Genomic DNA, 56,768 nt, shown 5'->3' with positions numbered 1-56,768 from the left:
GAATCAGGCCGATGGTGTGGTCGAGCGGATCGCTACGCAGGAGGCGGCTGATCGCCAGGTAAGGTTTGACGAACAGCACGTCATACACCCAGTCGAAGCCCCATGCCGCAAACCACCATGCCGAGAGGAAACGACCCGGACCGCTGTTGGCGATGGCCGTGGCCAGACGACGCTTGCCGAGGAACAGCACGGCCGCCAGCAGAATACCGGCCAGAGCGATGGCGCCCGAGGCGATTTCCAGGCTGTGCTTGGCTTCGCCGCCGGCATGGCCCGCGCTTTCCGGCAACACGCCGGCCAGTGGCGGATGAATCCAGGCACCGATGAACGTCGACAGCACGATCAGCACACCCAGCGGCAGCCAATGGGAAATCCCGTGGCCGGCGTGAGCTTCGGTCTTCGCTTCGCCGTGGAAGGCGATGAAGATCAGGCGGAAGGTGTACAGCGAGGTCATGAACGCACCGAGCAGACCTGCGTACAGCAGATAGTCATGGCCGCTGGCGAACGCTTCCCAGAGGATTTCGTCCTTGGAGTAGAAGCCCGCCGTGAGCAGCGGCAATGCCGACAGCGCAGCGCCGCCGACGATGAAACTGGCGTAGGCCAGTGGCAGTTTCTTCCACAGACCGCCCATCTTGAAGATGTTCTGCTCGTGGTGGCAGGCCACGATCACCGCACCGGACGCGAGGAACAGCAGCGCCTTGAAGAAGGCGTGAGTCATCAAGTGGAAGATCGCGCCGTCCCATGCACCCACGCCCAGCGCCAGGAACATGTAGCCGATCTGGCTCATGGTCGAATAGGCGAGGATACGTTTGATGTCGGTCTGCACCAGTGCCGCGAAACCCGCCAGTACCAGAGTCACGCCGCCGACGATGCCGACCAGATGGAGGATGTCCGGCGCCAGGATGAACAGACCGTGAGTCCGTGCGATCAGGTAAACACCTGCCGTAACCATGGTTGCGGCGTGAATCAGTGCCGACACCGGGGTAGGACCGGCCATCGCATCCGCCAACCAGGTTTGCAGCGGCAGTTGCGCGGATTTACCGACAGCACCGCCCAGCAGCATCAAGGTTGCCAGAACAATCCAGAAGTCGCCGACCTTGAAATGCTGCGGCGCCCGAACCAGCAGTTCCTGAATATTCAGCGTGCCCAGTTGCTGGAACAGAATGAACAGGCCGATGGCCATGAACACGTCGCCGATCCGGGTCACGATGAAGGCTTTCAGGGCTGCGTTGCCGTTGTTGCGGTTGCTGTAATAGAAACCGATCAACAGGTACGAGCATAGGCCCACGCCTTCCCAACCGAAGTAGATGAACAGCAGGTTGTCGCCCAGGATCAGGAACAACATGCTGGCAATGAACAGGTTGGTGTAGGCGAAGAAGCGCGAGTAACCGTCTTCACCGCGCATGTACCACGAGGCGAACAGATGGATGAGGAAGCCGACGCCGACCACTACACCGAGCATGGTGATGGACAGGCCATCGACATACAGGGCGAAATTGGGTTCGAAGCCGTCCACCGACATCCAGCGCCACAGCACCATGGTCAGGTGACCGCCTTCCGGTGGCGAGACGTTGAACTGGAAGATCACGTACGCGGCAACGATGGCCGAGAGGCCAATGGAGCCCACACCGATCAGGGCTGAAAGGTTTTCCGACCATTTGCCGCGCGAGAACGACAGCAGCAGGAAACCGATCAGAGGGAATACGAAAGTCAGAAAGAGTAGGTTCATCCGCGCATCTCGCTGGCAGCGTCGATATCGAGCGTGTGGAAGCGGCGATACAGTTGCAGCAGGATCGCCAGGCCAATGCTGGCCTCGGCTGCGGCAAGGCTGATCACCAGAATGAACATGATCTGGCCGTCAGGCTGTGCCCAACGGCTGCCCGCCACGACAAAGGCCAGCGCGGCTGCGTTCATCATGATTTCCAGGCTCATCAACACGAACAGAATGTTGCGGCGTACCAAAAGGCCCGCCAGGCCGAGGCAGAACAGGATGCCGGCGACCGCCAGACCATGTTCCAGAGGGATTGCTGAGTTCATGGCTTTACTCCTTCGCCTCGTTGCGGCCGACATGGAACGCCGTCACGGCTGCCGCAAGCAGCAGCATCGAGGCGAGTTCGACAACCAGCAGGTAAGGGCCAAACAGGCTGATGCCGACGGCTTTGGCGTCCACGGTGGTGTGACCGATGGAAGCGCCGGTGGAGTTGGCGAACAGCACGTAAATCAACTCCGCAAGCAGCAGGCCGCCCAGCAGAATCGGGCCGAGCCAGATGCCAGGTTTGAGCCAGGCGCGTTCTTGTTGAACCGAGGCCGGGCCCAGGTTCAGCATCATCACCACGAAGACAAACAGCACCATGATGGCACCCGCATAGGCGATCACTTCAAGCGCACCGGCAAACGGCGCGCCGAGGCTGAAGAAGGTCATGGCCACGGCGATCAGCGAAATGATCAGGTAGAGCAGGGCGTGCACCGGGTTAGTGTTGGTGATCACCCGAAGGGTGGCCACCACAGCGATGCCGGATGCGAAATAGAAAGCGAATTCCATCTTTCTTCCTTAAGGCAGCAAGCTCTTGACGTTGATGGGCTGGGCTTCGTTCTGTGCATCGCCTTTCGGCTTGCCGGCGATGGCCATCCCCGCAACGCGGTAGAAGTTGTAATCAGGGTTCTTGCCGGGGCCGGAGATCAGCAGATCTTCCTTCTCGTACACCAGATCCTGACGTTTGAACTCGGCCATCTCGAAATCCGGTGTCAGCTGGATCGCGGTGGTCGGGCAAGCTTCCTCACACATGCCGCAAAAGATGCAACGCGAGAAATTGATGCGGAAGAACTCCGGGTACCAGCGACCGTCGTCGGTCTCGGCCTTCTGCAGCGAGATGCAACCCACCGGGCACGCCACGGCGCACAGGTTGCAAGCCACGCAGCGCTCTTCGCCGTCGGGGTCGCGGGTCAGGACGATGCGGCCACGGTAGCGCGGCGGCAGGTACACCTGCTCTTCCGGATATTGCAGGGTGTCACGCTTACGGAAGCCATGGCCGAAGACCATGATCAGGCTGCGCAGCTGGGTACCCGTACCCTTAACGATGTCGCCAATATATTTGAACATGGGTCAAATCCTCACTGAGCCGCCAGGACGACCGCAGCGGTCACCAGCAAATTGATCAGGGTCAGTGGCAAGCAGAACTTCCAGCTGAAATCCATCACCTGGTCATAACGCGGACGAGGGATCGAAGCACGCAACAGGATGAACAGCATGATGAAGAACGCGGTTTTCAGGGCAAACCACATGAACGACAGTTGCGGCAGGATATCGAACGGGCCATGCCAGCCACCGAAGAACAGGGTCACCAGCAGCGCCGAGATCAGGATGATGCCGATGTACTCACCGACGAAGAACATGCCCCATTTCATGCCGGCGTATTCAATGTGGTAACCGTCGGCCAGTTCCTGTTCCGCTTCCGGCTGGTCGAACGGGTGACGGTGAGTCACGGCGACGCCAGCGATGAAGAACGTACAGAAGCCGAAGAACTGCGGAATGATGAACCACAGGTGATCGGCCTGGTACTTGACGATGTCGCCCATGTTGAATGAACCGACCTGCACCACGATGCCCATCAGCGACAGGCCGAGGAACACTTCGTACGACACGGTCTGCGCCGAGGCACGCAAGCTGCCCAGCAGGGCGTACTTGTTGTTCGATGACCAACCGGCGAACAGCACCGCATAGACCGACAGACCGGCCATGGCGAAGAAGAACAGCAGGCCGATGTTCAGGTCGGCGACCACCCAGGTCTGGGTGACCGGGATGACCGAGAACGCGATCAACAGCGCGCTCATGGCCACCACCGGCGCCAGGGTGAAGATCACCCGGTCGACGAAGGGCGGGTTCCAGTCTTCTTTGAAGAACATCTTCAGCATGTCGGCAGCGATCTGGAACATGCCGAACGGACCCACGCGGTTCGGCCCGTAACGATCCTGCCACCAGCCCAACAGACGGCGTTCGACGAAACTGAGCAGCGCGCCGCAGACCACCACGGCGAGCAGCACCACGATGGCCTTGACGACGGCGATGATCGAGTCGATCACTTCAGGGGTGAACCAGGTCATTGAGCGGCCTCCTGCACGGCATCAACGGTTTTGCCGAACAGTGCCGGAGGAATACCGGCCAGACCGGACGGCAGCGCCACCAGGCCTGCGCCCAGTTCTTCGCTGATGCGCAGCGGCAGACGCAGGGTCTGGCCGGCAACGCTCAGGCTGAGCAAGGCACCTTCGTTGACACCCAGACGGTCCGCTTCGGACTTCGCCAGCGCCACATAGGCCTGGGGAATGCGCTCTTGAACCGGCGCGGCTTTGGAGGAGGTCTCGTCGCTGCCGAACAGGTGATAGAACGGCACGACCTGCCAGGTCCCTTGTGCCGGGGAGAAGGCACGCGGCACATTGGCGAACCAGCCCAGTTTGTCGCCGCTGCTTTCGATCAGGCGGACGCCCGGATCGCCAGCACGCAGGTGACCACCGACTTCGTCCTGGAACTTGTTCCACGCTTGTGGCGAGTTCCAGCCCGGCGACCAGGCAAACGGCACCTGGGAGCGTGGTTCGGCCGAGCCCGAGTAACCTTCCATCGAGAACGCGAACGCGGTGTCGATGTCCTGCGGCATACGCGGTTCGTGCACGCTGATGTTGGCGCGCATGGCAGTCCGGCCGCTGTAACGCAGCGGTTCGCGTGCCAGTTTCAGACCCTTGATGCGGAACGAAGCAGACGGCGCGGCACCGACAATGCCGGCCAGTTGCGGATTGCTCGCAGCGCAGGCAGCGGTGACGTGATCGAGCTGAGTCCAGTCAACCGGCTGATTCAACAGGGTGGCGCGCAGGGCATGCAGCCAGCGCCAGCCTTCGTGAACCAGAATACTCGCGTCCAGGTAGGTCGGATCGAAGACCTGGAAGAAGCGCTGGGCGCGGCCTTCCTGGCTGACCAGCGTACCGTCGCCTTCGGCAAAGCTTGCGGCCGGCAGCACCAGGTGGGCGCGGTCGGTGGTCGCAGTCTTCTGGTGATCGGCGACGATCACCACTTTGGCGGCCTTCAAGGCAGCCTCGACCGTTGCGGCGTCCACGCGGGTGAACAGGTCGTTCTCCAGCACAACGATGGCGTCGGCCTTGCCCGAAATCACGGCTTGCAGCGCAGCATCCACCGAATCACCACCGAACAGGGCCAAGCCCATGCTGTTGGCTTCCGGCACGATCAGGCTCAACGAACCCTGCTTGTCGCGCAGCTTCAAGGCTTTGGCGATGTTCGCCGCCGCTTCGATCAGCGCGTTGGAGCCCAGCGAGGCGCCGGACACGATCAGTGGGCGCTTGGCTTCAAGCAACGCAGCGGCAATGCGCTCGGCCAGTGCCAGTGCTTCGCTGTCCAGACCGACAACGGCCGGTGCGCTCGGGTCGATGGCGTGGGCCACGGCGAAACCGATGCGCGCCAGATCGTCGGGCGCCGCGTGCACGCACTCTTCGGCGATGTCGTCGAGGCGGGTGTCGGTCAGGCTGGCGATGAACAGCGGGTTCATCTCGTGCTGGCCGATGTTCTTCACCGCAGCGTCGAGCCATGGCTGGACTTTCATCGCAGCGGCCATGTCTTCGGCTTTGTTCTTCACCGACTGACGCAGGCCGAGGGCCATGCGCGCAGCGGTCTGGGTGACGTCTTCGCCGAGGATGAACACGGCGTCGTGCTCTTCGATTTCACGCATCGTCGGGATCGGCAGCGGGCTGTCTTTCAATACCTGAGCGATCAGGCGCAGACGCTCCAGTTCACCGGCTTCGATGCCCGAGTAGAAGTGCTCGGCACCGACCAGCTCGCGCAGGGCGAAGTTGCTTTCCAGGCTGGCACGCGGCGAGCCGATGCCGACGATATTGCGCCCGCGCAGCAGGTCAGCGGCCTTGTCCAGCGCAGCGTCGAGGCCCAGCTTGATGCCTTCGGCCAGCGGCTGGCGCGGACGGTCCGTGCGGTTGACGTAGCCATAACCGAAACGGCCACGGTCGCAGAGGAAATACTGGTTCACCGAACCGTTGTAGCGGTTCTCGATACGGCGGATTTCGCCATAACGTTCGCCCGGGCTGATGTTGCAGCCGCTTGAGCAGCCGTGGCAGATGCTCGGCGAGAACTGCATGTCCCATTTCCGGTTGTAGCGCTCGGAGTGAGTCTTGTCGGTGAACACACCGGTCGGGCAGACCTCGGTGAGGTTGCCGGAGAACTCGCTTTCCAGGGTGCCGTCTTCAACGCGACCGAAGTACACGTTGTCGTGGGCGCCGAACACGCCGAGGTCAGTGCCGCCGGCGTAGTCTTTGTAGAAGCGCACGCAGCGATAGCAGGCGATGCAGCGGTTCATCTCGTGTGCGATGAACGGCCCCAGTTCCTGATTCTGGTGGGTGCGTTTGGTGAAGCGATAGCGGCGCTCGTTGTGGCCGGTCATCACCGTCATGTCCTGCAAATGACAGTGACCGCCTTCCTCGCAGACCGGGCAGTCGTGCGGGTGGTTGGTCATCAGCCATTCAACGACGCTGGCGCGAAACGCCTTGGATTCGTCGTCTTCGATGGAGATCCAGGTGTTGTCAGTGGCGGGTGTCATGCAGGACATGACGATGCGACCACGGGTGTCGTTCTCGTCGGTGTACTGCTTGACCGCGCACTGGCGACAGGCGCCAACACTGCCAAGTGCCGGATGCCAGCAGAAATAAGGGATGTCGAGGCCCAGCGACAGACATGCCTGTAACAGGTTGTCTGCGCCATCGACTTCGAGCGCTTTGCCGTCTACGTGGATAGTGGCCATGGTTCAAAGTTCTTCGTTGGCCCGGTGTCAGCGGGCGTGGCTAATGGAATCTCGGTGCCATCCGACTCAAACAGCCTCACGGCGTCGTCGGATGCAGGGAAGGCGGCCTTGTGGGCCGCCAACCGTTTATCTCGTTATGCGCCAACCACCGTCGGGCTGCTGACTTGAGTCAGGCTGCCCGGACGTGCCGGGGCGATACCTGCTTCGAACTCAGACCGGAAATACTTGATGGCGGCGCCCAGCGGTTCCACGGCGCCCGGTGCGTGAGCACAGAACGTCTTGCCAGGGCCGAGGAAGTTAACCAGGCCCAGCAGGGTCTCGATATCGCCCGGTTGCCCCTCGCCTTTCTCGATGGAACGCAGGATTTTCACGCTCCACGGCAGGCCATCGCGGCACGGTGTGCAGAAGCCACACGATTCCTGGGAGAAGAACTCTTCCAGGTTGCGCATCAGCGAGACCATGTTGACCTTGTCATCAACCGCCATCGCCATGCCGGTGCCCATCCGCGTGCCCACTTTGGCAACACCGCCTGCATAGAACTGGCAATCCAGATGCTCGGGAAGCAGGAAGCCTGTGCCTGCACCACCGGGTTGCCAGCACTTGAGCTTGAAGCCGTCACGCATGCCGCCCGCGTAGTCTTCGAACAACTCGCGTGCTGGCAGGCCGAATGGCAGTTCCCACAGCCCCGGGTTCTTCACCTTGCCGGAGAAGCCCATGATCTTGGTGCCCATGTCTTCGCTGCCCGGACGCGCGATGGCTTTGTACCAATCGTTGCCGTTGTTGACGATGGCCGGGACGTTGCACAGGGTTTCAACGTTGTTAACGCAGGTCGGCTTGCCCCATACGCCCACGGCAGCGGGGAAGGGCGGCTTGGAACGCGGGTTGGCGCGACGGCCTTCCAGGGAGTTGATCAGCGCGGTTTCTTCGCCGCAGATATAACGCCCGGCGCCGGTGTGCACGATCAGTTCGAAATCAAAGCCGGTGCCGAGAATGTTCTTGCCCAGCAGGCCGGCCGCTTCGGCTTCTTTCACCGCACGGCGCAGGTGCACCGCAGCGGTGGTGTATTCGCCGCGCAGGAAGATGTAACCGCGGTAGGCCTTCAGTGCGCGAGCACTGATCAGCATGCCTTCGATGAGCAGATGGGGCAGTTGCTCCATCAGCATGCGGTCCTTCCAGGTGTTCGGCTCCATTTCATCGGCGTTACACAGCAGGTAACGGATGTTCATGGATTCGTCTTTGGGCATCAGCCCCCACTTCACGCCCGTGGGGAAGCCTGCGCCGCCGCGACCCTTGAGGCCCGAGTCTTTGACGGCCTGAACGATTTCGTCAGGCGAGAGCGTGGCGAACGCTTTGCGCGCCGCTGCGTAACCGTCTTTCTTCTGGTATTCATCGAGCCACACCGGCTCGCCGTCATCGCGCAGACGCCAGGTCAGCGGATGGGTTTCCGGGGCGCGGGCGATCAGGTTGGCGGGGCCGAAGGAAGTGATGGTCATACGTAACCCTCCAGCAGCGGGGCGACGCCCGCGGGCTGCAGATTGCCGAAAGTGTCGTCGTCGATCATCACCGCCGGCGCCTTGTCACAGTTGCCCAGGCAGCAGGCCGGCAACAGCGTGAAGCGGCCGTCGGCGGTGGTCTGGCCCAGGCCGATGCCCAGCTTGCTCTGTATCTCGCTGACGATGTCTTCGTGACCGGCGATGAAACACACCATGCTGTTGCAGACGCGAATGATGTGGCGGCCTACCGGCTGACGGAAGATCTGGCTATAGAACGTCGCCACGCCTTCGACGTCGCTGGCGGGAATGCCCAGCACTTCGCCGATCGCGTAGATCGCGCCGTCTGGCACCCAGCCGCGTTCCTTCTGAACGATCTTCAGGGCTTCGATGGACGCCGCACGCGGGTCTTCGTAGTGATGCATTTCGTGCTCGATGGCCGAGCGCTCGGATTCGCTCAGGGCGAAACGGTCTGTCTGGATAAGCGTGCTGTTCATGCTTAGCGGTCCACGTCGGCCATAACGAAATCGATACTACCCAAGTACGCAATCAAGTCCGCGACCATGCTGCCTTTGATCACCGAAGGGATCTGTTGCAGATGCGGGAAGCTTGGGGTGCGGATCCGGGTACGGTAGCTCATGGTGCCGCCGTCGCTCGTCAGGTAATAACTGTTGATGCCCTTGGTCGCTTCGATCATCTGGAAGGATTCCTGGGCCGGCATGACCGGGCCCCACGAAACCTGCAGGAAGTGCGTGATCAGGGTTTCGATGTGCTGCAGGGTGCGTTCTTTCGGCGGCGGCGTGGTCAGCGGGTGATCCGCCTTGTACGGGCCGGCCGGCATGTTGCGCATGCACTGCTCGATGATTTTGAGGCTCTGGCGCATCTCTTCGACGCGCACGATGCAGCGATCGTAGGCGTCGCCATCGTGGGCCAGGGGCACTTCGAACTCGAAGTTCTCGTAACCCGAATACGGACGCGCCTTGCGCAGGTCGAAGTCCAGACCGGTCGCCCGCAGGCTAGGCCCGGTGACGCCCCATTCCAGCGCTTCCTTGGTGTTGTACGCGGCAACGCCGACGGTACGACCTTTAAGTATGCTGTTTTGCAGGGCCGCCTTGGTGTACTCGTCCAGACGCTTGGGCATCCAGTCGATGAAGTCTTTAACCAGCTTCTCCCAGCCGCGCGGCAGGTCGTGGGCAACGCCACCGATGCGGAACCAGGCCGGGTGCAGGCGGAAGCCGGTGACGGCTTCGATCACGGTGTAGGCGCGCTGACGGTCGGTGAAGGTGAAGAACACCGGGGTCATGGCGCCCACGTCCTGGATGTAGGTCCCCAGGAACAGCAGGTGGCTGGTGATACGGAAGAACTCGGACATCATGATGCGAATGACGTTGACCCGATCCGGCACGGTGATGCCGGCCAGTTTCTCGACCGAGAGCACGTACGGCAGGTTGTTCATCACGCCGCCGAGGTAATCGATGCGGTCGGTGTACGGAATGTAGCTGTGCCAGGACTGGCGCTCGGCCATCTTCTCGGCGCCACGGTGGTGGTAACCGATGTCCGGCACGCAGTCGACGATCTCTTCACCGTCCAGCTGCAGGATGATGCGGAACGCACCGTGGGCCGAAGGGTGGTTCGGGCCCAGGTTGAGGAACATGTAGTCCTCGTTGGTGCCGGAACGCTTCATGCCCCAGTCTTCCGGACGGAAACGCGCGGCTTCCTCTTCCAGTTGCTGTTTGGCGAGTGTCAGGCTGTACGGGTCGAATTCGGTGGCACGGGCCGGGAAGTCCTTGCGCAGCGGGTGACCTTCCCAGGTCGGCGGCATCATGATGCGGGTCAGGTGCGGGTGGCCCGGGAAGTCGATCCCGAACATGTCCCACACTTCACGCTCGTACCAGTTGGCGTTCGGCCAGATGCCGGTGATGGTCGGCATGCTCAGGTCGCTTTCGGACAGCGCGACCTTGATCATCACGTCGCTGTTACGTTCTATCGACATCAAGTGATAGAACACGGTGAAGTCGGCGTCCGGCAGGCCACGGCGCTTGGTGCGCAGGCGTTCGTCGACCCCATGCAGGTCGTAAAGCATCACGTACGGCTTGGGCATCTGACGCAGGAAGGTCAGGATTTCAACCAGCCGGGCACGTTGCACCCACAGCACGGGCATGCCAGTGACAGTGGACTGGGCGGTGAAGGCTTCAGCGCCAAAACGGTTATGGAGTTCAACGACGACCTCTTGGTCGTCAGCCTTGTGAGGCGGGATGTACAGAGCGGTGTCTGCAGTCATAGGTCTCGATCGCTATCGGTCAACGTACAGAATGAACCCAGGTTCAGGCTTCTTTTTGTAAAAGAAAAACTGGATCAGACTTCGTCGGGGCTGCGCAGGTTGGTCACCGCAATACGCTGTTCGCGGCGCTGTTCCTTCTGCGACGGCATCTCGGCGCGATAAACGCCCTGGTCACCGACGACCCAGGAAAGGGGACGACGCTCCTTGCCAATGGATTCCTGCAACAGCATCAAGCCTTGCAGAAATGCCTCTGGACGGGGCGGGCAGCCGGGCACGTAAACATCCACAGGGAGGAATTTATCCACGCCCTGAACCACGGAATAGATGTCGTACATGCCACCGGAGTTGGCACAGGCGCCCATGGAGATGACCCACTTGGGCTCCAGCATTTGCTCGTAGAGGCGCTGGATGATCGGGGCCATCTTCAGAAACGGTGTGCCGGCGATGACCATGAAATCCGCCTGACGTGGCGATGCCCGGATGACTTCGGCGCCAAAGCGCGCGATGTCGTGGGGCGCCGTGAAGGCGGTGGTCATTTCCACATAGCAGCACGACAGACCGAAGTTGTACGGCCAAAGGGAGTTCTTGCGACCCCAGTTGACGGCACCGTTCAGTACGTCTTCGAGCTTGCCCATGTAGATATTTTTGTGGACTTGGTCTTCTAACGGATCGGAAACGACTTCGCGTTCGCCGATGGGGTACTGCTCGTTAGGAGCATCCGGGTCGATCCTGGTGAGATTATATTGCATTGCCAAAGCCTCATTGTTTTAGCTTCGCCTGCCGGTTACGACGACCAACGGGAGCCCAATCGAGCGCCCCTACCCGCCATAGGTAGACAAGACCTGCCAACAGAATTGCTATGAAAACGAGCGCTTCGGCGAAGCCGGTCCAGCCGCTTTCGCGGACGGACACAGACCAGGCGTACAGAAAGAGGGCTTCAATGTCGAAAATCACGAAGAGCATCGCGACCAGATAGAATTTTGCCGAGAGCCGCAGACGGGCGCCGCCGGTGGGCAGCATGCCGGATTCGAACGGTTCGTTTTTGCTGCGACCCCAGGCTTTGGAACCCAACAGGCTGGAGAGGCCGAGCATGAAGGCGCAGAGGCCGACGACACCAAGAAGAAACACGGCGAAGCCCCAATTGTGGGCAATCAATCCTGTCGAGTCGGGCATGCTGGCAGTCCTTAACAGAGAGCAAACGTCTCTGGGCTTGGAAGAAGTAGAAGCAGTGACGATATGTCGCAGTGCGATCAATTCCGGGATTTTATGTGCAAAAGGAGGGCAAGTAAATTTTCTGCATCAAATTTATTCGCAGGATTAATGAGATAGGTCACGGTTTTCATGCTTAGCCCCAGCAGGGGCGGGCATTGAAGAGGGTTTGGAGAAATATGTTTCTCACGACGGGCCGACAGTTTGGCCAGGCTTAAATGATAATAAATATCATTTGGCAGGGGTGTTTGATGCGTGTCACTGGAAAGTGACGAAGTTCCCGTTATTTATCCGAACGAAGTTAGCCGATTATTGCTTGCCTGATTAATTAACTTTCAAGCCGTGATGGGGGTTTTCTATCGCTAATAGTTGACTAGAAGCGTAGGTTAATTCCGAAATTGTTAGCAGAAAGCCGCCCGAAGGCGACTTCTGAACTCAGGTCATGTGATGGCTTAATGGAACTGTTCTTCTTCCGTCGACCCAGTCAGTGCCGTCACCGAAGACTTGCCACCTTGAATGACCGTGGTCATGTCATCGAAGTAACCGGTGCCCACTTCCTGCTGGTGCGCCACGAAAGTGTAACCCTTGGCGGCGTCGGCGAACTCTTGCTCTTGCAGTTTCACGTAGGCGGTCATGTCGTTGCGGGCGTAGTCATGGGCCAGGTTGAACATGCTGTGCCACATGTTGTGAATGCCCGCCAGGGTAATGAACTGATGCTTGTAGCCCATTGCCGACAGCTCGCGCTGGAATTTGGCGATGGTCGCGTCGTCCAGGTTCTTCTTCCAGTTGAAAGACGGCGAGCAGTTATAGGACAGCAACTGATCCGGGTATTCCTTCTTGATCGCTTCGGCGAAGCGACGGGCCTCGTCCAGATCCGGCTTGGCGGTTTCACACCAGATCAGATCGGCATATGGCGCGTACGCCAGGCCGCGGGCAATCGCCTGGTCCAGGCCGGCCCGTACTTTGTAGAAGCCTTCCGGCGTGCGGGTCCCGGTCACGAACGGCTGGTCGTACGGGTCGCAGTCCGACGTCAGCAGGTCCGCAGCGTTGGCGTCGGTGCGCGCCAGAATAATGGTCGGCACGCCGGCAACGTCAGCCGCCAGGCGGGCGGCCACCAGCTTCTGTACCGCTTCCTGGGTGGGGACCAGAACCTTGCCGCCCATATGGCCGCATTTTTTCACCGAGGCCAGTTGGTCTTCGAAGTGCACGCCGGCAGCGCCTGCCTCGATCATGCTCTTCATCAGCTCATAAGCGTTGAGCACGCCGCCGAAACCAGCTTCGGCGTCGGCAACGATCGGCGCGAAGTAATCGATATAACCTTCGTCGCCCGGGTTCTTGCCGGCTTTCCACTGGATCTGGTCGGCGCGGCGGAACGAGTTGTTGATCCGCTTGACCACCGTCGGCACCGAGTCCACCGGATACAGCGACTGATCGGGGTACATCGATTCGGCGGAGTTGTTGTCCGCCGCGACTTGCCAGCCAGACAGGTAGATCGCCTGGATGCCGGCTTTGACTTGTTGCACGGCCTGGCCACCGGTGAGTGCGCCCATGCAGTTGACGAAATCCTTGTCGGGACGGAAGGAAGGCCGGGCGCCCTGAGTTACCAGGTTCCACAGCTTGTCAGCGCCCAGCTTTGCAAACGTGTGTTCAGGCTGAACCGAGCCACGCAGGCGGACGACGTCAGCAGCGGAATAGGTGCGGGTTACGCCTTTCCAGCGTGGATTCTCGGCCCAGTCTTTCTCGATGGCTGCAATTTGTTGTTCGCGTGTCAGTGCCATGGGGTAAACCTCGTTGCTTGGTGTTGTGGGTCTTGAGGTGAAGCTCCTTGCTTCGCCGGCGCCGGTCTTTCTTCAAGGCGCACTGATGGCTGCTCGCTGAATCGGAGAGCATGTTTTTCTCAGTAAGGTTATTCGCCATCGAGATGATGAGGCGATGAAGCTGCCTTGTGGGCGTAAATGACGCTAATCGCCACGAACGTGTTGAGTTCGGGCGCGATCAGGAGGCGTTCTGCACAGTCTCTGATCAGCGGGAGCGAGGCCATCATGCCTCGGCAATTTTGCCTCGTCAAACACTTTGTAGTGCTTTTTTAGTAGCACTACATTTTTCGTCCAATGCGACTTGTCGGTCAGTTTCGGGCGGGCAAGTGCTGGAAGGGGAAGTCACCGTGAATACGGGGCGGTCACGGGAGAGGGACTAGATGTAGTGCCGTATCGGGCACTACATCATCAGTGAGGCCGTTGAGTCTCAGGATCGATGTCATTACCTACGTCTGGTGCGAAATCCTACAGATTGCAGGGCGTCGATTCAGTGGAGGCGTAAACGATGTCCCCTCAATCCAGGCTATCGACCTTCACCCGCAGCTGCATGTCGTTGCTGCCCTGTGTCGAGTAACGTCGGACGACGCCGTGTTCGTCGGCACGGGACTGGTCGCTGGCGCCGGCCAGCGTGATCCACTCACCCAGCCGACCACTGACTTGCGTGTCGGTACTCTGCACCTTGATCGCGTCAGCCTGTTGCTGGCTCATGCGGTCGTTGTTGGTGCTGATGTTCAGATGGACGATGTCACCGGTGACCGTCGCCGTGACATAGAAGCCCTGAGTCACGTTGCGGTATTGCGTGTTGGTCTGCGGGTAGCCATAGCCGTCGGACTGAACCGAGGTGATCGGTATGCTCTGGCCCATCTGGATCAGCGCCGGCGTCCCTTCGTTGGCCTGAACCTGTTGCACGCCACCCTCGCGGCTGGCGGTGCCGTAATTCTGGATGCGCGTCCGGCCGTCGGCGCTGATGCGTCCGTCCTGGGAGCGCACGGTGCCGTTGACCGAGTAGCCCTGGCCGCTCTGCACCGTGCTGTCGCTGGTGTCGACGCTGATCATCAGACGCTTGGGCGCCGTGTCGAGCTGGCCGAGGAGGTCGCGCAGTTCGCTGATCTTGTCCGGTTCGGCGTTGACGATGAGCTTGTTGCCATAGGCGTTGACGCTGCCTTCGTTGCCCAGAAACGACTTCACGGTGGGCAGCAGCTCATCGCTGGTGCGGTAATTCAGGGGGATGACTTCAGTGGCGGCCGCCGCCGTGAAGCTGCAAGCCAGCAGCAGTGAAGCGAGCAGGGTGCGTATTGACATCGGTGGGGTCTCCGCGAGAGGCGCGTCTAAACGACGAGTTTGCCAGTTTGTCGGCCTGGGCAGCACCAAGTTGAATCGCAGACAGCAAAACGCCCCGGCGCTCGCGTTCAGCTTAGGCGGCTGAAGCGCGAACGACGGGGCGCAAATGTCGCCAAGTGCAATCAGTGCGAGTGACGCACCATGTCCACATGGGGCAGGCCTGCTTCGAGAAACTCGTCGCTGACCACGGTAAAGCCAAAGCGCTCATACAACGCAGTGGCATGAACCTGCGCGCTGAGTCGCGTCTGTTTCAGGTCGCGGCGCTCCGCTTCGGCGAGGATCGCGGTGATCAACGCCTCACCCACGTTGAGGCCGCGCCAGTCCTTGAGGACGGACAAGCGGCCAAATTCACCATCGGCGAGCAAGCGCGCGGTGCCCACGGCGTAATCCCCTTCAAGCGCCAGAAAGTGCAGTGCGCCTGCATCTTCCGAGTCCCATTCCAGTTCGGGCGGAACCGACTGTTCAAACACGAACACGGCGTCACGAATGCGCCGAATGTCGGCGTTGTCTTTCTGCCAGTCGGCTACCCGTACGTGGATCTTATTCATCAGCAAACCCCAGACTTCCTTGTTTGACCAGCTCACAGAGCAGGTTACGTCCATCGTCATCTGCCAGCCACTGGCCCAGATTGTCGATGTGCAGCGCATCGGCCGCGCAGATCATTTTCAGCAGTTCGCGAAGATGGCCCGGCAACAGACGGCTTTGACCGCTGGCGAACAGTAACAGATCGTCGTCGACTTCCGACCACGCCAGTCGCGCGCTCGGGTTGCGGATCAGTACGGCGCCCTGTTCCAGGCTGTCGAGCAGCTCGCTCTCGACCAGTTCCGGGCCAACCACCAGCTCGGGATAACGAGGCTCGGTCATGAACTGGCCGAACCAGGTCAGCAGCAGGCGCTCGTCACCCATGTGCTCGGCCAGCAAGCCCTTCAGGCGGTCGAGGGCGTCGTGTTGGATCTGGTGCGGATCGCTGACCGGCTGGGCGTCGGCATCTGTGTAGCGTTCTTCTTCAGGCATGAACTGGCTGAGGAAGTCGGTGAAGTGGGTCAGCACTTCGGCGGCGCTTGGCGCGCGGAAGCCCACCGAGTAGGTCAGGCACTCATCCACCGCGACGCCGCAATGGGCCAGGCGCGGCGGCAGGTAAAGCATGTCGCCCGGTTCCAGCGTCCACTCGTCGGTACCCTGGAAATCGGCGAGGATGCGCAGGTCGGCGTGCTCAAGCAGTTTGCTCTCGGAGTCGCACATCTGGCCGATCTGCCAGTGACGCTTGCCGTGGCCCTGCAGCAGGAACACGTCGTAGTTGTCGAAATGCGGGCCGACGCTGCCGCCTGGCGCGGCGTAGCTGATCATCACGTCATCGATGCGCCAGCTCGGCAGGAAGCGGAAGTTTTCCAGCAGTTCGCTGACTTCAGGCACGAACTGATCCACGGCCTGGACCAGCAGGGTCCACTCGCGCTCCGGCAATTTGCTGAAGTCGTCCTCGGCGAACGGGCCGCGACGCAGCTCCCATGGGCGCTCGCCTTTCTCGATCACCAGGCGCGATTCAATTTCTTCTTCCAGCGCCAGGCCGGCCAGTTCATCGGCGTCGATCGGGCTCTGGAAATCCGGAATGGCCTGACGGATCAGCAACGGTTTCTTCTGCCAGTAGTCACGCAGGAACTCGCGCGCTGTGATGCCACCTAGGAGCTGAAGAGGGATGTCAGGATTCATGTGTAACCTATTGAAAAAACGAGTTTTTACGACGGGAATAAAAACGCCCGGCTCAGCCGGGCGTTCAGAGCGTGTGCAGTGCTTTCAGATGCGCTTGGCTTGCGCCACGGCGTTGCCGATGTAGTTCGCCGGCGTGAGCTTCTTCAGCTCGGCCTTGGCTTCGGCAGGCATGTCCAGGCCGTCGATGAAGGTCTGCAGCGCTTCAGGGCCGATGCCCTTGCCGCGCGTCAATTCCTTGAGCTTCTCGTACGGGTTCTCGATGTCGTAGCGACGCATGACCGTTTGAATCGGCTCGGCCAGGACTTCCCAGCAAGCGTCCAGATCGGCGGCGATCTTCTGCTCGTTGAGCTCCAGCTTGCTGATGCCTTTGAGGCTCGCTTCGTAGGCAATCACGCTGTGAGCGAAGCCCACGCCAAGGTTGCGCAGCACGGTGGAGTCGGTCAGGTCGCGCTGCCAGCGGGAGATCGGCAACTTGCTGGCCAGATGCTGGAACAGCGCGTTGGCGATGCCGAGGTTGCCTTCGGAGTTTTCAAAATCGATCGGGTTGACCTTGTGCGGCATGGTCGACGAACCGATTTCACCGGCGATGGTGCGTTGCTTGAAGTAGCCCAGGGAGATGTAGCCCCAGATGTCGCGGTCGAAGTCGATCAGGATCGTGTTGTAGCGGGCAATCGCGTCGAACAGCTCGGCAATGTAATCGTGGGGCTCGATCTGCGTGGTGTAGGGGTTGAAGCCCAGGCCCAGCTCGTCTTCGATGAAGGCGCGGGCGTTGGCTTCCCAGTCGATGTCCGGGTAGGCCGACAGGTGCGCGTTGTAGTTGCCGACGGCGCCGTTGATCTTGCCCAGCAGCGGCACGGCGGCCACTTGAGCGATCTGACGCTCCAGGCGGTAAACGACGTTGGCCAGTTCCTTGCCCAGGGTGGTCGGCGAGGCCGGTTGACCGTGGGTGCGCGAGAGCATCGGCACGGCGGCGAAACGGATCGCCAGTTCGCGGATCGACTCGGCGATCTGACGCATCAGCGGCAGCAGCACGGTGTCACGGCCTTCGCGCAGCATCAGCGCGTGGGACAGGTTGTTGATGTCTTCGCTGGTGCAGGCGAAGTGAATGAACTCGCTGACCTTGGCCAGCTCCGGCAACTTCGCAGCCTGCTCCTTGAGCAGGTACTCGATGGCTTTGACGTCGTGGTTGGTGGTGCGCTCGATCTCTTTCACGCGCTCGGCGTGCTCGAGGGCGAAGTCGTTGGCCAGGGCATCGAGGATGGCGTTGGCGTCAGCGGAAAACGCCGGGACTTCAGGAATCTGCGGGTGAGCCGCCAGGCGTTGCAGCCAGCGTACTTCCACCAGGGCGCGGAAACGGATCAGGCCGTATTCGCTGAAAATCGGGCGCAGGGCCTGGGTTTTGCCGGCGTAGCGGCCATCTACAGGGGAAACCGCAGTGAGCGAAGAAAGCTGCATGGGGTGTTCTCGGACTGTCGGGCAACGAAAAGGGGCGCGTATCATACATGAAAACTCTGGTCAGCCGAGGCTGGCTGACCGTTATGAGTCGCGCGATGTCGGGTTCGGAGCGAACTTCATGGCATTCGCCACTCAGCGGTGGAGCAATGGATACAATTCTTTCAATAACTTGCGGCGGCTGATCACCAGTTGCCAGCGGTGACCGCCCACTTGTCGCCAAAGTCGCGCGCAGCGAATCCCGGCCAGTAACAGCGCGCGGATTTTCGACGCATTGTTGGGTTGCTGCAGGTTGCGCATGTCACCGTGGACCTGAATCCGCTGACGCAAGGTGCTCAGGGTGTCCTGGTACAGCGCGCCGCTGGCAGCAATGACGTTCTCGTGAGCGATACCGAAATGCTCCACCTGGGATTTGATCTGCGGCAGGCGCTTGCCGATGGTGTCGAGCATGTCATCGCGCTTGGACAGCTGGCGCTCCAGGCCCAGCATCGCCAGGGCATAACGCAAGGGTTCCCGCTGCAGCGTGGCCGGATCGCGTTCAAGGGCGCTGGCGAGGGCGCGGTAACCCTCGTGCAGATTCAGATCGTCGCCGCCGAACACGTCCAGCGTGTCCTTCGGGTCCATGACCATCAGCGTGCCCATCAGGCAGCCAACGGCGGCTTCACCGGCCTGACCGGTCTTGGCGATGCGATCGACCAGTACGGCGGCCTGAAAGACCCCGGCCAGGGCGACAAGTTGTTCCTGAATCGGGGTCATCAACGTGCATCCCTGGTGTGCCACGGCTCGGCGATTTCGATGACGCCGCCACCCAGGCAGACCTCGCCGTCGTAAAACACCACGGACTGGCCCGGCGTTACCGCGCGTTGCGGCTCGTCGAAGGTGGCGCGGTAACCGGTTTCGGTGCGTTCCAGGGTGCAGCGCTGGTCGCTCTGGCGGTACCGCACTTTGGCGGTCAGCTGACGCGGGCTGGTCAGGTCGATCGGGTTGACCCAGTAGATCTCCGAAGCGAGCAGGGCGCGGGAGAACAGCCATGGGTGTTCGTTGCCCTGGCCGACAATCAGCTCGTTGTGCTCCAGGTCCTTGACCAGTACATACCACGGCTCGTCGCCGGCATCTTTCAGGCCGCCGATGCCCAGGCCCTGGCGCTGGCCGATGGTGTGGTACATCAGGCCGGCATGCCGACCGATGACTTCGCCTTCGGTGGTCTTGATCTCGCCGGGCTGCGCGGGCAGGTATTGCTTGAGGAAGTCGGTGAAACGACGTTCGCCAATGAAGCAAATGCCGGTCGAGTCCTTCTTTTTCGCGGTCGCCAGCTGGTATTTCTCGGCGATGGCGCGCACCTCGGGCTTCTCCAGTTCACCGACCGGGAACAGGGTCTTGGCGATCTGCTCGCCGCCGACTGCGTGGAGGAAGTAACTCTGGTCCTTGTTCGGGTCCAGGCCCTTGAGCAGTTCGGTACGGCCGTCGATGTCACGGCGACGCACGTAGTGACCGGTAGCGATCAGGTCGGCGCCGAGCATGAAGGCGTAGTCGAGGAAAGCTTTGAACTTGATCTCGCGGTTGCACAGGATGTCCGGGTTCGGCGTGCGTCCGGCTTTGTATTCTTCGAGGAAGTGCTCGAAGACGTGATCCCAGTACTCGGCCGCGAAGTTTACGGTGTGCAGTTTGATGCCGATCTTGTCGCACACGGCCTGGGCGTCCGCGAGGTCGTCCATGGCGGTGCAGTATTCCGTTCCGTCGTCTTCTTCCCAGTTCTTCATGAACAGGCCTTCCACCTGGTACCCCTGCTCCATGAGCAGAAGGGCGGAGACCGAAGAATCCACGCCGCCGGACATGCCGACGATGACGCGCTTCTTTTCTGTATCGGAAAAGGCTGAATCAGACATAGGAATTCGATTGGGTAGCAGCAGGAAAGGGCGCGATTCTAGCAGGGAGTCGGCGCCAAGGCTAAAAGCTATTCAGTTGCACAGACGCAAGGGATTAGTAGGACCGGCTTCAGCCGGGAAGAGGCCTGAATGAACACCCTGAATGTTGCGGTGTGACCTCTGACTCTTTCCCGGCTAAAGCCGGTCCTACGGGGTGCATACGGTCTGTAGGACCGGCTTCAGCCGGGAATGGGCCTGAACGAACAACCAGAGTCTGCGGTGCTGCATCTGACGCTTTCCCGGCTAAAGCCGGTCCTACGGGGTGCATACGGTCTGTAGGACCGGCTTCAGCCGGGAATGGGCCTGAACGAACAACCAGAGTCTGCGGTGTGATCTCTGACGCTTTCCCGGCTAAAGCCGGTCCTACGGGGCGCATACGGTCTGTAGGACCGGCTTCAGCCGGGAATGGGCCTGAACGAACAACCAGAGTCTGCGGTGTGATCTCTGACGCTTTCCCGGCTAAAGCCGGTCCTACGGGGTGCATACGGTCTGTAGGACCGGCTTCAGCCGGGAATGGGCCTGAACGAACAACCAGAGTCTGCGGTGTGACCTCTGACGCTGTCCGGGCTAAAGCCGGTCCTACGGGGTGCATACGGTCTGTAGGACCGGCTTCAGCCGGGAAGAGGCCAGTCAGTCGCGTACCACCTCCAGGCGGTGAGTCGGACCTGTCAGGTAGTCGTCCACGCAGCGCAAGACCAGCTCGCTGCGCCAGCGCTCCGGTTGGCTGGCGAGTTCGTCGCGGCTGAACCAGGGCGCGCCGACGATGCCGGTGTCCAGCACACGCTCGGGATAGTGTCGCACTGCTTTGGCCGAAAAACACACGCGCTGATAGGTCACGCCATTGCTCGGCGCGGTGTACAGGTAAATGCCGACGACGCCGGTCAGTTCGACGTCCCAGCCGGTTTCTTCCAGGGTTTCGCGGATAGCCGCTTCACGCAACGTCTCATCAGGCTCCAGGTGCCCGGCAGGCTGATTGAGCACCAGCTTGCCGTTTTTCAATTCTTCGACGAACAGAAAACGGCCGTTGTCTTCGATGACGGTTGCGACGGTGATGTGGGGGTGCCAGGTCATTGGGGCTTCTCGTTATTTGTAGGAGCCATCCGAGTTTACGAGGGTCGCGATGCGCAGTGTCAGGTAAACCGCATTCGCCACCGTCGTAACCTCCGATGGTTCCTACAGGGAGCGGTGTCAGTCAGCAAAAAAAAGCCCCGGCGCAATGGCTAGGGCTTTCTTATCGCACTAAGCAGCTTTTCAGTCGCCCATCGGCACGCCTTACTTCAGCGCATTAATCGCGTCGTTCAGCGTCTTGCTTGGGCGCATCGCGTTGCTGGCCAGTTCCGGGGTAGGGAAGTAGTAGCCGCCGATGTCCAATGGCTTGCCCTGTACGCTGTTCAGCTCGGCGACGATGGTCGCTTCGTTGTCAGCCAGGGTTTTTGCAAGCTCGGTGAACTTGGCTTGCAGCGCTGTATCTTCAGTCTGTGCCGCCAGAGCCTGAGCCCAGTAGGTGGCCAGGTAGAAGTGGCTGCCACGGTTGTCGATACCGCCGACCTTGCGCGATGGCGACTTGTTGTTGTCCAGGAACTGACCGGTGGCTTTGTCCAGGGCAGTGGCAAGTATCAGCGCTTTCGGGTTGTGGTAGACGTTGCCCAGGTGCTCGAGAGACGCGGCCAGTGCCAGGAATTCGCCCAGCGAATCCCAGCGCAGGAAGTTCTCTTCGTTCAGCTGTTGAACGTGCTTGGGCGCCGAACCACCTGCGCCGGTTTCGAACAGACCACCGCCACTCATCAGCGGCACGATGGAGAGCATCTTGGCGCTGGTGCCCAGTTCCATGATCGGGAACAGGTCGGTCAGGTAGTCGCGCAGCACGTTGCCGGTCACCGAAATGGTGTCCTTGCCCGCGCGGATACGATCCAGGGAGACCTTCATCGCGTCGACTGGCGACTGGATGCTGATGTCCAGGCCTGCAGTGTCGTGATCCTTCAGGTAGTGCTCGACCTTCTTGATCATCGCCGCATCGTGGGCACGCTCAGGGTCCAGCCAGAAAATGGCCGGTGTGCCACTCAGGCGCGCACGGTTGACGGCCAGTTTGACCCAGTCCTGAATCGGCGCGTCCTTGGTCTGGCACATGCGCCAGATGTCGCCGGCTTCAACATTCTGCTCCATCAAGACCTGACCTTTGTCGTCGGTCACACGGACCACGCCATCGGTTTCGATCTGGAAGGTTTTGTTGTGCGAGCCGTACTCTTCGGCTTTCTGCGCCATCAGGCCAACGTTTGGCACGCTGCCCATGGTAGTCGGGTCGAAGGCGCCGTGTTGCTTGCAGTCTTCGATCACCGCCTGATAGATGGTCGCGTAGCAACGATCCGGAATCACGGCCTTGGTGTCCTGCAGGACGCCGTCGTTGTTCCACATCTTGCCGGAATCACGAATCATCGCCGGCATCGAGGCGTCGACGATGACGTCGCTCGGCACGTGCAGGTTGGTGATGCCCTTGTCGGAGTTGACCATCGCCAGAGGAGGGCGGGTCGCGTAGACGGCTTTGATGTCCGCTTCGATCTGCGCTTGCTGGTCGGCTGGCAGGTCTTTGATGCGGGCGTACAGGTCGCCGATGCCGTTGTGCAGGTTGAAGCCGATTTCTTTCAGAACGTCAGCGTGTTTGCTCAGCGCTTCCTGATAGTACTCGGCGACAAACTCACCAAACATGATCGGGTCCGAGACCTTCATCATGGTGGCTTTCAAATGCACCGAGAACAGCACGCCAAGCTTCTTGGCGTCCTCGATTTCACGGGCCACGAAAGCACGCAGGGCTTTCTTGCTCATGGTCGCGCAGTCGATGATCTCGCCCGCCAGTACCGAAGTCTTGTCCTTCAGCACGGTGGTGCTGCCGTCCTTGCCGATCAGCTCGACCTTCACGGCGCCAGCGGCTTCGATCAGCGAAGATTTTTCGCTGCCGTAGAAGTCGCCGTTATCCATGTGCGCCACGTGGGACTTGGAGTCCGCAGCCCAGGCGCCCATTTTGTGCGGGTGCTTGCGTGCGAAGTTCTTGACGGAGAGCGGCGCTCGGCGATCAGAGTTACCTTCACGCAGAACCGGGTTAACGGCGCTGCCTTTCACTTTGTCGTAGCCAGCCAGGGCAACCTTGTCGGCTTCGGTGACGACTTCATCCGGGTAGTTCGGGATGTCGTAGCCCTTGGCTTGCAGTTCCTTGATCGCGGCCTTCAGTTGAGGAACCGAGGCGCTGATGTTCGGCAGCTTGATGATGTTGGCTTCCGGCGTGGTCGCCAGTTGGCCCAGCTCTGCCAGATCGTCGGAAACCTTCTTGTCACCCAGGCGCTCGGGGAAGCTGGCGAGGATGCGGGCTGCAAGCGAGATGTCGCGGGTTTCAACGGCGATGTCAGCGGAGGCGGTGAACGCTTCGATGATAGGCAACAGTGAGTAGGTGGCGAGGGCTGGCGCTTCGTCAGTGAAGGTGTAGATGATCTTCGAGCGGATGGACATTTTCGGGATAACTCTCTTCTTTGCTGAGCGTACACAAAATTTCGAGATGCGCAGGGTAGGCACTTTCGCCCAAAGTATCGATGAGCCGAAAGTCGAGAATTTCGTCGCGTGATAGGGGGTGCATCAGTCGAGCGTCAAACGGTCAGACCCGGGTAGCGGTCTGGCCTGTCGAGGGCTGAAAGCCTGAGTTCAGGTGGTCCGGCCCCCAATGACCCAACGGTCACCGGCGCTGAGTATATCACCGCACCCGGCCATTACTACGGTACTCGTGTGACGGCTTTGCGGTGCCCTGGACCATGATGCGGGTCTCGGGAGGTGTCATGATTTTCTCTGAAAACCCTTGAACCCTTGTATCACGGGGCCTGCGGCAACCTGTCGCAGTGGTCTGAGGCCGATGCGGCTGGTCCAGTCACCCACCGGATTTCGACTAAAGGCGCAGCTGCGCCACGGCTGCGTTCGTTCACCTCTATATAGATGTACGGTATAGATGTACGGAGCGAGATGTGCAGGGCACAAAAAAAGCCGGCCAACCCTCGACGGATTCACCGGCTTTTCGAATCTCGCGCTTGAACGGTCCGGCTCAGGCGTGATTGTTGCGCTATGCACGCTGCGTCTCTGGCTGTCTTTCGTGATGAGAGACTGACCCAGGGGCTGCAGCGGTTACTTGAGCGCTGATTCCCACGGCGTGCTTGCCCTTGGGGCCTTGAATGATCTCGAACTGAACCGGTTGGCCGGCCTTCAACGTTTTATAGCCTTCCATAGTGATCGCCGAGTAGTGCGCGAACAGGTCTTCAGACTCGCCGTCTTTAACGATGAAGCCATACCCCTTGGCGTTGTTGAACCACTTGACCTTACCGCTGTGCATAGTCACATCCCTCTGCAAAGGACTCCGATGGGAGTATCATCACCTCTCATCCGCCGGACCTAAAAAATTTTGGTTGACTGCGCGGACCCTTTTTACCCAATGTGGGTTCTATTGTTTGTAACACTGATTGGCCGATAGTCAAGGTCAAGCGGCGGTCCAGTTGAAAACCGGTATCACCGCCACCATTTATTTCAATCACGTCCTCTGTGAACCTTCTTTACCATGCATGCAATCAGCAAGATTCGACTAACATTCAATCAGGATGACTCGCATCCCCATGAGGACGATGCGTCGGGCACCGCTGTACAGGAAGCCAAGCCGACATTGCAGGTGCCGCCGATGTACAAGGTGGTTTTGTTCAACGATGACTACACCCCGATGGATTTCGTTGTCGAAGTGCTCGAGGTGTTTTTCAACCTGAATCGTGAGCTGGCGACCAAGGTCATGCTGGCCGTCCATACAGAGGGACGGGCCGTTTGCGGATTGTTTACCCGCGACATCGCCGAGACCAAGGCTATGCAGGTCAACCAGTACGCCAGGGAAAGCCAGCATCCGCTACTCTGTGAAATCGAGAAGGACGGTTAAACGCCGGACACTTGGGTATGAGGTGAAGCTATGTTAAACCGTGAGCTCGAAGTCACCCTCAATCTGGCTTTCAAGGAGGCCCGCTCGAAACGTCATGAGTTCATGACCGTTGAGCATCTCCTGCTGGCCCTATTGGACAATGAGGCTGCCGCCACCGTACTGCGTGCCTGCGGCGCAAACCTCGACAAACTCAAACACGACCTCCAGGAGTTCATCGACTCCACCACGCCGCTGATTCCCGTCCATGACGAGGATCGCGAGACCCAACCTACACTCGGCTTCCAGCGCGTTCTACAGCGTGCGGTTTTTCATGTGCAGAGCTCCGGCAAGCGGGAGGTCACTGGCGCAAACGTGCTGGTGGCGATCTTCAGCGAGCAGGAAAGCCAGGCAGTGTTTCTGCTCAAGCAGCAGAGCGTTGCCCGTATCGATGTCGTCAACTATATCGCCCACGGTATTTCCAAAGTGCCTGGGCATGGCGATCAATCTGAAGGTGAGCAAGATATGCAGGATGACGAGGGCGGTGAGTCTTCTTCCTCAGGCAATCCTCTGGATGCCTATGCGAGCAACCTGAATGAGCTGGCCCGTCAAGGCCGCATCGATCCGCTGGTAGGGCGCGAGATGGAAGTCGAGCGCGTCGCTCAGATTCTCGCGCGGCGCCGCAAGAACAACCCGCTGCTGGTGGGCGAGGCCGGGGTGGGTAAAACCGCCATTGCCGAAGGTCTGGCCAAGCGCATCGTCGACAACCAGGTGCCGGACCTGCTGGCCAACAGCGTCGTGTACTCCCTCGACCTGGGCGCACTGCTGGCCGGTACCAAGTACCGTGGGGATTTCGAAAAACGCTTCAAGGCGCTGCTCGGCGAGTTGAAGAAACGTCCGCACGCGATCCTCTTCATCGACGAAATCCACACCATCATCGGTGCGGGTGCTGCGTCAGGTGGCGTGATGGACGCCTCCAACCTGCTCAAGCCGCTATTGTCGTCGGGTGATATCCGTTGCATCGGTTCGACCACGTTCCAGGAATTCCGCGGCATCTTCGAGAAAGACCGTGCGCTGGCCCGTCGCTTCCAGAAAGTCGACGTCTCCGAGCCGTCAGTCGAAGACACCATCAGCATCCTGCGCGGCCTGAAAGGCCGTTTCGAACAGCATCACAATATCGAGTACAGCGACGAAGCCCTGCGTGCCGCTGCCGAACTGGCATCGCGCTACATCAATGACCGTCACATGCCCGACAAGGCCATTGACGTGATTGACGAGGCGGGCGCCTATCAGCGGCTGCAACCGGTGGAAATGCGCGTCAAGCGCATTGAAGTGCCGCAGGTTGAAGACATCGTGGCGAAGATCGCACGGATCCCCCCAAAGCACGTCAACAGCTCCGACAAGGAGTTGCTGCGTAATCTGGAGCGTGACCTGAAGCTGACCGTTTTTGGTCAGGATGCCGCCATCGACTCGCTGTCCACCGCGATCAAGCTGTCGCGCGCGGGCCTCAAGTCGCCGGACAAGCCTGTCGGTTCGTTCCTGTTCGCAGGTCCGACCGGTGTCGGCAAGACCGAGGCCGCGCGTCAACTGGCCAAAGCGCTGGGTATCGAGCTGGTGCGTTTCGACATGTCCGAGTACATGGAGCGCCACACCGTATCGCGTCTGATCGGTGCACCGCCGGGCTACGTCGGTTTTGATCAGGGCGGCCTGCTGACTGAAGCGGTCACCAAACAGCCGCATTGCGTGCTGCTGCTCGATGAAATCGAGAAGGCGCACCCGGAAGTCTTCAACCTGCTGCTGCAGGTGATGGACCACGGGACGCTCACCGATAACAACGGGCGCAAGGCGGACTTCCGCAATGTGATCGTGATCATGACCACTAACGCCGGTGCAGAAACGGCGGCGCGTGCTTCGATCGGTTTCACCCATCAGGATCACTCCTCTGATGCGATGGAAGTGATCAAGAAGAGTTTCACGCCGGAATTCCGCAACCGTCTGGACACCATCATTCAATTCGGTCGCCTCAGCCATGAGGTTATCAAGAGTGTGGTGGACAAGTTCCTTACCGAACTTCAGGCGCAGCTGGAAGACAAGCGTGTACAGCTGGAAGTGACCGACGCGGTGAGGGGTTACCTGGCCGAAGGCGGTTACGACGCAGCGATGGGTGCGCGTCCGATGGCACGTCTGATTCAGGACAAGATCAAGCGCCCGCTGGCGGAGGAAATCCTCTTCGGCGAGCTGTCCGAGCGCGGCGGTGTTGTACACATCGACGTCAAAGACGGCGAGATCACGTTCGAATACGAGACCACGGCTGAGATGGCCTGACGTTTCGGTTCACTGCAATAAACCTGAAAGGCGCCGATTGGCGCCTTTTTTGTTGGCTTCATGGTCTTGAATCGCGCGCACACAAAAACGCCCGGCATGTGCCGGGCGTTTTTGTTAAGACCTGTTAGCGGGCGCGGTAAGTGATGCGCCCTTTGCTCAAGTCGTAGGGCGTCAGCTCAACGCGGACCTTGTCGCCGGTAAGAATGCGGATGTAGTTCTTGCGCATCTTGCCGGAGATGTGCGCGGTTACGACGTGCCCATTTTCCAACTCCACACGGAACATGGTGTTGGGCAGGGTGTCGACGACAGTGCCTTCCATTTCGAAGCTGTCTTCTTTCGACATGCAGTAAAGCCCTCGGTATCCAATGAATGGCCCGGTGCAAACGGCAGCCAGGCAAAAGCGGGCTGCATTGTGCCCGAAAATTGAGGGTTAAGCCAAGGGCTTCAGTAAAGAGTGACCCATCTTTGATTGGTGAGCAGTTCGATGGGGCGATATTGGGTCTTGTAATTCATCTTTTTGCAGTTTTTTATCCAATAGCCGAGGTACACCGCATGCAATTGCATGCGTGCGGCTTCGGCGATCTGCCAGAGAATCGCGTAACGCCCCAGACTTCGGCGATCCTCGGAGGGGTCGTAGAACGTGTAAACGGCAGAAAGCCCATTGGGCAGCAGATCAGTGACTGCCACGGCGAGCAGCCGGCCCTCGAGGCGAAATTCGTAAAAACGCGAAAACGGCAGGTCCCGCACCAGAAAGGTGGAAAACTGGTCGCGACTGGGGGGGAACATATCGCCATCGGCATGGCGCTGTTCAATGTAGCGCTGATAGAGGTCGAAATACTCCTCACTGAAATGCGGCTTGGTGCTCGTCACTTCGAGGTCGGCGTTCCTTTTGAAAATACGTTTCTGCTGACGATCGGGCACGAACAGTCCGACAGGAATGCGCGCAGGCACACAGGCGCTGCAGTTCTGGCAGTGCGGACGGTAAAGATGATCGCCACTGCGGCGAAACCCCATGTCCGAAAGGTCGGCATAGACCTGGACGTCCATCGGCTGGCTGGGGTCGAGAAACAGCGTGGTGGCTTGTTCCTCGGGCAGGTAGCTACAGGAGTGGGGTTGAGTGGCATAGAACTTCAGCCGCGCCAGCTCGGTCATGATCAACCCTCGAGAGAAACTTGAGTTAAGAGTGTATGCCAGCCGACTCAAACTCGCCTAGGCAACCAGTCGGCGCAAGTGCTCTTATCCAGGTGTTCGCGCAGGCAGTCGGCGAAGGTCTGCCGTGGAATGGATCGCGCGCCGAGGCTTTGCAGATGGTCGGTGGGCATCTGGCAATCGATCAGGGCAAATCCCCACGACTGTAAATGTCCGACCAGCGTCGCGAAACCGACCTTGGAAGCGTTGTCGGCGCGGCTGAACATCGATTCACCGAAAAACAGCTGGCCCATCGCCAATCCGTACAAGCCGCCTACCAGCGCGTCGCCGTCCCAGACTTCGACGCTGTGGGCGAAGCCTCTCGCGTGCAGTTCAATGTAGGCCGCCTGCATGGAGTCGGTGATCCACGTGCCGTCGGTGTAGGCGCGGGGCTCGGCGCACGCTTGAATGACCGCCGCAAAATCCTGGTCGAAGGTGACCCGATAACGCCCCTGGCGCAGCAGCTTGCCCAGACTGCGTGACACATGAAGCTCATCCGGAAAGAGCACGGTGCGCGGGTCCGGCGACCACCAGAGAATCGGCTGGCCCTGCTGATACCAGGGGAAACAGCCATGCCGATAGGCGGCGATCAGGCGATCGGCAGACAAATCGCCGCCGCCGGCCAGCAGTCCATTGGGCTCGCGCATGGCTTTTTCCAGCGCAGGAAAATCAAGGGTGTCGCGTTGTAACCAGGTCAGCATGGCGTCCAGACTTTACGAGAGGGGAGGGGAGTCATCGCAGGCTTGCCACTCCGGCTGCATTCCGTGCTGCAACTCTCTGTTGCAAGCATGGTCACAAGCCGCTTGATCGCGCCCGGATGTTGGGTCACATGGTTTCTTCATCCGGGCATGGCCTTTTGACAGTTCAACGGCGCACGAAAAATACGTCATAAGCCTTTGTCGGCAAAGAAAATGCGTGCTCAAATTGTCATCGGACGGCGAAGCTTGAACATCGGCAAGCACCGCGCCAGACTAACGTAGCGCGCGGCGCGCAAATCCGTACAATGCCGATGTTGTTTAACCTCATTTCAAGTCACCTGTCGAGCGTGCGTTATCGCAGGCGTGGTTTCCCGGTCGTCAGACTGATCTTCAGGATAGCCACTGTCATTTCGTCAAGGCAGTCGTACACAGTCAATCATCAGATGTTCGCGCTTGCGCGCAGGAATTGAAGCGTTTTGAAGAAATCCACCATAGCACCCACCCCCGTTCCGCTTTGGCGGCAGCACCTGCACTACCGGCTCAAGGAAGGTGCACTGATCGCGTTCGGCGCGCTCTGTCTGTACCTGATGATGGCGCTGCTGACCTACGATCAGGGCGATCCAGGCTGGAGCCACACGAGCAGCTCGGCCCAGGTACAGAACGCCGCAGGCCTTGCCGGTGCTTATTCTGCCGACATCCTGTTCATGATCCTGGGCTACTTCGCCTACATCTTCCCGTTGCTGCTGGGCGTCAAGGCCTATCAGGTTTTCCGTCACCGCCATGAGCCGTGGCAATGGAGCGGCTGGCTGTTTTCCTGGCGCATGATCGGTCTGGTGTTCCTGGTCCTGGCCGGCGCCTCGCTGGCGCACCTGCACTTTCATTCGGCGTCGGGCCTGCCGGGTTCGGCCGGCGGCGTGCTGGGCGAGGTGCTGGGCGATCTGGCCAAGCGCGCGCTGAATGTGCAGGGCAGCACGTTGCTGTTCATCGCCTTGTTTCTGTTCGGTCTGACCGTGTTCACCGATTTGTCCTGGTTCAAGGTCATGGACAACACCGGCAAGATCACCCTGGACCTGATCGAACTGTTCACGGGCTCGCTCAACCGCTGGTGGGCCGCCCGCAACGAGCGCAAGCAGATGGTGGCTCAGCTGCGCGAAGTCGACATGCGTGTCGACGAAGTGGTCGCTCCGGTTGCACCGGATCGGCGCGAGCAGGCCAAAGCCAAGGAACGTCTCATTGAGCGCGAGCAGGCGTTGACCGAGCACATGGCCGCCCGTGAGAAGCACGTGCCAGCCGTCATCGCGCCAGCACCTCCACGGGCACCTGAGCCGAGCAAACGCGTACAGAAAGAGAAGCAGGCGCCGTTGTTCGTCGACAGCGCCGTGGAAGGCACGCTGCCGCCGATCTCGATCCTCGACCCGGCTGAGAAAAAGCAGCTCAACTATTCGCCTGAATCGCTGGCGGCGGTGGGCCATCTGCTGGAGATCAAGCTCAAGGAATTCGGCGTCGAGGTCACCGTGGACTCGATTCATCCGGGCCCGGTGATTACCCGTTACGAAATCCAGCCGGCTGCCGGCGTGAAAGTCAGCCGTATCTCGAACCTCGCGAAAGACCTGGCGCGCTCCCTGGCAGTGACCAGCGTCCGTGTGGTCGAGGTCATTCCCGGCAAGACCACCGTCGGTATCGAAATCCCCAACGAGGATCGCCAGATCGTGCGCTTCTCCGAGGTCCTGTCGACGCCGGAATACGACGACGCGAAATCGCCTGTCACCCTGGCGCTGGGTCATGACATCGGCGGCAAGCCGGTCATCACCGACCTCGCGAAGATGCCGCACCTCCTGGTCGCCGGTACCACCGGTTCCGGTAAATCGGTGGGCGTGAACGCCATGATCCTGTCGATCCTGTTCAAGTCCGGTCCGGAAGACGCCAAGCTGATCATGATCGACCCGAAAATGCTCGAGTTGTCGATCTACGAAGGCATCCCGCATTTGCTGTGCCCGGTGGTCACCGACATGAAGGACGCCGCCAATGCCCTGCGCTGGTCGGTGGCTGAAATGGAACGCCGCTACAAGCTCATGGCCAAGATGGGCGTGCGTAACCTGTCCGGCTTTAACCAGAAGGTGCGCGAAGCGCAGGAAGCCGGCACGCCGCTGTCCGATCCGCTGTACCACCGCGAAAGCATTCACGACGAAGCGCCGCTGCTGACCAAGCTGCCGACCATCGTTGTGGTGGTCGACGAGTTCGCTGACATGATGATGATCGTCGGCAAGAAGGTCGAAGAACTCATCGCTCGGATTGCCCAGAAGGCGCGTGCGGCGGGTATACACCTGATTCTTGCGACCCAGCGACCTTCGGTGGACGTGATCACCGGCCTGATCAAGGCGAACATCCCGACGCGCATGGCGTTTCAGGTGTCGAGCAAGATCGACTCCCGGACCATCATTGACCAGGGCGGCGCTGAACAGCTACTCGGTCACGGCGACATGCTTTACATGCCGCCGGGCACCAGCCTGCCGATTCGTGTGCACGGCGCGTTCGTGTCGGACGAAGAGGTTCACCGCGTGGTCGAGGCATGGAAGCTGCGCGGCACGCCGAACTACAACGAAGACATCCTGGCCGGCGTCGAAGAACCGGGCAGCGGCTTCGACGGTGGCGGCGGGGGCGGTGATGGCGAAGACAGCGAAAGCGATGCGCTGTACGACGAAGCCGTGAAGTTTGTGCTGGAAAGCCGTCGTGCTTCGATTTCTGCAGTACAGCGCAAGCTGAAGATTGGCTACAACCGCGCCGCGCGCATGATCGAAACCATGGAAAACGCCGGCGTCGTGACACCCATGAACACCAACGGCTCGCGCGAAGTGATTGCGCCAGCCCCAATGCGTGACTGACACTTCAACGTCATGCTTAACCGGGCGGCGTCACTGCGGCGGTGCCCGGCTTCAACCACATTCAAAGAGGAATCCCATGCGTCTTATCCGCATGCTGTTGGTATCTGCACTGGCTTTTTCCGCTGTCTCGGCCCACGCCGACAGCAAGGACGTGGCGCGCCTGACCCAACTGCTGGAAAACTCGAAAACCCTGAGTGGCCGTTTCTCCCAGTTGACCCTCGACGGTGGCGGCACCCAGTTGCAGGAAACGGCTGGCGAGATGACCTTGCAGCGCCCGGGCCTGTTCTACTGGCACACTGATGCGCCGCAGGAACAAACGATGGTCTCCGACGGCAAGAAGGTTTCCCTGTGGGACCCTGACCTGGAGCAGGTCACCATCAAGACCCTCGACCAGCGTCTGACCCAGACCCCGGCGCTGCTGCTGTCCGGTGATGTGTCGAAAATCAGCGAGAGCTTCGATATCAGCGCCAAGGAAGCCGGTGGCGTGATCGACTTCGTGCTCAAGCCCAAGTCCAAGGACACCCTGTTCGACAGCCTGCGTCTGTCCTTTCGCAACGGCATGATCAACGACATGCAACTGATCGACAGCGTCGGCCAGCGCACCAATATCCTGTTCACCGGCGTCAAGGCCAACGAGCCTGTCGCGGCGAGCAAATTCCAGTTCCAGATTCCGAAAGGCGCTGACGTCATTCAGGAATAAAAAGGGGTTCGCCTGTTTCATGGACCTGTTCAGCACTGAACCGATCGCGCAACCGTTGGCCGCCCGCCTGCGAGCGACCAACCTGGACGAGTACGTCGGCCAGCAGCATCTGCTCGCCCACGGCAAGCCCTTGCGTGAAGCGCTGGAGCAGGGCGCGCTGCATTCGATGATTTTCTGGGGACCGCCCGGCGTGGGCAAAACCACGCTGGCGCGGTTGCTGGCGAAAGTCTCCGACGCCCATTTTGAAACGGTGTCGGCGGTGCTGGCAGGTGTCAAAGAGATCCGTCAGGCCGTAGAGATCGCCAAGCAACAGGCCGGTCAGTACGGCCGCCGCACCATCCTGTTCGTCGACGAAGTGCACCGCTTCAACAAGTCGCAGCAGGATGCGTTTCTGCCCTACGTCGAAGACGGCACGCTGATCTTCATCGGCGCCACCACTGAAAACCCTTCATTCGAACTCAACAACGCGCTGCTCTCCCGCGCCCGGGTCTATGTGCTCAAGAGCCTGGACGAAGGGGCGTTGCGTCAGTTGGTCAACCGCGCCCTGACGGAAGAACGCGGGCTGGGTAATCGGCACCTGACGCTGGGCGACGAGGCGTTCAAGACGCTTCTGGCTGCAGCGGATGGCGACGGTCGGCGGATGCTCAATCTGCTGGAGAACGCCTCGGACCTGGCGGAAGACGGCAGCGAAATTGATCCCGAATTGCTGCAAAGCCTGCTCGGTGACAGCCGTCGTCGTTTCGACAAGGGCGGCGAAGCGTTCTACGACCAGATTTCCGCGCTGCACAAATCCATTCGCGGCTCCAACCCAGACGCTGCGCTGTACTGGTTCGCGCGGATGATCGACGGCGGCTGCGACCCGCTGTATCTGGCGCGGCGCGTGGTGCGCATGGCCAGCGAAGACATCGGGAACGCCGATCCACGCGCCTTGCCGTTGTGCATGTCGGCGTGGGATGTGCAGGAACGCCTCGGCAGCCCGGAAGGCGAGTTGGCTGTGGCTCAGGCCATTGTTTACCTGGCCTGCGCGCCGAAGAGCAACGCCGTGTACATGGGTTTCAAGATGGCCATGCGCGAAGCCACCGAGCACGGCTCGCTGGAAGTCCCGCTGCACCTGCGCAACGCGCCGACCAAACTGATGAAACAACTCGGTTATGGCGAAGAATACCGCTACGCCCATGACGAGCCGGATGCCTACGCGGCGGGTGAGGATTACTTCCCCGACGAACTCGAACCGCGCCAGTATTACCAGCCGGTCCCCCGCGGCCTTGAGCTGAAAATCGGCGAAAAGCTCAAACACCTGTCGTCGCTCGACCGCGCCAGCCCTCGTCAACGGAGAAAATAGTGATTCAGTTGATTCTTGCCGTGTCCGCCGGTGGCGTGGCTGGTACATTACTGCGTTTCGCCACGGCTAACGTCGTGGCTGCGAACTGGCCGCGCTACTTCTACACAGCAACGCTGGCGGTGAATCTGGTGGGCTGTTTGCTGATCGGTCTGCTCTACGGGCTGTTTCTGATTCGCCCGGAGGTCCCGATCGAATTGCGCGCCGGCCTGATGGTTGGATTTCTCGGTGGTTTGACGACGTTTTCGTCTTTCTCACTGGACACGATTCGTCTGCTTGAAAGCGGCCAGGCTCCTCTGGCCATTGGTTACGCCCTCATCAGCGTACTGGGCGGGCTGCTCGCGACGTGGGCCGGCCTGTCTTTGACCCGAATTTAATATACGAGAGACCGATATGCTCGACTCCAAACTGCTGCGTACTCAACTTCAGGACGTAGCGGATCGCCTGGCTTCCCGTGGCTTCACACTGGACGTGGCCCGCATCGAAGCGCTGGAAGCCCAGCGCAAGACGGTGCAGACCCGCACCGAACAGCTTCAGGCCGAGCGTAACGCGCGTTCCAAATCCATCGGCCAGGCCAAGCAGCGCGGCGAAGACATCGCGCCGCTGATGGCTGACATCGATCGCATGGCCGAAGAGCTGAGCACCGGCAAGAAAGAGCTGGACGCCATTCAGTCCGAACTCGATGCCATGGCCCTGAGCATGCCGAACCTGCCCCACGAATCGGTGCCGGTCGGCGCTGACGAAGAAGAAAACGTCGAAGTGCGCACATGGGGTACGCCGGCGTCGTTCGACTTCGCGGTTCAGGACCACGTTGCGTTGGGCGAGAAGTTCGGCTGGCTGGACTTCGAAACCGCGGCCAAGCTGTCCGGCGCCCGTTTCGCCCTGTTGCGTGGCCCGATTGCGCGCCTGCACCGTGCGCTCGCGCAGTTCATGATCACGCTGCACATCAACGAGCATGGTTACGAAGAGACTTACACGCCGTATCTGGTTCAGGCGCCTGCGTTGCAGGGCACCGGGCAGTTGCCGAAATTCGAAGAAGACCTGTTCAAGATCTCCCGCGAAGGCGAGGCCGATCTATATCTGATCCCGACCGCTGAAGTGTCGCTGACCAACATCGTCTCCGGTGAAATTCTCGACGCCAAGCAGTTGCCGTTGAAGTTCGTCGCTCACACGCCGTGCTTCCGCAGCGAAGCCGGCGCGTCGGGCCGCGATACCCGCGGCATGATCCGTCAGCATCAGTTCGACAAGGTCGAGATGGTGCAGATCGTCGAGCCGGAAAAATCCATGGAAGCGCTGGAAAGCCTGACCGGTCACGCCGAGCGTGTTTTGCAATTGCTCGAATTGCCGTACCGTGTTTTGGCGCTGTGCACCGGTGACATGGGTTTCAGTGCGGTCAAGACCTACGACCTGGAAGTGTGGATTCCGAGCCAGGACAAATACCGTGAAATCTCGTCGTGCTCCAACTGCGGCGATTTCCAGGCGCGTCGCATGCAGGCGCGCTGGCGCAACCCGGAAACCGGCAAGCCGGAACTGGTTCACACGCTGAACGGTTCGGGTCTTGCGGTGGGTCGTACGCTCGTGGCGGTGCTGGAAAACTACCAGCAGGCCGACGGCTCGATCCGCGTGCCGGACGTCCTCAAGCCATGGATGGGCGGCATCGAGGTGATCGGCTAAATGGAATTTCTGCCGCTGTTCCATAACCTTCGGGGCGCTCAAGTGCTGGTGGTCGGCGGCGGCGAGATTGCCCTGCGCAAGTCTCGCCTTCTGGCTGATGCCGGGGCGGTGCTCCGCGTAGTTGCCCCCGAGATTGGAGCGGAAGTGCGCGAGCTGATCGAGCGCAGCGGCGGGGAACAGATTCTGCGCGGCTACACCGAGTCGGACCTCAACGGCTGCGTGCTGATCATCGCCGCCACCGACGACGAGCCGCTCAATGCGCAGGTGTCCGCCGATGCACGCCAGCGCGGCGTGCCGGTCAACGTGGTGGATGCGCCTGCGCTGTGCAGCGTGATCTTCCCGGCGATCGTCGACCGGTCACCGCTGGTGATTGCCGTGTCCAGCGGTGGCGATGCGCCGGTGCTGGCGCGTCTGATCCGCGCCAAGCTGGAAACCTGGATTCCGCCCACTTACGGGCACCTGGCCGGTTTGGCCGCGCGCTTTCGTCATCAGGTGAAAGGGCTGTTTCCTAACGTTCAGCAGCGTCGGGCGTTCTGGGAAGATGTATTTCAGGGCCCCATCGCCGACCGGCAACTGGCCGGGCAGGGCGCCGAAGCCGAGCGGTTGCTGCGAGCGAAGATCGACGGCGATGCGCCACCCACGACCGGTGAGGTGTACCTCGTGGGCGCGGGTCCGGGCGACCCTGATCTGCTGACCTTTCGTGCGCTGCGTCTCATGCAACAGGCTGACGTTGTGCTGTACGACCGCCTGGTCGCGCCGGCGATTCTGGATCTGTGCCGCCGCGACGCTGACCGCGTCTACGTCGGAAAGCAGCGCGCCGATCACGCCTTGCCGCAGGATCAGATCAACCAGCAGCTGGTGGATCTGGCCAAGCAGGGCAAGCGCGTGGTGCGGCTCAAGGGTGGCGACCCTTTCATCTTCGGCCGTGGCGGCGAGGAAATCGAAGAGCTGGCGGCTCATGGCATTCCCTTTCAGGTCGTGCCGGGGATCACAGCGGCCAGCGGTTGCGCGGCCTATGCCGGCATACCGCTGACCCACCGCGATCACGCGCAGTCCGTGCGTTTCGTGACCGGTCACCTGAAGAACGGCTCCACAGACCTGCCGTGGAAAGACCTGGTGTCGCCATCGCAGACCTTGGTGCTCTACATGGGCCTGATCGGGCTGCCGGTCATTTGCGAACAGTTGATCAAACACGGTCGCTCGGCCGATACGCCGGCTGCGCTGATCCAGCAGGGCACCACGGTCAACCAGCGCGTTTTCACCGGCACGCTGGCCAACCTGCCGCAACTGGTCGCTGAGCATGAGGTTCATGCGCCGACGCTGGTGATTGTCGGGGAAGTGGTGAAACTGCGGGAGAAACTGGCGTGGTTCGAAGGGGCGCAGGCGACCGTTTGATTTCGCCCCAGTCCGTTGGCGGTAAGTAATCAATCGCGGTCGGACGCCAAACACGTACGTCCGCCGAGGGCCCACGTCGGGCGCACAACCCGTAGGAGCCGGCTTGCTGGCGAACGCGGTGGATCAGCGCCACATTCGTACCTGATCCTCCGCAATCGCGGGCAAGCGCGCTCCTACAGTGATTTTGCGGTGAATGATCGAGTGGCTTTCACGCCTTCAACCGTTCTGCAAAATCCCTTTCCCGCTCAAACGCCCGCGATCATGCTTGCCAGTGAAATCCTGCTGCGGGCCTTTTGGCACGACGCCGGTCGGGTTGATGGTGGCATGGCTGCCGTAGTAGTGATGCTTGATGTGTACAAAATCCACCGTCTCAGCCACACCCGGCAGCTGGTACATCTCGCGCACCCAGTGGCTCAGGTTCGGGTAATCAGCAATGCGCCGCAGGTTGCACTTGAAGTGCCCGTGGTACACCGCGTCGAAGCGAATCAGCGTGGTGAACAGGCGCACGTCCGCTTCGGTCAGGTATTCACCCGCCAGGTAGCGTTTCTCGCTGAGCAGTTTTTCCAGCGAATCGAGCTCGGCGAATACTTCGTCAAAGGCCTCTTCGTAAGCACCTTGTGACGTCGCAAATCCGGCGCGATAGACACCGTTGTTCACCGCCGGATAAATACGGTCATTCAGCCGGTCGATCTCGTTGCGCAGCGGCTCCGGGTACAGATCCAGGTGATTGCCGGTCAGGTCATCGAACGCCGAGTTGAACATCCGGATGATTTCCGACGACTCATTGCTGACGATGCGATTCAGCTGCTTGTCCCACAGCACCGGCACGGTCACCCGACCGGTGTAGTCGGCGGTATCGGCGAGGTAGCGCTGGTACATGAAGGTATGGCCATCCAGCGCATCGCCGCTGGAGCCGGTCTGCTTGTCGAACGTCCAGCCGTTTTCCCGCATCAGCCAGCTGACCACGGAAACGTCGATCAGACTTTCCAGCCCTTTGAGCTTACGGACGATCAGCGTGCGATGGGCCCACGGGCAGGCCAGGGAAACGTACAAGTGGTAACGACCGGCCTCCGCCTTGAAGCCGCCTTCACCGGACGGGCCGGGCTGACCATCGCGGGTTACCCAGTTCCGGCGCTTGGCCTGCTCGCGCTGAAAAGCGCCGTCTTTGCTGCTTTCGTACCACTGGTCTTGCCAGCGCCCTTCAACGAGAAGGCCCATGTCTGACTCCAAATTGAGCTGTACCGAAGTACGTTGGAGATGAGTCTAAAGGCAATCGTTCGAACGAATAACGCAAAGACTGGGGAGTAGCTATCGGCTAAATCGATCTGTTCCGATTCGCCCAATATTCCTCGGCTTGCGCGAAGGCTTCAGCCCGTGGCATTCCAAGGCCTCGCAATGCCAGCGCCATGGTTGCGATCAGCGCCAGTTGCGGGTAGCTGTCCTCGATATCACCTTTCCAGATCGCCACCAGATGCTGCGGGTCGAGGGTGGCCGGCTTCACGTGGCGACGGTCCGACAATGCAGGCCATTCTTCGTCCCACGGCTGGCCATCGGTGGTGCCGTACAAGTGGCTGATGGTGTCGGGATTGATCTCGACTTCACCACCGTCGCCCTTGATCACAATGGCGTGGTCGCCGAGCAGGCTGCTGGCGTCGCGATGCACGCCCTGATAGCCAGGATGGAAAATACTCTGCAGCCCGCACCGCGCGCCCAGCGGATTGAGGATGCGCGCCAGCGAGTGGATCGGCGAGCGCAGCCCCAGGGTGTTGCGCAGATCGATCATGCGCTGCAACTGCGGCGCCCAGTCGCCGAGGGGGAAGAACGCGATGTTCTTCTGCTCCAGCGCTTCACCCACCGCTTGCCAGTTGCGGCACAACGGAATGCCCAACAGCTCCAGCAACTGCTCGCTGTACAACCGGCCGGCGGTATGGGCGCCGCCGCCGTGCATCAATACGCGCACGCCATTCTGCGCCAGGCACTTGGCCGCCAGCAGGTACCACGGCAGATGACGCTTCTTGCCGGCGTACGTCGGCCAGTCGATATCGACCTTCAGTGGCGGCGCATGCAGACGCTCGCGCACCGCTTCAGTGAAGCCTGCGAGCTCATCCGGGCTCTCTTCCTTGTGCCGCAGCAGCATCAGAAAAGCACCGAGCTGGGTGTCTTCGACTTTTTCATCGAGCACCATGCCCATGGCTTCCCGGGCTTCGGCGCGGGTCATGTTGCGCGCGCCACGCTTGCCCTTGCCGAGAATACGAACGAAGGGCGCGAAGGGATGCTCGGCAGGGGTTTCGGTGACGAGGGGCGTGAAGTCGGTCATAGGCAATTGGTCGGCTTGGGCAGGCCCGCCAGCTTGGCGGCAAGTTTGGCGGGAGTGCCGTTGAACAGACGATTCAGGTGCAAACTGTTACCCTTGTCGGCGCCCAGTTTCAGCGCGGTGTACTTGACCAGGGGCCGGGTGGCCGGGGACAGCTGAAATTCTGCATAGAACCGGCGCAGCAGTTCGAGAATTTCCCAGTGATCGGGCGTGAGGGCGATGTCTTCCTCAAGGGCGAGGGCTTCAGCGACTGGGTTGGACCAGTCGTGCAGGTCCTCAAGATAGCCGTCCTTGTCCAGCGCGATGCTGCGGCCGTCGACGATAAGCTGTTTCATAGCCACGTGTTGACCTTGTCGTATTGCACCGAGAGCGCAACAAAGCCGGCGTAGTCGACGCGTTCGGCCCAGTCAGGCAGTGCGATGTTTCGAGCGGTGGCGTCATCATCGAGTACGAACAGCTTCAGGCTGCCGGTTTTCGCGCTCAGGGTCTGTGCGGTAGCGGTATCTGCGCGCAACGCATAGGTGGCGTCGCCGCACAGCAGGATCGCGTCATCGCTGCCGAGCACGCGCAGGCAACTGCTCAGGCGCGAGTCGGTGAAAGGGGAATGAGAGAGTACGTGCAGGGTAGCCATCAGATCGTGATCACCTGGTCGTAACGGTCAATGAGCGCGGCGATTTGCGGGTCATCCAGTACCTGAAGCGGTTCGACGCTTAATCCGGTTGGCTGCATCCCGCGCTGATTCAGGCTGGTGCCGCACGCGAACAGGTCTTCCACGCCGAACATCGACAACGCCTGAAGGTTGGCAGTCAGGTCTTTCTGCTGCACCTGGCTGGCGTTCTGCGCCGTCGCCAACTGAAACACGCCGTCGTCCATGAACAGCATGGCCACCGGCAGATCGAACGCGCCGCCGGCCAGGGCAATGTCCAATGCCTCGCGGGCATCCGGACCAGCCCAGGGCGCCTGACGGCTGATGATCAATAATGACTTCGCCACTTTACGGCCCTCCGAAACAGATCAAGCGATCGGCCGCCTGGACCGCGTCGTGCAGCTGACCCAGCCCCGACAATTCCCAGGGTGCCGGCAGGTTCGCCGCCGATCGCGAATAACGCTCCGCTTCTTCAGCATTCAACACGCCCCGGCGCAGGGCCGCTGCAATGCAGACCACGCCGTCGAGGTGGTGGGTGGTAACGAAATCACGCCATTGCGCGGCGGTGTCCGATTCGTCCTGGGGCGACACGACATTGCCGGACGCTGTGTGCACGCCGTCCTGGTAGAAGAACAGACGCACGATTTCATGGCCCTGCGCTAACGCGGCTTTGGCGAACAGCAATGCGCGCCGGGAGGAGGGCGCGTGGGCGGGCGAATGCAGGGCAATGGCGAACTTCATGGGCGGCTCGGTGGGGCGCTGACAGGGAACATGGGCGCAATGATAAAGAATTCATGAACGCCAGACAGCAAAAAGCCCGCCGAAGCGGGCTTTTTGTTGAAGCGGGCAAACTGATCAGTCTTTGCTGCCCATGATGCCGAAGATCTGCAACAGGCTGATGAACAGGTTGTAGATCGATACATACAGGCTGATGGTCGCCATGATGTAGTTGCGCTCACCGCCCTGAATGATCGCGCTGGTCTGGAACAGAATGCAGACCGACGAGAACAGGACGAAGCCGGCGCTGATCGCCAGTTGAAGGCCGCTGATCTGGAAGAACATGCTGGCCACCACGGCCCCGAGCAACACGAAGAAGCCTGCGGTGATGAAGCCGCCGAGGAAGCTCATGTCCTTGCGGGTGATCAGCACGTAAGCCGACAGACCGCCGAAGACCAGTGCCGTCATCGCGAACGCGGAAGCAACGACTTCAGCGCCGCCCTGCATGCCGATGTAACGGTTGAGGATCGGGCCGAGGATAAACCCCATGAAGCCCGTCAGCGCGAACGCCGAGACCAGACCCCACGCCGAATCGCGCAATTTGTTGGTGAGGAAGAACAGACCGTAGAAGCCGATCAACACAACGAAAACGTTCGGGTAACGCACGTGCATCTGTTGTGCAACGAACGCCATGACGCCGCTGAAGGCGAGGGTAAGGGCCAGAAGGCCGTAAGTGTTGCGCAGGACGCGGCTAACCTCTAGCTGCTCGACCTGCACGCGGTTGTTGACTGCGTAATCCTGTTCGCGCATGGCGCTACTCCTGATGGTGAAAATGAAGGGTTTGAAACCTCAAGTTGCAAAGATCATAACAGAGGCGGGGCAGCACGCTAGCCGGAGAGTTTGACAGCTTGTTTCATTACGGTATTATGGCGCCCGCAAAGCGACGGAGGGGTGAAAAACTTCCGACGCCAGATGCTTCGGGGAATTGGCAGAGTGGTTGAATGCACCGGTCTTGAAAACCGGCGAACGTTAATAGCGTTTCTAGGGTTCGAATCCCTAGTTCCCCGCCAAACACAGTAAAAAGCCCTGCTCATGCAGGGCTTTTTCGTTTTCGGGGTTTGGTTGGCGATGGGCTTTGAAGGCCGGGCGTCAGGGCCGCGATGTACTAAAGCCGGAACTTGCCGACCATGTCGTTGAGCCGGACCGCGAGCTTCGACAGCTCGTTGCTTGCTTCCAGCGTCTGCCTCGCGCCCTCGGTGCTTTGCATGGCCAGATCGCGAATACTCACCAGGTTTCTGTCCACATCGCGGGCAACGTGCGCTTGTTCCTCCGAAGCCGTCGCAATCTGCATATTTCGTTCATTGATCTCCAGGACCGCATCGGTGATCAGGCGCAGGGACGTGCCTGCGTCTTTCGCAGAGGTCAGCGTGCTGTAAACCTCCTGTCTGCTTTTGTCCATGGACGCCACCGCAGCGGCAGACCCTGACTGGACCTTGGTGATCATCTGCTCGATTTCCTGGGTAGACAGTTGGGTACGGTGCGCCAGTGCTCGTACCTCATCTGCCACCACAGCAAAGCCTCGTCCTTGTTCCCCGGCGCGCGCCGCTTCAATCGCCGCGTTCAACGCGAGCAGATTTGTCTGCTCGGCGATGGCGCGGATGACGCTCAGCACTTTCGTAATATCGTCAGCCTGACTGGCCAGGGCCTTGACCTGTACCACAGAGTTGTCCACGAGGTCGGCGAGGTTCGTCATCGCCGTCACCGTGTGGACCACCCTGCGGTTGCCCTCTTCAGCAGAGGTGCTGGATGACTGTGCGGCCTCGGACGTTGAGTTCGCATTTCTCGCCACTTCTTCCACTGCCGCACTCATCTCGGTGACCGCAGTGGCTGCCTGTTCGATCTCGCTGTTCTGTTTTTGAAGTGTTCGATCCGCGCTTTCGGTGATTGATGTCATTTCGACGGAAGCGGTGCTCAGTTGGTCGGCCGCCCCCGATATCTCAGTTATCGTGGTCCTTAAATTGCCCGCCATGAGATTGAGCGCAATCATCAAACTGGATATCTCATCCCGGCCCGCCACGGCGAGGACGCCGGAGAGGTCGCCCGTTGCGATTCTCTCCGCGAAGGTCAATGAGCTATAGACCGGCTTTACGATGCTTCGGGTCAGGGCATACGCCAGGCCTATGGTGAGAACCGAAGCACCCAACACAACAGAGACAAGAATCATGATGCTGTGGCTGTAAACCTCTGCAGCGCGATGCCCTGCGCTGACTGCGCTCTGTGAATTGATGTCACGCAGCGTCGTGAGCTCTGCCTGATACTGCGTCGCGGTCTGCGCTTGCTCGGTGTTGGCGAAGTCCAGTGCGGCTTGATGGTCGGATTTACTCAGCGCGATGATGTTTTTGACGCCTGATATGTATTTTTCCATCAGGCCATTTGCTATTTGAAACTGCCTCGTATCTTCTTCGCCAGTGACCAGGTGCGCTCGGTAGTAACTCGTCTTGTCTTCGAGCGTGGCGATGTATTGAAAAATATTGTCGGTGACCTTGCGTTCTGCATCCGAGCCCGTCACCGCTAATAGTCGTATGCTTTCCAGTCGGGTATGCAGCAGTGCAATCTGAATATCGTCGATCACCTGAATGCTGGGAACCACGTCAGTTTCCAGGCTTTGCTCAGTGGCACGCATTTCATCAATTTGAACGTACGCGAATACGCCAAGGCCTAGCAGAATGAGCGTAATAAGACCAAAGCAAAGTAGCGCTCTGGTTGAAATCTTGAGGTTTTGTAGTTGCATGAGGGGTCTCTCCAGAGCTCCGAAGGAAGGCGCTGAGGTCCGTTCCAGCAATCAGCGTGTCTGCCGGATTTTCGATTACTTAAGGGGGGTTAAACGGATAGGCGGGCCTATGGCTATCATGGTCTCGCGTTTGCGCAGTGCTAAATAATCAATTAACTAATTCTTCACTTAACGCTGCGAAGGCATTTGCAAACGCAGCGAGCGCGAGGCGATTATCTGTTCTCGGGCTCTCCCCAAATACCTGCCAACTATCAAGGAACACCATGCCGTTTAAAGACCTGTGCCTGGCATTGCTCGTCATCATTGCGTGGGGTTTGAATTTCATCGTGATCAAATACGGGCTGGATGGCCTGCCGCCGATGTTGCTGGGTGCGTTGCGGTTCACGCTGGTTGCGATTCCCGCCGTGTTTTTCATCCGCCGCCCCAAGCTGCCCTGGTTCTGGCTGCTGGCGTACGGCGCGACCATTTCTTTCGGTCAGTTCGCGTTTCTGTTCGAGAGCATGGCCCATGGCATGCCACCGGGCCTGGCCTCCTTGCTCCTGCAGGCGCAGGCATTCTTCACGCTGCTGTTCGCGGCGATATTCATCGGTGAGAAATTACGCGTGCACAGCGTGTTGGGCTTACTCATCGCGGCTGGCGGACTGACCCTCATCGGCATGGGTACGGGGGCTGCGACCCCTTTGCTGGCGGTCTTACTGGTGTTGTGCGCGGCTTCGATGTGGGCGCTGGGCAATATCATCACGCGCCGGTTCGGCAACGTCGATCTTGTTGCTTTGGTGGTCTGGGGGGCGATCGTTCCGCCGCTGCCGTTTCTCGCCATGTCGTTGTGGCTGGAGGGGCCTGCGCTCATCGAGCATTCGTTGCTTAATTTGGGATGGAGCTCGGTGCTGTCGCTGGCTTACCTGGCCTTCGTCGCTACGCTTTTCGGCTATATCAGCTGGAGCAAGCTGCTGTCTCGCTACCCGGCGGGCAAAGTCGCGCCGTTTTCCCTGCTGGTGCCGGTGGTCGGCCTGAGCTCCTCGGCTTTGGTGCTGGACGAGCGGCTGAGCGTGTTGCAATGCGCGGGGGGTGTGCTGGTGATGTTGGGTCTGACAGTCAATCTGCTCGGACCCAAGCTGTTCAACCGTGGGCGACGAGCGACTGCTTGATGCGGGGCATCAGGGTTTCGCAACGCAAACCAGATTCAGGCAGTTGCGCCGTTCAAGACGGCGCCCCTTCCTATCAGCTTACTGGGGAGCCGGCCCGAAGCGGTTATCGCCTTTCTGACCTTCTGTAGCCAGGAACACGATGTTGGCGAACGGCACAATGAGCCACCAGCCGCTGCGATCAGTGTCGTGCAGTCGGCGAACGCCAACGGCGAGGGAGGGTATCAATAACGCAAGGCTATACACATTCGAGATCATTGAATTGCTGCCGATGATGGCGTCGACAACGGCAAGCGCGATTGAGATCAGGAAGCTGATCAGGAAAAACATCCAGTATTCCTTGCGCCGCGCCCTCCCACTGAACACTGCGTACTTTTTCAAAACGTCTACATACCAGTGAAAAAAACCCGGCTGGGTGGTAACGGCAGCGCTATTGCCGCCGCCTGCGTACGCCAGCTGCGGCGCGCCGCACTGCGGGCACGTGACAGCCCCATCACCGATTTCCTTTGCACAACCACGACAAAATGCCATTTGAATCATCCTTTGATTAATTAACACACAGTCCAACGAAAACAAGCAGCGAGACACCGGATAACACAGTTCCGGCGATGGCCATGCCATAGCCCGGTCTTTTAGTGTTGATAGTGACGATCCCGAGAATCAGGGCGACGACAGAGAGCAGGCCCAGGCCCTGAATCGTCTCTCTGTCCCATTCACTGTCGTCAAAGAGCGCAAGCGTGCACAGGATACTGAGCACGAGCGAGGTGATTGCCATCCAGGGGGAGCCAACGTTTGCAGGGGGGAGTGTTGCTGAGGTGATTTGACTCGCGCCACATTGTGGGCAAGTGACTGCCGTTTCATGCAGCTCCTTTGCACAGCCACGACAAAATACCATTGCCATCTCATTTCCCTATATTAGAAAGGCTTATGGGTGACTGTCGGCACGTCGGCAGAAATCTTTAGAAAAGATTTTTTCCGGGCTCCATCCCCCATCGCCTCCGTGCCTTGCGGATCAGTCGCCGTCTGCCGGCAACTGCTTGAGTCTGTTCAAGCACAGCAGGGCTGTGTCTTTCCCCAAACTCGCCGTCCCATTACCAGATAAAATACCAGAATCAGAAGCGTTATCACCTAATAACGCTTTGCATTACCATTTCTTACAAATGTTGTTACGATCCGCGCCCTCATAGCTTTTCGCCATGCGGAACGTCGCTCGTCAGGGTGTCGTACCGCAGATCAGCACGTCTTAGTCCTCTCCAGGAAGCACCCGATGCTACGTCCCGCCCTGCCAGCCTTGTCGGCACTCGTTGCCCTTGGTTTCTCCAGCCATTCCTTCGCAGCGCCGACGCAGCAGAATTTGCCCGATCAGCCATCGGCAACATCGCTCGCTCAACCGGGCAGTGCCAGCGGCAACTCGGCGCCGGGCGCAGTGGCGTTGGAAGGCTTGAGCATCAACGCCGATTACGGCATCGCGGGGCAGGCGACCACGGAGAGTTCGGGCTCGTATACAACGGGCTCCATGAACACGGCGACCAAGCTGCCGTTGTCCATCCGCGAGACGCCGCAGTCGGTGAGTGTGATCACCCGCCAGCGCATGGACGATCAGGGCATGAACGACCTGAACGACGTGGTGAAATACGCGCCCGGCGTGACGTTGCACCGAACGGCGTCGGACCGTCAGGAGTTTCTGGCGCGCGGTTTCAAGATCGACAACATCATGTACGACGGCCTGCCGAGCAGCATCAGCACCTACACCCAGGACGTGATTTCCGGCGCGGATCTGGCCATGTACGACCGCGTCGAAGTGGTGCGCGGTGCGACGGGACTCATGACTGGCGCGGGCAGCCCGGCAGCGACGCTGAACCTGGTGCGCAAGCGCCCAACCGCCGTGCCACAGGTGAGCGTAACCACCAGCGCCGGCAGTTGGGATCGGTATCGCACCGAGGTCGATGCGTCGAACAAGCTCAATGATTCCGGCACCGTTCGCGGCCGTGTGGTGGCGGCGTACGAAGACGACAAAAGCTTCTCCGATATCCGCCAGAACCAGGGCCAGACCTTTTACGGGATTCTTGAAGCCGACCTGAATGATTCGACAACCTGGACCGTCGGCGCGTCGAAGCAGCGTGACGACAACACCTCGGACTGGGGCGGGCTGCCCAGCGGTCCGAACGGCGAAGACCTGCACCTCAAGCGCTCGACGTTCCTCAGCAACGACTGGTCGTACTGGAACAAAGACAACATCATGTTCTTCACCGACGTCACCCACCGTTTTGACAACGGCTGGTCGGCCAAGCTCGCGGGGCAGAAGATCTGGGCCGAAGCGGATACCTTCTCCAGCTACGTCGGCAACTACGACGGCCTGGGCTTTCAGCAATACCACGGCAAGTACCGCGACGACGATGACCAGACCAACCTTGATGCGTCCCTCAGCGGGCCGTTTCAGATGTTCGGTCGCGAGCATGAAATGGTCGTGGGGGTGAGCCACCGGCAGGAGAAGTTTCACCAGTGGGGCGGCTGGACCGACGGCACGCCGATCGACCTCTACAACCCGACCCACTCAGTGACCAAACCTGACGTCGACACCAGCCTGTACGAAACCCGCAACGCCGCCACCGAAGAAGGCGTTTACGCCGTGGCACGCCTGAACCCCATCGACCCGCTGCACGTCATCCTCGGCAGCCGCGTCAGCTGGTATGACTATGACAACCGCGTCGGCAGTGGTGATTACAAGGTGGTCCGCGAGGTCACCCCGTACGCCGGCGTGATCTACGACCTGAACGACACTTACTCGGCCTACGCCAGCTACACCGAAATCTTCAAACCGCAGACCGAGATGGATTCATCGCGCTCGGTGCTGAAGCCGATGACCGGCAAGAATTACGAGATCGGCCTGAAGGGCGAATACTTCGACGGCGCGCTGAATGCGTCGGTGGCGCTGTTTGAAATGGAGCAGGAGAACCGCGCCTATCTGGTCCAGGACCAGATTCCACCAATTGCCCGAGCTTCCCGGCGTCCAGCTGCTACGGTGCAGCGGGCAAAGTGCGCAGCCACGGGATCGACACCGAACTGAGCGGCGCGCTGACGCCGGACTGGCAGTTCTCGGCGTCCTACACCTACGTGCTGAGCCAGTTTGTTGAAGACGGCACCAAAAGCAACGAAGGCAAACTGTTTGCCCCCGAGCAGCCGAAGCATCTGTTCAAAGCCGCGACCAGCTACACCTTGCCGGGCGAGCTGCACAAATGGCGAGTGGGGGCGGACGTGCTGGCCCAGAGCAAGACCTTCAACCGCGTTGGCGACGGCCAGGCGGATCAGGACGCTTACCGCATCGTCGGCCTGATGGCCGGCTATAAGCTGGACGAGCACTGGGACGGCCGGGTCAACGTCAACAACCTGTTCGACACCCGCTACTGGCAGGGCATTCCGAACGCGTCGGGGACCGGCGTTTACGGCGACCCGCGCAACCTGATGTTCTCGGTGAAGTGGACGCTCTGATCACTCGCCACCTTTCCCATTGAGCGCCGTTTGATCGCCCTCTGCTGCGATCAAGCGTCCTCATCCTGACCTTCTGTCAGCAAATCAAGTCCAGCCACGGGCTCGATCAACTGCGCACCCTCGTTGCGTACATTCCCGACCTCCTTGCCCACGGCGTGCCAGTGGAAATCGCTGACCGGCCGGCAGCCTTCCTGCGCGATTTGCGTGAGCCGTGACGCCGGTGTCTGCGGGTCGACCCATTCCCGGGCCAACTCTGGCGTCAGCACCAGTGGGCGGCGGTCGTGGATGTCGAGCATGCCGGCATCGCTGGCGGCGGTGATGATGACGAAGCCGTCGCGTTCGTCCGGCTCAAGGCCAGGCCTGACTTGTCCCAGCGCGGCGAAGTACATCGGGTCTTGGTCTTTCAAATGAATGAAGTAGGGCTGTTTGCGCTTCGAATCGTTCGGGTTTTTGACCCACTCATACCAGCCATTGGCCGGTGCCAGGGCGCGACCGTTCGGCCACAGGTCCTTGAAGAACTTGCCCGTCATCACCGTTTCGACCCGCGCGTTGATCGGGTCGGGCCGTTTGCCTTTTGCCCAGTGGGGCGACCATCCCCAGCGCACCTTGTCTACGCTCAGGCCGTCAGCCACCGGGCGGATGATCTCGACACGGGTGGTCGGCGCCACGTTGTAACGTTCGATCGGCCAGAGATCGTAGCCGTTGATCACTAGCTGCTCTGGCGCAAGCGTCTTGAGGTAATGGTCCATTGGCTCGTAGATCGAGTAGCGTCCGCACATGTGTCACCCGTCGAATTTTTCTGCTTACCAGATTGACCGCGCACGGCTGAGAACGTTAACTGTATATACGTACAGTTAACAAACACAAGGTCAGTCTCATGAGTGTCACCATCCTTGGCCGGTTGTCGGCGGCGGGCGAACGGTTTCCCCTTTATGCCTTTCAAGTGCCGGCGGGCTTTCCCTCGCCGGCGGCCGATCACATCGAGCGGCACATCTCGCTGGACGAGCTGTTCGACATCCGCGCGCCCCATGTCTATCTCGTGAAAATAGAAGGCGACAGCATGCAGGGCGCGGGCATCTATTGCGGCGATCTGGTGATCGTCGACCGCAGCCTCTACGCCGAGCATGGCGACATCGTCATCGCCGCGCTGAATACCGAGCCGGTCTGCAAGCGCCTGCACATGCGCGGTAACGAGGTCATCCTCAAGTCCGAGAACAGCAAGTACCCGCCGCGCTATGTCATGGAAGGCGACGAGCTGTTGATCTGGGGCGTGGTGAAATACAGCGTTCGCGATCACGACAAGGTGATGCATTCGTGATGAAGAGGCCTTCTATATAAAGAAGGGGTGGAGAGGGTGTGGACGCACGGGCGTGTTGGAACCATTCAGGCGCCCGTGCCACACAGCATAAACCTCTCAGGATGACCTCCAATGCCGCCTGCCTTCCGCCCGTACTCGGGCGCTTTGCGTGTCGTTCGTCCGATGCGCATTGCTTCACTGACTGTCGCGATGTTGTGTGCCGGTTGCCAGTCTTACGGCCCGCCCGAGGCCACGACCGAACGCACGCCGCGCCTGGTGGCAGGGCTCAATCGCAGCGTTGAGCCAGTGGCGTATTCGCGGCTGACGCAACCCTACGACGGCAGTGATATCTGGCAGCGCATGGGGCAGGATTTCCGCCTGGCCGACGACAACGGCGTCAACGAGCGCATTGTGCGGCAGCGCGACTGGCTGCTGGGCAACGCGGGTTTCATCCGCAATGCCAGTCAGCGGGCCAGCCCGTATTTGCACTTCATCGTCGAAACCCTCGATCAGCGCGCGATGCCGGCGGAGCTGGCCTTGTTGCCGATCATCGAAAGCGCCTACAACCCCAAAGCCAATTCGATCCGTAACGCGGCAGGGCTGTGGCAGTTCATGGCCGCCACCGGGCGCGATTTCGACCTGCGTCAGACCGCCTGGTATGACGGTCGGCGGGATGTGGTCGCGTCCAGCAAAGCGGCGATGGATTACCTGACGCGTCTGCACACCCAGTTCGGCGGCGACTGGCTGCTGGCGATGGCGGCCTATAACGCGGGGGAGGGCACGGTGAGCCGGGCCATTGACGCTAATCAGCGCAGAGGTCTGCCCACCGATTACTGGCACTTGAGCTTGCCAAAGGAAACCCAGGATTACGTGCCGCGCCTGCTGGCGCTGTCGTTGCTGGTGCGCGAACCCGAGACCTATGGCGTGAAGCTCAGTCCGGTGGCCAATGCGCCGTATTTCACGGTGCTGGAGCTGGCGCGGCCGGTGGATCTGGAGCGCCTCGCCACCAGTGCCGGCATTGATCGTTCGGTGCTGTTAAACCTCAATCCGGCCTTTCTGCGCAAAAAAACCGCAGATGGACCCTCCCGCTTGCTCGTGCCTCGCGACCAGTTCGAGCAGCTTTCCGCCACGCTGGGCAAAATGACCGACGACGTCATGCACGGTAACGAGGCACTGGCGGTCAGTACTGCCACCTCGTCAGCGGGCATTGTTCGCCCCTGACACCACGCTTCACCTGCGCGATTGTCCGCTTCGGGCCCATTTTTGGCAGTAATGGACCCGCGTTGTGTCGGCCCGGATACACGCACACGACCCTCGTTTCGGCCTGCAATCTGGCCGTGCGAGTTGAGGCAGACATATTCACGAAATCGATTAACGAAAATTTCACTAAACTTTCGCGCGTTGTGTAAAAGCGCTGATACACAGTCGCGATTCGCCGCTTAAGACACAAATTGAAACATCCGTCGCAGAGGACCGATCAGTGCTTTGTTCTGCCTGTCCACGCCTGACAAGTAGCAGCAACGCGCAATCGCTAGTTGGATCCGATAAACGAATCAGTGTAGACGCGCAAACCTTTGCCTTAGATTTTTGGATCCTCGACATCACCCCCGGCAAGTCAGACCCTTTAAATTCAAGGGGTCTGGACCTATACGCCGGAGTACAGTAAATCATGTTCGGAAAACCGAGTTGGAATAGTCGGATTTCCGAACGTACTTAAACTAATGACCTTGATCATTTAACGATTGGCCATGTCAGTGTGTGGCAACTTTCAGAAGGCACAGGCCGTTATATAAGTTTTAATCATCGTTGGTGGATGGCCGTGACGTGAAACTTGGTGGTCTCCCTTGAAAAGGGGTGGAGTGTTTAATAGAGGAGAGAAGAGGGGCGTTATTAACGCGGTGAGGAGAGTCGCCATATTAACAACTAAGTTCCGTGATCAGAGGTGAAGGGGAGCGGGCAAGCGGGACGACGGGCACGGAGTGCACCATGGCAGAGCATAACTCAATGATTGTTAAGCTATTGTGATGCAGGCGCCAGGCCGGCCGGGCCCTTGGCGGCCCGCATAAGTCATCGTCCAGTCGGGGGCAAGGGGTAATTTTAAATAGTCGTTTGAATGTTTTGCGGATAATTAGTTGTGATCGTCAATAAAGTCAAAGTGCTATCACTGAAGCGTTGTGAAGTAGGTCTCACAGCGTTGGGGAACTAAATTTAATTATTGCTGCCTTTGGAATGCGTGGTATTAATAATTCGCTTGCTCCCACTACGAGAGGTATCGATGAAAGAAGAAATCGATGTAAGCGACTGTCCGTGTCAGCCTGAAAATGTGGCGCTGGATATCCAGCAGATCGCATTGAATACTGCAAACCTGAGTATGGATTTGCTGCTGTGTGGGGAGACAGGAACAGGCAAGGACACGCTGGCCAAACGTATTCATGACTTGTCCGGTCGGACAGGTTCTTTCATCGGCATGAACTGCGCGGCTATTCCGGAATCCCTGGCGGAAAGTCAGCTGTTCGGGGTTGTGAACGGCGCGTACACCGGCGTCAGTCGGTCCCGCGAGGGGTACATCGAAGCGGCCTGTGGCGGCACCCTGTACCTGGACGAGATCGACAGCATGCCGCTGAGCCTGCAGGCCAAGCTGCTGCGGATTCTGGAAACCCGCGGTATCGAGCGATTGGGTTCAACCGACTTCATTGCGGTGGACCTTCGGGTCATCGCCTCGGCGCAGCGCCCTCTGGATGAACTCGTGGAACAAGGGCTTTTTCGTCGCGACCTGTTTTTTCGGCTCAATGTGCTGACCATTCAAATGCCAGCTTTGCGCAAGCGTCGCGAACAGATTCTGCCGTTGTTCGACCAGTTCACCCAGGAAGTTGCCGCCGATTTTGGCTGCCCGGTGCCCGAGCTGGACAATCGCCTGGTGCAGCTGCTGCTTAGCCACTCCTGGTCGGGGAACATTCGCGAATTGAAGTCCGCTGCCAAGCGTTTCGTGCTGGGTTTCCCGCTGCTGGGCGGCGATGCCCCTCCGGATCGCGACCAGGAAACGGGGCTGAAGACCCAGCTGCGGGTCATCGAAAGGATGCTCATTGAAGACGCACTCAAGCGTCACAAACACAGCCTCGACGCTGTGATGCAGGAGCTCGAGATTCCCCGGCGCACGCTGTATCACCGGATGAAGGAGCTGGGGATGAACGATGCGGAAGAAGCGGTCCTGATTTAGTGGGACCGGCTTTAGCCGGGAAAGCGTCAGTCGTCACACCACAAATCTGGTGACGCTCACACTGGCCTCTTCCCGGCTAAAGCCGGTCCCACTCACCTCGCAGCCAATCTCGCGCAGCCAATGTCGCGTAACCCTGAAATACCAGAGGTCGTGGATGAGTGTGTACGAGTTATTCGATGAGCAACTGGAGGACGACCATCAGGTGCCTAACCTGCGCGTGGTCGCCCGCAGTCTCGGCCAGTTGGGGATCGACCTGCTGCTGTCAGGCGAAACCGGCACTGGCAAGGACACCGTCGCCAGCCGGATCCACGCGCTGTCCGGTCGCAAGGGCCGGCTGGTGGCGATGAACTGCGCGGCGATTCCAGAATCCCTCGCCGAGAGCGAATTGTTCGGTGTGGTCAGTGGTGCCTACACCGGTGCGGATCGGGCGCGGGTCGGCTACATCGAAGCGGCCCAGGGCGGCACGTTGTACCTCGACGAGATCGACAGCATGCCCCTGAGCCTGCAAGCCAAGCTCCTGCGGGTGCTGGAAACGCGGTCCGTCGAGCGGCTCGGCTCGACAACACCCATTGCCCTGGATGTCTGCGTTATCGCCTCGGCCCAGCGCTCCCTCGACGAGATGGTCGAGCAGGGGCGTTTTCGCCGTGATCTGTATTTCCGCCTGAACGTATTGACCGTCACCCTGGCGCCGCTGCGCGAGCAACGGGCGCGCATCCTTCCGCTGTTCACCCGTTTCGCCGAAGCGGCGGCGCAGGAATCGGGTATTCCAGTGCCCGAGACCACGGGCGTGCTGCGCCACGTCCTGCTTAACCACGACTGGCCGGGCAACATTCGCGAACTGAAATCAGCGGCCAAGCGTCACGTCATGGGCTTTCCGCTGCTGGGCGGGGAGGCCGGCGAGGAGGGCGAATCATCGGGCCTGAAATCGCAGTTGCGGGTCATCGAAAAAGCGCTGATTCAAGCCGCGCTCAAGCGCCACAACAACAGCGTCGAGGCCGTGAGCCAGGAACTCGACATCCCCCGTCGCACGCTCTATCACCGCATGAAAGAACTCGACGTCTGACCTGCTTGCCCCCGCTGTTTCTGGCGACACACCCTCCGTTTACACAGCCAGATCCGCAGCGTCCCCGCCTATCCCGAATTTTATTGAGCAACTGGCGGAACCGATCCTGACGTCCGCGCCACCCATTGGCACCAAGCACTTTCGCTGGTGATGACTCAGGAGTGTTCGACATGAATCCAATCTCAATGGTCGGTGGCTTCGCCAACAGCGCGATCAACGCGGGCGGGCAAGTGGCTCAGCAGGCAGCCAGCGCTGTGACCAACGTCAAACAGGAAAGCAATATCACCGACGCTGCCGGTCCGTCCAAAGCCGAATCCGCACAAAGCGCCGCCACCGAAAAGGCCGATGCGAGCCAGGCGCGCCTGATCGCGATGCAGACCGACGCTGACATCCGCAAGCAGACCAACGACGTCCTCAGCGCTATCCGCTCCGGCAAGGAAGACAGCGCCAACAAGGCGATCAGTGCCGAGGCGCAGAACGCCAAGGGCATCAGCTACTGATCGGTCCGAGCGCCCCCTGAAAAAGGGGGCATCCACCTGAGGAGGGAGGTTTCATGCTAAGTCTCAATGCCAATACCAATCCGATGCAAAACCTGCACATCGGCACCGTGGCTTCCCAGCCAGCGCTGGGCGGCGACAAGACCCCGCAATCGCTCAAGGACGTCATCGATCAGCTCGCTCAGGCGCTGACCAAAGGCGGGCATCTGGACAAGGAATCGCCGCTTGGCCAGATGGTCGGCAAGCAGATGGATAAGAACAACCCGTTGGCGTCCTTGATCGGCGGCAATCCGGACATGATCAAGGCTGCGCTGGGCGACCTGATCAAAGACAAACTGGGCGACAACTTTGGTGCTGCCGCCGATGCAGGTCAGGCGGGTGCCGGCGCGCCTGACCTGATGTCGCAGACTCTAAACGGTCTGGCCAAGGCGTCCCTGGATGATCTGCTGACCAAGACGGACCAGGGCACGACCTTCTCCGAGGACGACATGCCGCTGCTGAAAAAAATCGCCGAATTCATGGACCAGCGCACAGCACAGGATCCACAGAAATTTCCGGCGCCTGACTCGGGCTCCTGGAAGAACGAGCTCACGGCCGAGGGTGACAACTTCCTTGACGGCAAAGAGACCGCTGACTTCCGTTCTGCGCTCGACTCTCTGGGCGGTCAACTCGGTCAGCAACAAAACGGCCTCAGTGATGCCGGCGGCGGATCGCCACTGGGTAACCCAGTCGGCAACCTGTCACCGACTGATCCATCGGGCGGCGCTGCGCAGACTCCGAACAGCGTGAATCAAGACCTCGGCCAACTGCTGGGCGATCTGCTGCAGAAGGGCGTCAACGCCAGCGTCGGCGGCGGCCTCGGCACCCCGATGAACGACGCGTCTCAGTCCGGCGGTGCCAGCAATAGCGTGACCCAAGACCTGGGGCAACTGCTCAGCGGCCTGATCAAAAAAGGCCTGGAAGCTGAACAGAACGGTGCCGGCGTCAATGGCGCAGGTGGGCAAAACCCGTTCGCCCAGCACGATCAGCAAAACATGCTGGCCCAGGCCGCTTCCGCCCTTGTCTCGGCATTGGTGGGCGGCGGCAGCAGCACCAGCAACACAAGCAGCAGCCTTTCCTGAACCCAGCTGCGCCCTCGACACCGTCTGCCGGAGAACCCCCGTGACCCTTTCCAATGTCAACCAACTCAAATCGCCGTCCACCGATCTTGAGCCGCGCCTGGATCAGGGATTGGTCAGCGGGCCTTCGCAGGCGGACGTCGATCTGTTCAACGCCGCCATGCGCCCTGAAATGTCGATGCAGCAGAGCCATTTGTCCGAACAGATCGCCAGTGCGCTGTCGGACCGTCTTGGCGCCACCGACAAGCTGTCGCAGCAAGCGGCACGCAAGATGAAACGGGCGTCCACCACCGACGACCCGCTGGAAATTTCCCAGATGAGCCGGTCACTGTCGCAGTACTCGCTGCAGATGGCGCTGACCACCAAAGTCGTCAGCAAGAGCGCCCAGGCCCTCGATAAACTGACCAACCTGCAGTAGAGGCATGCCGTGAAATACCTGACTGCGGGACTGATCTGCCTGATGCTGCTGCTCAGCGGGTGCAGCGATGACACGGACCTGTTCACCGGGATGTCCGAGCAGGATTCCAACGACGTGATCGCCAGCCTCGCCGACCAGCACATCGACGCGCGCAAGCGCAGCGAGAAGACCGGAGTGGTCATCAGCGTGCCGACCGCCGAGATCAATCGCGCGGTGCGGATCCTCGACGCTGCCGGCCTGCCGCGTCGTTCTCGCACCAGCCTGGGTGAAATCTTCAAGAAGGAAGGGGTGATTTCCACGCCGCTGGAAGAGCGCGCGCGGTACATCTATGCCTTGTCCCAGGAGCTGGAAGCGACGCTGTCGCAGATCGACGGGGTGATCGTCGCCCGCGTGCATGTCGTGCTGCCCGAACGCATCGCGCCGGGCGAGCCGGTGCAGCCTGCGTCGGCGGCGGTGTTCATCAAACACACCTCAGCCCTCGACCCCGACAGCGTGCGCGGGCGTATTCAGCAAATGGTCGCCAGCAGCATTCCCGGCATGTCCGGCGAGCCGCTGGACTCGAAGAAATTCGCCATCGTGTTCGTGCCGGCGGCGGAGTTTCAGGACACCGAACGGCTGGTGAATTTCGGGCCGTTTCTGGTCGACAGCGGCAACCTCGACTTCTGGAATCGCATGCTGTGGCTCGCGCCGTTCGCCGCGCTGCTGTTGATTGCCTTGATCGTACTGGTGCTGCGTGGCGACTGGCGTGACGCGCTGTTGCAACGCATCGGCCTGCGCCGCGGTGCCCGGACGAGCATGCCGGTGCGGGCGTAATGCTCAGCGCCGAGGAGCACTGGATTCGCTGGTGGTGTGCGCCCTGGCAATGGGCGCATGCCGACTGGATCGACGTGTTCGCCGACCATT

Annotated in this window: 52 protein-coding genes, 1 tRNA gene and 3 pseudogenes (2 of these 56 cut by a window edge); 20 read left to right on the top strand and 36 right to left on the bottom strand. The window is 60.2% G+C overall.

Annotated elements, in window-relative coordinates; genetic code table 11:
* The 21 genes from nuoL to cspD all read right to left on the bottom strand — a co-directional run.
* On the bottom strand, positions 1-1,726 hold the 5' portion of the coding sequence (gene nuoL / locus OKW98_RS21200) for an NADH-quinone oxidoreductase subunit L (RefSeq protein ID WP_265386520.1). It extends 122 nt beyond the left edge of the window; 1,726 of the gene's 1,848 nt are visible here — the first part of the coding sequence; the start codon lies at positions 1,724-1,726; its stop codon lies beyond the left edge, outside the window.
* Positions 1,723-2,034, bottom strand: coding sequence for an NADH-quinone oxidoreductase subunit NuoK (gene nuoK / locus OKW98_RS21195; RefSeq protein WP_065989117.1), 312 nt, complete (start codon positions 2,032-2,034; stop codon positions 1,723-1,725). Before nuoK ends, nuoL begins: the two co-directional genes overlap by 4 nt.
* Positions 2,035-2,038: 4 nt before the next feature.
* The gene (gene nuoJ / locus OKW98_RS21190; protein WP_037008804.1) at positions 2,039-2,539 is read right to left on the bottom strand and encodes an NADH-quinone oxidoreductase subunit J; all 501 of its coding nucleotides are present in this window, start codon (positions 2,537-2,539) and stop codon (positions 2,039-2,041) included.
* A gap of 9 nt (positions 2,540-2,548) precedes the next feature.
* A complete protein-coding gene (gene nuoI, locus OKW98_RS21185) occupies positions 2,549-3,097 on the bottom strand; it encodes an NADH-quinone oxidoreductase subunit NuoI (RefSeq protein ID WP_037008808.1) in 549 nt (182 codons plus the stop codon).
* 11 nt (positions 3,098-3,108) lie between these two features.
* A complete protein-coding gene (gene nuoH, locus OKW98_RS21180; protein ID WP_037008811.1) occupies positions 3,109-4,098 on the bottom strand; it encodes an NADH-quinone oxidoreductase subunit NuoH in 990 nt (329 codons plus the stop codon).
* Positions 4,095-6,806, bottom strand: a complete 2,712-nt coding sequence (nuoG, locus tag OKW98_RS21175; protein ID WP_265386519.1) for an NADH-quinone oxidoreductase subunit NuoG — start codon at positions 6,804-6,806, stop codon at positions 4,095-4,097. The genes nuoH and nuoG overlap by 4 nt, the downstream gene beginning before the upstream one ends.
* A 134-nt stretch (positions 6,807-6,940) precedes the next feature.
* Positions 6,941-8,299, bottom strand: a complete 1,359-nt coding sequence (gene nuoF / locus OKW98_RS21170; RefSeq protein ID WP_133777188.1) for an NADH-quinone oxidoreductase subunit NuoF — start codon at positions 8,297-8,299, stop codon at positions 6,941-6,943.
* Entirely contained in the window at positions 8,296-8,793 is a 498-nt protein-coding gene (gene nuoE, locus OKW98_RS21165; RefSeq protein ID WP_065989124.1) for an NADH-quinone oxidoreductase subunit NuoE, read from the bottom strand. The genes nuoF and nuoE overlap by 4 nt, the downstream gene beginning before the upstream one ends.
* Positions 8,794-8,795: 2 nt before the next feature.
* Positions 8,796-10,577 carry an NADH-quinone oxidoreductase subunit C/D gene (gene nuoC, locus OKW98_RS21160; protein WP_265386518.1) on the bottom strand — a complete coding sequence of 594 codons (1,782 nt, stop codon included), beginning with the start codon at positions 10,575-10,577 and terminating at the stop codon, positions 8,796-8,798.
* Positions 10,578-10,651: 74 nt separating this feature from the next.
* A complete protein-coding gene (locus OKW98_RS21155; protein WP_265386517.1) occupies positions 10,652-11,326 on the bottom strand; it encodes a NuoB/complex I 20 kDa subunit family protein in 675 nt (224 codons plus the stop codon).
* A gap of 10 nt (positions 11,327-11,336) precedes the next feature.
* A complete protein-coding gene (locus tag OKW98_RS21150) occupies positions 11,337-11,750 on the bottom strand; it encodes an NADH-quinone oxidoreductase subunit A (protein WP_037008823.1) in 414 nt (137 codons plus the stop codon).
* Between the two features lie 488 nt (positions 11,751-12,238).
* Positions 12,239-13,564 (bottom strand): isocitrate lyase, encoded by a 1,326-nt coding sequence (aceA, locus tag OKW98_RS21145; protein ID WP_108122807.1) that lies wholly within the window; start codon positions 13,562-13,564, stop codon positions 12,239-12,241.
* A 552-nt stretch (positions 13,565-14,116) separates the two neighbouring features.
* The gene (locus OKW98_RS21140; protein WP_265386516.1) at positions 14,117-14,905 is read right to left on the bottom strand and encodes a secretin N-terminal domain-containing protein; all 789 of its coding nucleotides are present in this window, start codon (positions 14,903-14,905) and stop codon (positions 14,117-14,119) included.
* A gap of 161 nt (positions 14,906-15,066) precedes the next feature.
* Positions 15,067-15,492 (bottom strand): GNAT family N-acetyltransferase, encoded by a 426-nt coding sequence (locus tag OKW98_RS21135; protein WP_265386515.1) that lies wholly within the window; start codon positions 15,490-15,492, stop codon positions 15,067-15,069.
* The gene (locus OKW98_RS21130) at positions 15,485-16,651 is read right to left on the bottom strand and encodes a cupin domain-containing protein (protein WP_265386514.1); all 1,167 of its coding nucleotides are present in this window, start codon (positions 16,649-16,651) and stop codon (positions 15,485-15,487) included. Before OKW98_RS21130 ends, OKW98_RS21135 begins: the two co-directional genes overlap by 8 nt.
* Positions 16,652-16,735: 84 nt before the next feature.
* Positions 16,736-18,106, bottom strand: a complete 1,371-nt coding sequence (gene purB, locus OKW98_RS21125; RefSeq protein WP_265386513.1) for an adenylosuccinate lyase — start codon at positions 18,104-18,106, stop codon at positions 16,736-16,738.
* Positions 18,107-18,238: 132 nt separating this feature from the next.
* Positions 18,239-18,859, bottom strand: coding sequence for a high frequency lysogenization protein HflD (hflD, locus tag OKW98_RS21120; RefSeq protein WP_265386512.1), 621 nt, complete (start codon positions 18,857-18,859; stop codon positions 18,239-18,241).
* Entirely contained in the window at positions 18,859-19,989 is a 1,131-nt protein-coding gene (mnmA, locus tag OKW98_RS21115; RefSeq protein ID WP_265386511.1) for a tRNA 2-thiouridine(34) synthase MnmA, read from the bottom strand. Before mnmA ends, hflD begins: the two co-directional genes overlap by 1 nt.
* A gap of 669 nt (positions 19,990-20,658) precedes the next feature.
* Positions 20,659-21,099, bottom strand: coding sequence for an NUDIX hydrolase (locus OKW98_RS21110; RefSeq protein WP_265386510.1), 441 nt, complete (start codon positions 21,097-21,099; stop codon positions 20,659-20,661).
* A 201-nt stretch (positions 21,100-21,300) separates the two neighbouring features.
* Positions 21,301-23,526: an NADP-dependent isocitrate dehydrogenase gene (locus OKW98_RS21105; protein WP_265386509.1), complete on the bottom strand. Its 2,226-nt coding sequence runs from the start codon at positions 23,524-23,526 to the stop codon at positions 21,301-21,303.
* A 598-nt stretch (positions 23,527-24,124) separates the two neighbouring features.
* Positions 24,125-24,391: a cold shock domain-containing protein CspD gene (cspD, locus tag OKW98_RS21100; protein WP_265386508.1), complete on the bottom strand. Its 267-nt coding sequence runs from the start codon at positions 24,389-24,391 to the stop codon at positions 24,125-24,127.
* Positions 24,392-24,613: 222 nt separating this feature from the next.
* On the opposite strand from cspD, the gene clpS reads away from it, so the two are divergent.
* Positions 24,614-24,976, top strand: a complete 363-nt coding sequence (gene clpS / locus OKW98_RS21095; protein ID WP_237252308.1) for an ATP-dependent Clp protease adapter ClpS — start codon at positions 24,614-24,616, stop codon at positions 24,974-24,976.
* 30 nt (positions 24,977-25,006) lie between these two features.
* Entirely contained in the window at positions 25,007-27,277 is a 2,271-nt protein-coding gene (gene clpA, locus OKW98_RS21090) for an ATP-dependent Clp protease ATP-binding subunit ClpA (RefSeq protein WP_265386507.1), read from the top strand.
* Between the two features lie 124 nt (positions 27,278-27,401).
* Here clpA and infA read toward each other — a convergent pair whose 3' ends face one another.
* The 3 genes from infA to aat form a co-directional block, all read right to left on the bottom strand.
* Entirely contained in the window at positions 27,402-27,620 is a 219-nt protein-coding gene (infA, locus tag OKW98_RS21085) for a translation initiation factor IF-1 (protein WP_002553999.1), read from the bottom strand.
* 101 nt (positions 27,621-27,721) lie between these two features.
* Positions 27,722-28,429 carry an arginyltransferase gene (locus tag OKW98_RS21080; RefSeq protein WP_265386506.1) on the bottom strand — a complete coding sequence of 236 codons (708 nt, stop codon included), beginning with the start codon at positions 28,427-28,429 and terminating at the stop codon, positions 27,722-27,724.
* 47 nt (positions 28,430-28,476) lie between these two features.
* On the bottom strand, positions 28,477-29,166 hold the full coding sequence (gene aat, locus OKW98_RS21075) for a leucyl/phenylalanyl-tRNA--protein transferase (protein WP_265386505.1): 690 nt from the start codon (positions 29,164-29,166) through the stop codon (positions 28,477-28,479).
* Positions 29,167-29,639: 473 nt separating this feature from the next.
* Here aat and OKW98_RS21070 point away from each other — a divergent pair, with 473 nt between their 5' ends.
* From OKW98_RS21070 to cysG, 6 genes are all read left to right on the top strand, one after another.
* Entirely contained in the window at positions 29,640-32,045 is a 2,406-nt protein-coding gene (locus tag OKW98_RS21070) for a DNA translocase FtsK (protein WP_265386504.1), read from the top strand.
* Positions 32,046-32,121: 76 nt separating this feature from the next.
* Positions 32,122-32,745: an outer membrane lipoprotein chaperone LolA gene (gene lolA, locus OKW98_RS21065; RefSeq protein ID WP_265386503.1), complete on the top strand. Its 624-nt coding sequence runs from the start codon at positions 32,122-32,124 to the stop codon at positions 32,743-32,745.
* Between the two features lie 19 nt (positions 32,746-32,764).
* Complete coding sequence (locus OKW98_RS21060) at positions 32,765-34,087, top strand: replication-associated recombination protein A (protein ID WP_265386502.1); 1,323 nt, start codon at positions 32,765-32,767, stop codon at positions 34,085-34,087.
* Complete coding sequence (crcB, locus tag OKW98_RS21055; protein WP_065989163.1) at positions 34,087-34,461, top strand: fluoride efflux transporter CrcB; 375 nt, start codon at positions 34,087-34,089, stop codon at positions 34,459-34,461. The genes OKW98_RS21060 and crcB overlap by 1 nt, the downstream gene beginning before the upstream one ends.
* Positions 34,462-34,477: 16 nt before the next feature.
* Complete coding sequence (gene serS / locus OKW98_RS21050; RefSeq protein WP_265386501.1) at positions 34,478-35,758, top strand: serine--tRNA ligase; 1,281 nt, start codon at positions 34,478-34,480, stop codon at positions 35,756-35,758.
* Positions 35,759-37,153, top strand: a complete 1,395-nt coding sequence (cysG, locus tag OKW98_RS21045) for a siroheme synthase CysG (RefSeq protein ID WP_265386500.1) — start codon at positions 35,759-35,761, stop codon at positions 37,151-37,153.
* Between the two features lie 216 nt (positions 37,154-37,369).
* On the opposite strand, the gene OKW98_RS21040 is transcribed toward cysG, so the two are convergent.
* The 7 genes from OKW98_RS21040 to OKW98_RS21010 all read right to left on the bottom strand — a co-directional run bounded on the left by OKW98_RS21040 (position 37,370) and on the right by OKW98_RS21010 (position 41,640).
* Positions 37,370-38,371: a glutathione S-transferase family protein gene (locus OKW98_RS21040; protein ID WP_265386499.1), complete on the bottom strand. Its 1,002-nt coding sequence runs from the start codon at positions 38,369-38,371 to the stop codon at positions 37,370-37,372.
* Positions 38,372-38,468: 97 nt separating this feature from the next.
* On the bottom strand, positions 38,469-39,470 hold the full coding sequence (locus tag OKW98_RS21035; RefSeq protein ID WP_265386498.1) for a glycosyl transferase family protein: 1,002 nt from the start codon (positions 39,468-39,470) through the stop codon (positions 38,469-38,471).
* Complete coding sequence (locus OKW98_RS21030) at positions 39,467-39,802, bottom strand: TusE/DsrC/DsvC family sulfur relay protein (RefSeq protein WP_265386497.1); 336 nt, start codon at positions 39,800-39,802, stop codon at positions 39,467-39,469. Before OKW98_RS21030 ends, OKW98_RS21035 begins: the two co-directional genes overlap by 4 nt.
* Entirely contained in the window at positions 39,799-40,098 is a 300-nt protein-coding gene (tusB, locus tag OKW98_RS21025) for a sulfurtransferase complex subunit TusB (RefSeq protein ID WP_265386496.1), read from the bottom strand. The genes OKW98_RS21030 and tusB overlap by 4 nt, the downstream gene beginning before the upstream one ends.
* Positions 40,098-40,460: a sulfurtransferase complex subunit TusC gene (tusC, locus tag OKW98_RS21020; protein ID WP_265386495.1), complete on the bottom strand. Its 363-nt coding sequence runs from the start codon at positions 40,458-40,460 to the stop codon at positions 40,098-40,100. The genes tusB and tusC overlap by 1 nt, the downstream gene beginning before the upstream one ends.
* A gap of 1 nt (position 40,461) precedes the next feature.
* Positions 40,462-40,854, bottom strand: a complete 393-nt coding sequence (tusD, locus tag OKW98_RS21015) for a sulfurtransferase complex subunit TusD (RefSeq protein WP_265386494.1) — start codon at positions 40,852-40,854, stop codon at positions 40,462-40,464.
* A gap of 114 nt (positions 40,855-40,968) precedes the next feature.
* Positions 40,969-41,640: a Bax inhibitor-1/YccA family protein gene (locus OKW98_RS21010; protein WP_265386493.1), complete on the bottom strand. Its 672-nt coding sequence runs from the start codon at positions 41,638-41,640 to the stop codon at positions 40,969-40,971.
* Positions 41,641-41,809: 169 nt separating this feature from the next.
* On the opposite strand from OKW98_RS21010, the gene OKW98_RS21005 reads away from it, so the two are divergent.
* Positions 41,810-41,900, top strand: a tRNA-Ser gene (locus tag OKW98_RS21005).
* A gap of 95 nt (positions 41,901-41,995) precedes the next feature.
* Here OKW98_RS21005 and OKW98_RS27660 read toward each other — a convergent pair.
* Together OKW98_RS27660 and OKW98_RS27655 are read right to left on the bottom strand one after the other, a co-directional pair.
* Positions 41,996-42,700, bottom strand: a complete 705-nt coding sequence (locus tag OKW98_RS27660; protein WP_416148527.1) for a methyl-accepting chemotaxis protein — start codon at positions 42,698-42,700, stop codon at positions 41,996-41,998.
* Between the two features lie 150 nt (positions 42,701-42,850).
* Positions 42,851-43,621 (bottom strand): annotated as a pseudogene (locus OKW98_RS27655) (MCP four helix bundle domain-containing protein); the annotation flags it as partial.
* A gap of 263 nt (positions 43,622-43,884) precedes the next feature.
* On the opposite strand from OKW98_RS27655, the gene OKW98_RS20995 reads away from it, so the two are divergent.
* Entirely contained in the window at positions 43,885-44,769 is an 885-nt protein-coding gene (locus OKW98_RS20995) for an EamA family transporter (protein WP_265386491.1), read from the top strand.
* Between the two features lie 78 nt (positions 44,770-44,847).
* On the opposite strand, the gene OKW98_RS20990 is transcribed toward OKW98_RS20995, so the two are convergent.
* Both OKW98_RS20990 and OKW98_RS20985 read right to left on the bottom strand, forming a co-directional pair.
* On the bottom strand, positions 44,848-45,297 hold the full coding sequence (locus OKW98_RS20990) for a DUF805 domain-containing protein (protein ID WP_265386490.1): 450 nt from the start codon (positions 45,295-45,297) through the stop codon (positions 44,848-44,850).
* A gap of 16 nt (positions 45,298-45,313) precedes the next feature.
* Positions 45,314-45,667, bottom strand: coding sequence for a DUF4190 domain-containing protein (locus OKW98_RS20985; protein ID WP_265386489.1), 354 nt, complete (start codon positions 45,665-45,667; stop codon positions 45,314-45,316).
* A gap of 366 nt (positions 45,668-46,033) precedes the next feature.
* Between OKW98_RS20985 and OKW98_RS20980 the strand changes: the two are divergent.
* Positions 46,034-48,255 (top strand): annotated as a pseudogene (locus OKW98_RS20980) (TonB-dependent siderophore receptor).
* Positions 48,256-48,305: 50 nt separating this feature from the next.
* On the opposite strand, the gene OKW98_RS20975 reads toward OKW98_RS20980, so the two are convergent.
* Positions 48,306-49,034, bottom strand: coding sequence for an SOS response-associated peptidase family protein (locus OKW98_RS20975; protein WP_265386488.1), 729 nt, complete (start codon positions 49,032-49,034; stop codon positions 48,306-48,308).
* A gap of 98 nt (positions 49,035-49,132) precedes the next feature.
* Between OKW98_RS20975 and OKW98_RS20970 the strand changes: the two genes are divergently transcribed.
* The 9 genes and pseudogenes from OKW98_RS20970 to OKW98_RS20930 form a co-directional block, all read left to right on the top strand.
* Positions 49,133-49,573 carry a LexA family protein gene (locus OKW98_RS20970; protein WP_122625290.1) on the top strand — a complete coding sequence of 147 codons (441 nt, stop codon included), beginning with the start codon at positions 49,133-49,135 and terminating at the stop codon, positions 49,571-49,573.
* Between the two features lie 111 nt (positions 49,574-49,684).
* Positions 49,685-50,770, top strand: a pseudogene (locus OKW98_RS20965) (transglycosylase SLT domain-containing protein); the annotation flags it as partial.
* A 1,057-nt stretch (positions 50,771-51,827) separates the two neighbouring features.
* The gene (locus OKW98_RS20960; protein WP_322114157.1) at positions 51,828-52,769 is read left to right on the top strand and encodes a sigma 54-interacting transcriptional regulator; all 942 of its coding nucleotides are present in this window, start codon (positions 51,828-51,830) and stop codon (positions 52,767-52,769) included.
* 154 nt (positions 52,770-52,923) lie between these two features.
* Positions 52,924-53,832 carry a sigma 54-interacting transcriptional regulator gene (locus tag OKW98_RS20955; protein ID WP_265386487.1) on the top strand — a complete coding sequence of 303 codons (909 nt, stop codon included), beginning with the start codon at positions 52,924-52,926 and terminating at the stop codon, positions 53,830-53,832.
* A 170-nt stretch (positions 53,833-54,002) separates the two neighbouring features.
* Entirely contained in the window at positions 54,003-54,332 is a 330-nt protein-coding gene (locus OKW98_RS20950) for a hypothetical protein (protein WP_322114156.1), read from the top strand.
* A 53-nt stretch (positions 54,333-54,385) separates the two neighbouring features.
* Complete coding sequence (locus tag OKW98_RS20945) at positions 54,386-55,450, top strand: type III secretion protein HrpZ (RefSeq protein WP_265386486.1); 1,065 nt, start codon at positions 54,386-54,388, stop codon at positions 55,448-55,450.
* Positions 55,451-55,490: 40 nt separating this feature from the next.
* Complete coding sequence (sctI, locus tag OKW98_RS20940) at positions 55,491-55,865, top strand: type III secretion system inner rod subunit SctI (protein WP_265386485.1); 375 nt, start codon at positions 55,491-55,493, stop codon at positions 55,863-55,865.
* 9 nt (positions 55,866-55,874) lie between these two features.
* On the top strand, positions 55,875-56,678 hold the full coding sequence (gene sctJ / locus OKW98_RS20935) for a type III secretion system inner membrane ring lipoprotein SctJ (protein WP_265386484.1): 804 nt from the start codon (positions 55,875-55,877) through the stop codon (positions 56,676-56,678).
* Positions 56,678-56,768, top strand: the start of a protein-coding gene (locus OKW98_RS20930) for a type III secretion protein (RefSeq protein ID WP_265386483.1). 452 nt of this gene lie beyond the right edge of the window; 91 of the gene's 543 nt are visible here — the first part of the coding sequence; the start codon lies at positions 56,678-56,680; the stop codon falls past the right edge of the window. Before sctJ ends, OKW98_RS20930 begins: the two co-directional genes overlap by 1 nt.

The sequence above is a fragment of the Pseudomonas sp. KU26590 genome (assembly GCF_026153515.1).
In the GTDB taxonomy this organism is placed as follows: Bacteria; Pseudomonadota; Gammaproteobacteria; order Pseudomonadales; family Pseudomonadaceae; genus Aquipseudomonas.
Note: the sequence above shows the minus strand (reverse complement) of the source record. Positions and strands in the feature narration are given on the sequence as shown.

What these genes read in the sequence shown, in the direction of transcription:
- nuoH (WP_037008811.1), bottom strand. Translation starts at nt 4,098, where the DNA reads ATGACCTGGTTCACCCCTGAAGTGATCGACTCGATCATCGCCGTCGTC.
- OKW98_RS20995 (WP_265386491.1), top strand. Translation starts at nt 43,885, where the DNA reads ATGCCGTTTAAAGACCTGTGCCTGGCATTGCTCGTCATCATTGCGTGG.
- aceA (WP_108122807.1), bottom strand. Translation starts at nt 13,564, where the DNA reads ATGGCACTGACACGCGAACAACAAATTGCAGCCATCGAGAAAGACTGG.
- infA (WP_002553999.1), bottom strand. Translation starts at nt 27,620, where the DNA reads ATGTCGAAAGAAGACAGCTTCGAAATGGAAGGCACTGTCGTCGACACC.
- nuoJ (WP_037008804.1), bottom strand. Translation starts at nt 2,539, where the DNA reads ATGGAATTCGCTTTCTATTTCGCATCCGGCATCGCTGTGGTGGCCACC.
- OKW98_RS21080 (WP_265386506.1), bottom strand. Translation starts at nt 28,429, where the DNA reads ATGACCGAGCTGGCGCGGCTGAAGTTCTATGCCACTCAACCCCACTCC.
- clpA (WP_265386507.1), top strand. Translation starts at nt 25,007, where the DNA reads ATGTTAAACCGTGAGCTCGAAGTCACCCTCAATCTGGCTTTCAAGGAG.
- OKW98_RS20960 (WP_322114157.1), top strand. Translation starts at nt 51,828, where the DNA reads ATGAAAGAAGAAATCGATGTAAGCGACTGTCCGTGTCAGCCTGAAAAT.
- OKW98_RS20985 (WP_265386489.1), bottom strand. Translation starts at nt 45,667, where the DNA reads ATGGCAATGGTATTTTGTCGTGGCTGTGCAAAGGAGCTGCATGAAACG.
- OKW98_RS21060 (WP_265386502.1), top strand. Translation starts at nt 32,765, where the DNA reads ATGGACCTGTTCAGCACTGAACCGATCGCGCAACCGTTGGCCGCCCGC.
- OKW98_RS21150 (WP_037008823.1), bottom strand. Translation starts at nt 11,750, where the DNA reads ATGCCCGACTCGACAGGATTGATTGCCCACAATTGGGGCTTCGCCGTG.
- OKW98_RS21035 (WP_265386498.1), bottom strand. Translation starts at nt 39,470, where the DNA reads ATGACCGACTTCACGCCCCTCGTCACCGAAACCCCTGCCGAGCATCCC.
- nuoK (WP_065989117.1), bottom strand. Translation starts at nt 2,034, where the DNA reads ATGAACTCAGCAATCCCTCTGGAACATGGTCTGGCGGTCGCCGGCATC.
- OKW98_RS27660 (WP_416148527.1), bottom strand. Translation starts at nt 42,700, where the DNA reads ATGAGTGCGGCAGTGGAAGAAGTGGCGAGAAATGCGAACTCAACGTCC.
- tusD (WP_265386494.1), bottom strand. Translation starts at nt 40,854, where the DNA reads ATGAAGTTCGCCATTGCCCTGCATTCGCCCGCCCACGCGCCCTCCTCC.
- OKW98_RS21040 (WP_265386499.1), bottom strand. Translation starts at nt 38,371, where the DNA reads ATGGGCCTTCTCGTTGAAGGGCGCTGGCAAGACCAGTGGTACGAAAGC.
- OKW98_RS21130 (WP_265386514.1), bottom strand. Translation starts at nt 16,651, where the DNA reads ATGAATCCTGACATCCCTCTTCAGCTCCTAGGTGGCATCACAGCGCGC.
- OKW98_RS20955 (WP_265386487.1), top strand. Translation starts at nt 52,924, where the DNA reads ATGAGTGTGTACGAGTTATTCGATGAGCAACTGGAGGACGACCATCAG.
- OKW98_RS21140 (WP_265386516.1), bottom strand. Translation starts at nt 14,905, where the DNA reads ATGTCAATACGCACCCTGCTCGCTTCACTGCTGCTGGCTTGCAGCTTC.
- nuoF (WP_133777188.1), bottom strand. Translation starts at nt 8,299, where the DNA reads ATGACCATCACTTCCTTCGGCCCCGCCAACCTGATCGCCCGCGCCCCG.
- cspD (WP_265386508.1), bottom strand. Translation starts at nt 24,391, where the DNA reads ATGCACAGCGGTAAGGTCAAGTGGTTCAACAACGCCAAGGGGTATGGC.
- OKW98_RS21135 (WP_265386515.1), bottom strand. Translation starts at nt 15,492, where the DNA reads ATGAATAAGATCCACGTACGGGTAGCCGACTGGCAGAAAGACAACGCC.
- OKW98_RS21105 (WP_265386509.1), bottom strand. Translation starts at nt 23,526, where the DNA reads ATGTCCATCCGCTCGAAGATCATCTACACCTTCACTGACGAAGCGCCA.
- OKW98_RS21155 (WP_265386517.1), bottom strand. Translation starts at nt 11,326, where the DNA reads ATGCAATATAATCTCACCAGGATCGACCCGGATGCTCCTAACGAGCAG.
- nuoC (WP_265386518.1), bottom strand. Translation starts at nt 10,577, where the DNA reads ATGACTGCAGACACCGCTCTGTACATCCCGCCTCACAAGGCTGACGAC.
- nuoI (WP_037008808.1), bottom strand. Translation starts at nt 3,097, where the DNA reads ATGTTCAAATATATTGGCGACATCGTTAAGGGTACGGGTACCCAGCTG.
- nuoG (WP_265386519.1), bottom strand. Translation starts at nt 6,806, where the DNA reads ATGGCCACTATCCACGTAGACGGCAAAGCGCTCGAAGTCGATGGCGCA.
- cysG (WP_265386500.1), top strand. Translation starts at nt 35,759, where the DNA reads ATGGAATTTCTGCCGCTGTTCCATAACCTTCGGGGCGCTCAAGTGCTG.
- aat (WP_265386505.1), bottom strand. Translation starts at nt 29,166, where the DNA reads ATGCTGACCTGGTTACAACGCGACACCCTTGATTTTCCTGCGCTGGAA.
- OKW98_RS20945 (WP_265386486.1), top strand. Translation starts at nt 54,386, where the DNA reads ATGCTAAGTCTCAATGCCAATACCAATCCGATGCAAAACCTGCACATC.
- OKW98_RS20970 (WP_122625290.1), top strand. Translation starts at nt 49,133, where the DNA reads ATGAGTGTCACCATCCTTGGCCGGTTGTCGGCGGCGGGCGAACGGTTT.
- tusB (WP_265386496.1), bottom strand. Translation starts at nt 40,098, where the DNA reads ATGGCTACCCTGCACGTACTCTCTCATTCCCCTTTCACCGACTCGCGC.
- lolA (WP_265386503.1), top strand. Translation starts at nt 32,122, where the DNA reads ATGCGTCTTATCCGCATGCTGTTGGTATCTGCACTGGCTTTTTCCGCT.
- serS (WP_265386501.1), top strand. Translation starts at nt 34,478, where the DNA reads ATGCTCGACTCCAAACTGCTGCGTACTCAACTTCAGGACGTAGCGGAT.
- hflD (WP_265386512.1), bottom strand. Translation starts at nt 18,859, where the DNA reads ATGACCCCGATTCAGGAACAACTTGTCGCCCTGGCCGGGGTCTTTCAG.
- OKW98_RS20950 (WP_322114156.1), top strand. Translation starts at nt 54,003, where the DNA reads ATGAATCCAATCTCAATGGTCGGTGGCTTCGCCAACAGCGCGATCAAC.
- nuoE (WP_065989124.1), bottom strand. Translation starts at nt 8,793, where the DNA reads ATGAACAGCACGCTTATCCAGACAGACCGTTTCGCCCTGAGCGAATCC.
- OKW98_RS21110 (WP_265386510.1), bottom strand. Translation starts at nt 21,099, where the DNA reads ATGACCTGGCACCCCCACATCACCGTCGCAACCGTCATCGAAGACAAC.
- purB (WP_265386513.1), bottom strand. Translation starts at nt 18,106, where the DNA reads ATGCAGCTTTCTTCGCTCACTGCGGTTTCCCCTGTAGATGGCCGCTAC.
- clpS (WP_237252308.1), top strand. Translation starts at nt 24,614, where the DNA reads ATGCATGCAATCAGCAAGATTCGACTAACATTCAATCAGGATGACTCG.
- OKW98_RS20990 (WP_265386490.1), bottom strand. Translation starts at nt 45,297, where the DNA reads ATGGCATTTTGTCGTGGTTGTGCAAAGGAAATCGGTGATGGGGCTGTC.
- OKW98_RS21030 (WP_265386497.1), bottom strand. Translation starts at nt 39,802, where the DNA reads ATGAAACAGCTTATCGTCGACGGCCGCAGCATCGCGCTGGACAAGGAC.
- OKW98_RS21010 (WP_265386493.1), bottom strand. Translation starts at nt 41,640, where the DNA reads ATGCGCGAACAGGATTACGCAGTCAACAACCGCGTGCAGGTCGAGCAG.
- OKW98_RS20975 (WP_265386488.1), bottom strand. Translation starts at nt 49,034, where the DNA reads ATGTGCGGACGCTACTCGATCTACGAGCCAATGGACCATTACCTCAAG.
- mnmA (WP_265386511.1), bottom strand. Translation starts at nt 19,989, where the DNA reads ATGTCTGATTCAGCCTTTTCCGATACAGAAAAGAAGCGCGTCATCGTC.